Source organism: Flavobacterium sp. MMS24-S5, assembly GCF_050320125.1.
GTDB lineage: Bacteria > Bacteroidota > Bacteroidia > Flavobacteriales > Flavobacteriaceae > Flavobacterium > Flavobacterium tyrosinilyticum.
This window is the reverse complement of sequence record NZ_CP190016.1, coordinates 1903157-1960827: the sequence shown is the minus strand read 5'-3', so window position 1 is coordinate 1960827 and position 57671 is coordinate 1903157. Positions and strand designations below refer to the sequence as shown.

Below are 57671 nucleotides of genomic sequence, written 5' to 3'. Positions count from 1 at the left end.
CCGGTATTGTTGCAAATATTTATTACAAACTTTTTGATTATGAAGAATCTATTTTTGTAATAAATAATTTGAAAGAGAATGACTTATTTGTAGATATTGGTGCAAATGTGGGACATTTTTCTCTTTTGGCCGCAGGTATGTGCAAGGCTAATGTGATTGCTTTTGAACCAATTCCTCAAACATTCGAAAAATTGAATAGAAATGTGAGTTTAAATAATTTAAGCAATATAATTGAAACAGTAAATATTGGAATAGGAAAAGAGGATGCTATCCTGAATTTTACCACAAACCGAGGCGTGATGAATAGTGTTGCATCAGGAAATGAGGCACAAGTGATAGAAATTCAAGTAAAAAAACTTGATGATGTTTTAAAAAACAAATTTCCTGTTTTTCTAAAAATTGATGTAGAAGGATATGAATATTTTGTATTGCAAGGTGCTTCAGAAGTTCTTTCAAGCAAAAGTCTTAAGTTTATCATTATAGAACTGAATTTTTCAACGTCAAAGTATGGACATACTAATGAAAAAATCTTTGAATTATTGTCATTGCATGATTTTGTTCCAATAGAATATGATACTGTCACGAAACAGATTAAAATTTTACCTAGCTATAATAAAAATAAATTTAATACTATTTTTATTAAAAAAGATTCAATAGAGAATTATGCTTAAGATATATACAGACAATACTTTTATTACTCCGGCAAACAGAAGGATTATTTTTCCATTATTATTTGATTTGTGTTATATAATGAATGAAAATCTTTTGAAAAAGTATGTTTTAGTGGATACCATTCAGGAGTCGGATATAGTTATTGTTCCTGTAGATATTTCGTGGTTTTTTAAAAATAATAAAAAAAAATGGCTTTATAATTTTATTGATAAAGCCAATAGACTAGATAGGAAAGTTTGGATATATACTGCAGGTGATTTCGGGATTACGCTGAATAAAGATGTTTACACATTTAGACTTGGCGGTTTTAATAGTAAATTTGACGAAAAGACATTTATATTACCTTCTTTTATTATCAATCCGTATATAGGATTAAAGAAAGAATTCATGCCATTAAATAAACTTGACATTGCTAACATTGGTTTTGTGGGTCATGCGAATGGTTCTTATGTTAAATTGTGCAAAGAATTTTTTATTTACTGTCACTTTAACTTAAAAAGAATAATAAAAAAGAGTTTTTCAGATTATCAATCGTTTTATCCATCGAGTAGGAAACGATACCAATTTTTGACAGCACTTCAAAAAAATATACAAATCAAAACAAATTTTATTTTTAGAAACCAATACAGAGCTGGAGCAAATAATAAAGAATTAAGAGAAATAACTTCGAAGGATTTTTTTGAAAATATTAATGCCAATGCTTATACTTTTTGTTTAAGAGGGGCGGGTAATTTTTCAGTTCGTTTCTATGAAACTTTAGCAATGGGAAGAATTCCTCTGGTAATTGATACTGATTTTAGATTACCCCTAAGTCATCTGATTAATTGGAAGAATCACTGTATTATCGCTACTTCAAATAACTTCACACAGAAATTAATTGATTTTCATGAAAAAATAAGCGATTATGATTTTGAAAAAATGCAAATAAGTAATAGAGATTTGTGGGTAAAACACTTAAGTAGAGAAGCTTATTTTAATGAAATATACGCTGTTTTTTTAAAGAATTGATCTATGAAGTTTTCACTAATAGTCTGTACTTATATGCGTCCTGATGCACTGCTGAAATTGTTGCAGTCGGTTACTAATCAATCCCTTTATCCAGATCAAATTTTGATTGTTGATGGTTCTACAAGTACAGAAACACAAAAGGTTTTGGAGAATAATTCCTTTCAGGATTTAAATTATTTTCTAGTTGAAAAAGAGCATCGCGGTTTGACAAAACAGCGTAATTTTGGAATTTCAAAAGTATCTCAGGATTGTGAAATCGTTTGCTTTTTGGATGATGATACAGTTTTAGAAAAAGATTATTTTGAACAATTGCTACATACCTATGAGGTTTACCCGGAAGCATTAGGAGTGGGCGGGTACATTTCTAACGAAATAAAATGGGAGCCTGTTGGAGTCAATTATCAATCTAAAATAAATGAATTTTGTTTTGATGGTTGGAAAAGAAAAGAAGGAAGCCGCTTTGTCTTAAGAAAAAAAGTAGGATTAGATAGTGATTGTTTACCTGGATTTTCGCCTTTGTTTTCTCATGGAAGAAGCGTTGGCTTTTTGCCACCAAGTGATAAAATATACGAAGTTGAGCAATTGATGGGAGGCGTTTCTTCGTTTAGAAAATCGGTATTTGATAAGTTTCAATTCTCTACTTATTTTGAAGGATATGGTTTGTATGAAGATGCTGATTTTTCGTTAAGAGTTGCAAAAACAGGAAAGCTGTTTCTCAACACAAAGGCAAAATTAAATCATTATCATGAAGCTTCGGGAAGACCAAATCAGTATTCCTATGGTAAAATGGTGGTTAGAAACGGCTGGTATGTGTGGCATGTAAAAAATCCAGAACCTAAAGTAGTAGATTTTTTGAAATGGCATATAATCACAATGCTTTTGATAATAATAAGGTTTAGTAATACATTTACCACAGCAAAACGCAAAGAAGCTTTTACAGAGACAGTAGGAAGAACAGCAGGATGGTGGAGTTTGATTTTAAATAAACCCAAAAAGAGAAAATGAGAAATACAGAAAATTACACTTATGCATTATATAATGTTTTTTATGATTTCTAATTATATACAACGCATAAGATAGATTTTCTCTGAAATAGAATACAATATTTCAAGATTTCCAGAATTTAACCATTTGACTTTTGCATTTATAATGTCTCAAAATGAACCAAAAGTTGTCATAAATAAACTTTCATGAAATTTGCTATTATTACTCACGTTGCACATATTCAATTGTATGATCGATATTTTGCTTATGGACAGCTTATGTAAAAGAGATGAACGTTTGGGGAAAATATGTTGATGAGTTTATAATTGTTGCTCCCATTATTCAAACAGAAAAAACGACAATAGATATCCCTTATAATCACGAGAAAATTGTTTTTTTTGAGATTAATGCTATTAATTTATTGGGATGGAAAGCTATTTTAAATGCAATTTTAAAAGGTTCAAAAATTGGCTTGAGAATTTATAAAGCAATGCAGCAAGCTGACCACATTCATTTGCGTTGTCCCGGTAATATTGGTTTATTAGGCTGTTTAGTACAAATTTTGTTTCCAAATAAACCAAAAACCGCCAAATATGCTGGAAATTGGAGCCAAAAGCAAAACAACCTTGGAGCTATCGTTTACAAAAATGGATTTTGAGCAACACGTTCATGACAAGAAATATGCAGGTTTTAGTTTATGGTGAATGGGAGAATAGTTCTAAGAATATTAAGCCTTTTTTTACAGCAACCTATTCAGAATCGGATAAGACACCAATGAAAAAAAATGACCTGAAAGGGGAAATAAAATTTATTTTTGTCGGAACATTGGTTTCTGGAAAAAGACCTTTGTATAGCGTACAATTAGTTGAAGCGCTAATAAAAAAGGGATACAACGTCACATTACAATTATATGGCGAAGGTTGCAGATCGCAAGTTGTTAGAGGATTATATTGTTACCAATAATTTAGAAAATTATGTAGTATTAAAAGGAAATCAAAATCAAGAAGTTGTTACTGAAGCATATCAAAACAGTCACTTTGTTGTTTTGCCTTCAAAAAGTGAAGGCTGGCCAAAAGTAGTTGCCGAAGGGATGTTTTGGGGATGCATTCCAATTGCTACTTGTGTTTCCTGTGTGCCATTTATGCTGGATTACGGAAAAAGAGGAGTTTTATTAGAAATGGATTTGGAATTAGATATTAAACAATTAGAAGCCATTTTAAACAGCGAAATGTTTTTTGATGATAAGGGAATAAAAGCGTCAGAATGGTCGCAAAAATATACTTTGAATGTTTTTGAAGAAGAAATAAAAAAATTATTAAGAGAATGAAGCATACCGCCAAAACAAAAATTTTTAAAGGATTATCTGTCTTACCAAATAAATTAGGATTTAGTATTTATCATCTTTTGCAAAACATTGGAGGAAATCAATCTTTTGAGTCTAAAGTGAAATCTACCAAAAATACTTATGAAACGGTAGTACAGATTTTAAGCAAAAACAGCATAAATCTTTTAGATAAGAAAATTGCAGAATTGGGGTCAGGTTGGGTTCCAATTTTTCCATATCAATTAATAATTGACGGAAAAGCCAATAAAGTTGACACTTATGATATCAACGAACATTTTAATATAAAGGAAATAGAGCAGTTAAATTCTTTTTCTTCAAATAATCATGATCTTGTATTTGAGAAAAAAGGAAAATATAATTTACTCAAAGAAGTTTCTTATTTTCCAAATACAAACATTTGCGATGGAGATCTTGAGGATATTGATTTGGTTTTGTCCCGATTTGTTTTAGAACATGTAACACCAAAAGATTTATTCGAAATCCATGATTTTCTGTATTCAAATATGAAACCGGGAGCATTAGTCTTGCATCTAATTTCCCCAAGTGATCATCGAGCTTACACAGATTCATCTCTTTCACTGCAGGATTTTTTAAAATATAGTGAAGAGGAATGGAATCAGATTCAGACAAAATTTGATTACCATAACAGACTTAGATTGCCACAATATTTGGAGATTCTAAGTAATAATTTCGAAATATTATACTTTGAACATGATAAAATTAACGAAGATTCTGAGAGTTATAAAAAATTTAAGAAATTAAATATCCACGAAGATTTCAGCAGTTTTAGTGATCAGGAATTGATGGCAGGAAGTATAAATATACTTTTGAAAAAAAAGGATAAATGAGAATTGTCCAAATTATAGATTCCTTAGAAGCTGGCGGAGCTGAGCGTATGGCAGTAAATTATGCCAATGCATTAGCACGCAGAATAGAATTCTCAGGTTTAATTGCAACTCGTAAAGAAGGAATACTTTTAGATCAGGTGGATAAAAAAGTCCAATATTTATATTTGGATAAAAAGAGAAAAATTGATTTTAATGCAATTTTCAGATTAAGAAAATATATTAAAAAATATAAGGTTAATGTCATTCATGCCCATAGTTCATCTTTTTTTATGGCAGTTTTAGTAAAGGTGATTTTACCTGAAATAAAAATTATTTGGCATGATCACTATGGAGTCTCGCAGGATTTATCGATAAGGAAAAATTTAGGACTTAAATTTGGATCGCTTTTTTTTGCTGGCGCAATTGCAGTAAATTCAGCGTTAAAAAACTGGGCAGAATCGTATTTATGGTGTTCAAAGATCTCTTATTTTCCAAATTTTATAGATGATTATAAAAAGTCAGATGAAAAAATATTTTTAGAAGGGGCTGAAGGGAAAAGAATTATTTGTGTGGCAAATTTACGACCTCAGAAAAATCATGAATTACTGATAAATGCAGCAAAATCCATAAAAAATAAGTTCCCAGATTGGAGTTTTCATTTGTTTGGGAAGGATTTTAATGACGCATATTCTGATACTTTAAGGGAAAAAGTAAAAGATTTAAAACTTCAGAATGTTGTCTATTTTTATGGAACAACTTATAATGTTAGTTCGGCTCTGGAACAATGTGACATAGCAGTTCTTCCATCACTTTCAGAAGGGCTTCCGTTAGCTATTTTAGAATACGGTTTGCATAAATTACCGGTTGTGGTTACGGATGTTGGCGAAATTTCCAAAATAATTGCATCTGACAGACTTGGCTTAATGGTGAATTCTAATGACTTAAATCAATTTGAAAAGTCAATTCATAGATTAATCGAAAATGAAAATGAGAGAATAGAAATGGGATTGCGATTAAACGCTCATATACAAATAAATTTTAGCCAAAAAGCGATTGTTGATAAATATGCTTTATGGTTGAGTTCCTTGATTAATATTGTTACAAAAAACACGCTATAATATTTAGATGAAAAACTTGCAGTTATCTTATACTAAGATCTTAATAATCCACGCGTTAATTGCTTTTGCAGTTTTTGCAGTTCCATTTTTATCTAAAATTTATGCTCTTTTAATGCCCATAGTGGGTTTTTATATTGTTTACACAACAAAAAATAAAGGTAATGAAGTGCTTTTGGTCGCTGCTTATATGGTGGGTGCTGAGGTTTTTTTGAGAATGACAGGAGGGAATTTAAATAATGAATATGTCAAACTTTCGGTGATTGTTTTTATGTTTATTGGTATGATTTATAGTAGTCTTTCTTCAAATTCAGTGATTTATGTTTTCTTTTTGATCTTATTAATTCCGGGGATTTTAATAACAACTGTTGCTGCAGACTATGATCAAGATATTAAAAAATTATTAGTTTTTAATTTGTCAGGACCTTTATGTCTTGCAATTTCTGCTATTTATATGCTTAATCGAAGGATTTTATTTTCAGATTTGCAAAAAGTGCTTACCTTAATAGGACTGCCCATTCTTACAACCACGGTTTATTTGTTTTTATACAATCCAAGCGTAAAAGACGTTATAACCGGCACGCAATCTAGTTTTGAAACATCAGGAGGTTTTGGGACCTAATCAGGTTTCAACTATTTTAGGGCTAGGAATGTTTGTTTTCTTTACCCAATTAATTTTATTCTCAAAATCAAAGAAAGAGATTTTGATGAATGCTTTTTTGTTAACGTTTGTGAGCTATCGAGCAATTGTTACTTTCTCAAGAGGAGGAGTTATTACTGGAGTAGTTATGATTCTTCTTCTGCTGTTTTTACTGTATTATTTTTCTAATGAAAAAGGTAAAAGTAAGTTTAGCTTGGTTTTTATTTTGACAGCTTTATTGGCATTTGCAATTTGGACTTATAGTTCTTTACAAACAAGAGGTTTAATTAATAAAAGATACGCAAATGAAGACGTAAGGGGAAGAGTTAAAAAAGACCGTTTAGGAGGTAGAGAAGAGATTATGGGGACTGAGATAAAGCTTTTTCTTGAAAATCCTATTTTTGGCGCTGGTGCTGGAATGGGAAAACAAATGAGAAAAGAATCGTTTGGTATAGAGGCAGCTTCTCATAATGAAATCACACGTATGTTAAGTGAGCATGGTTTATTTGGTATTTTCGGACTCTTAATACTTTTTATTAGTCCATTTATTTTTTATATAAATAATAAGCATCATCTGTATTTTTTCTCCTTTTATTTTTTTTGGTTGCTAACAATTAATCATGCGGCAATGCGAACGGCAGCCCCAGCTTTTGTATATGCATTATGCTTACTTTCTGTTCAGGTTAAAATTCCAGAAGAAACAGAAAATTAATAGATTAGTTGTTTTTTTTGCGATACATTTGCTTTGCCCTAACCCAATTAAAACCTACAAATGATGTTCTCAAAAAAGAAAATGCATTTCGAAATTTCAGAAAGGAAAATATTGCTCCTTTCTTTCGATGCTATTTTTATTTTATCCGCGTTATATCTATTAAGCTCAGTATTTGACTATCATTATTTTGAATTTGATATTCACAGTGTGCTGAGCATTCTTTTGCTAATTGCCTATATTTATATTTTCGGAGTAATTTTTGAAATCTATAACTTACAAGTGGCAAGCAATCAGCTTCAGATTCTGCAGAATGTCGTTTTTACTGTAAGTGCTACCGTTCTGGCTTATTTGTTTACGCCAATTCTTTCTCCTGTATTGCCTAAACAGAGGCTCGTCATACTAATATTTTACTTTACAATATTAATTACCCTGTTGCTATGGCGTTTATTTTACTGCTATTTTCTAGCCTCTCATCGTTTCTCTCAAAGTGTAGTTTTGATTTGTGACCAAAGCGAAGTTGAAGAATTAGTTTTAGGATTAGAAAATGTCAATCCACATTATAAAATTATTGGTTTTGTAAACTCCGATTCTGTTGCAGATGAAAATCTAGATTTTCATTACGTAAAAGAAATAAAGAAGGATGCCCTAGAACATTTTGTATTGACAAATTATGTTTCGGAAATCATTATTGCTTCTCAAAATACAGATGGTATCACTCCAGATTTATATCAGCAATTACTTCATTTATTAGAAAAAGGAGCTATTATACGAGAATATACTCAGGTTTACGAAAGTAAAACACAACGCATCCCCGTTCATCATATAGAAAGAGATTTTTATAGATTTTTTCCCTTCAGCAGAAGTAATAGCAATAAACTTTATTTGTCTTTTGTTCGGCTTATAGAAATCATGTTCTCTATTTTGGGGCTATTAATCTCCCTAGTTTTTATACCAATAATTTTTCTTTGCAACATCTTTGCAAATAAAGGAAGCCTTTTTTATACTCAAGAAAGAGTAGGGAAAAATGGAGATATTTTTAAGATTTATAAGTTTAGAACTATGGCAGAGAATTCAGAAACCAATGGAGCTGTTTTTGCTGTTCATAATGATAAAAGGGTTACTCCGTTTGGTAAATTTATGCGAAAGTCAAGAATTGATGAACTGCCTCAATTTATTAACGTTTTAAAAGGAGACATGGGCGTAATTGGCCCTAGACCTGAGCGTCCTTTTTTCGTTGAAGAAATCGCGGCTGTAATGCCATTTTATGAAACGCGTCATGTAATTAAGCCTGGACTTACAGGATGGGCACAGGTTAATTATTCTTATGGAGAATCTATAGATGAGAGTTTGATTAAACTTCAATATGATCTATACTACATCAAGCACAGAAGTGTTTTTCTTGATTTGAGTATCACTTTCAAAACCATTACTACGGTTTTGTTCTACAGAGGTCAATAATATTTTTAGATTATAATCGGAATTGGTTTTTTGTTGCGAATAGCTGTTCGCACTAAAACCACTCCGCTTGTAACGATCAACGGTAAAGTGATGAAGAAATGCGCTTTGTTAATCAAAAACAAAAAGTAAATTACTAAAAGGACAAAATTGATTAACGAAAATCGATACGTCCATAATTTGTTTTTGAAAATTGAAAAGAATACTAAAAGCAATAAAAGCGGACTGAATAATAATACATTATAATTCATTGCTAGTTCTTGGTGAAAAGAATAAAATCCCATAATAACAAAGAATATTCCAATAAGAGATAAAATCAAAAAGTAGATTTTATCGACTGTTTTGTTTCTGGCGAAGATTACAAAAAGTAAGATAAAAAGATAGGTATAAATATTATTCCACAACGATTTTGGAGTTTCTTTTGTAAATTCTAATAACGTTTTGCTTTTGGCAGCGAGAGGCTTATTTTGGAAAGTAGTTTTGTCCAAACTGTTTTTCAATTCAAATGGAAGAAAAATTCTTGTTCCCATTTGATCTACTTTTGTTCCAAAAATAATACTTGTTCCCAACTGATCGTAGAAATGACCATCAAAGTAAGGGAACAGAATAGAGCGATAGGTTTTGTCTGTGTCTTCTGTTTTAGCAATTACATTTCCGCCTAAAGTTTTATTTACCACATCAACGACCATCGAAGTGCAATTTTTATCGATAAATTTGTAAGTATAATAACGCTCGTCAGAAGCTAAAACTGCATTTAATTGGTCGAAAAGTTTTTGTTTTAAATCTTGAGAAATCAGTAATTCCTGCTCATAAATACTTCTTTTTTCATAAGTGTATTCATTAAAAAAATCTGCATAAGAGTGTACTGTTGCAAAATATTGAAGATCTCCTTTTGCAAACTTTAAAACAAAATTTGGAGTTCTAAAATCAAAAGTTCCGTAATTGTAAACAACGTCAAAATTGTTTCCAGGATCCAAAACTCTAATTCCTGTATGTCCGAAATAAGAATACGTTTCGTTTCCAAGGCCACAAGTCAGAATGCTAATTTTAGCGTCTTTAGATAAAGCTAAACTTTGGCTAAAACCAATAAAACTGGATAAGAATAATAAAATAAAAAGTGCTTTTTTGGACATGACAGTTTTCATGATTTAAAATTTTAATGTTTTTTGGTTTCTAATTATTATCTAAAGATACCTAAATCTACTTTCAGCGAAAAAATATTAGAATACAATGCAGTGCTTTGATTTCCTAAATCGGTTAAGGCATAATCAATTTGTATGCCTTTATATCGAAATCCTAAACCGATATTAGGCTGGAAGTTTACTTTTTCAGTATTGTCCAATTGCGTTACATTCTGGAAATTTCCTGCACCGGCTCGAACGAAAACCAAATCGGTATACCCAAATTCAAACCCTAGAGCTGGGTCTATACTTATAGGTTTTGAAGAAATGATATCATTTGTCTGTTCAAATCGCATATTTAAATTCGCAGAAGTCACAAGACTGCATTCGTTATGAAAATCAAATCTTTTTGAAACTCCCAATTGTGCTTTTGGAAGTGTTATTTCTGTGCTTTCTGGCAATTCGTTATTTTCTCCTGGAATTGCATTAGCGATTTTAGCATATTCTTCTTCATCAATATTCCAAATGTTGTAAGTTGTGGTAATGTCTCGAAGCATTAAACCAAATTTCCAATCGTTTCTCTCAAACTGAAGTCCAATATCAAATCCAAATCCCCAAGAATTAGCAAATTTTCCAATTACTCTTCGAATTACTTTTGCGTTTACACCATATTGAAATCCGTCAACAGGCAGTTTTCGAGCATAAGAAAAAGTAAAACCATAATCTGCAGTAGAGAAAAGGCTGATTCTATTATAATCTATGTTTCCTTGATTATCGATTAATTGTGTGGTATCCATGATATCGTCGACTCCAAAACGAATCATCGAAATTCCCCAAGCACTTCTGTCGTCAATGGGGCTTGCGTAGCCTATATAATCGTATTGCGCAATATTAGCAAAGTAGCTGGCGTGCATTAAAGCAATTTGATGATCTTCAAGATGCGTTAAACCTGCAGGATTCCAGTAAACAGCATTTACATCATTGCTAGAAGCAGTTACAGCACTTGCCATTCCAAGAGCCGCGGCATCGACACCAATATTCATAAATTCATTCGAATATTTTCGAACAGTTTGTGCATACTGAAAAGTACAACTCCAAAGTAATAAAAACACTAAATATTTCTTCAACGTATATGTTTTTGCAGATCGAGGCCTGTTTTTAAATTTTTATCAAAAATATAATATTTTACTCATCTAATAAGCTCCTTTAGTTAAATATTCCGAAAGTCACACTTTGAAATAAAAAACTCTCGAAAAAACTCGTTTTGCATCGAGTTATTATGCTAAATTTGTTCTCTGCCATAATCAAAATTTTAAGCTATGAATATTAAAAAGCATATTCCAAATCTAATCACATTAATTAATCTTTTTTGCGGTTGTGTCGCAGTTGTTTTTGTCTCTAAAGGAGATTTTTTAATGGCTTTTTACATGGTTTGCTTAGGGATCTTTTTTGATTTCTTCGATGGTTTTTTTGCCAGATTATTTAAAGTTTCAAGTCCGCTTGGGTTACAGTTGGATTCTTTAGCAGATATGGTGACAAGTGGCGTTGTACCAGGTTACGTCATGTACAGTATGTTTGCTAGAGGCGGTGATCAACTAGGAAATCAAGCAATTGTTCCCTTTTTAGGATTTATTATAACTTTAGGCGCCTGTTACAGATTAGCCAACTTTAATATCGACACGCGTCAGACAGATTCGTTTATTGGCTTGCCAACTCCTGCAAATGCCATTTTTATTATTAGTTTGCAAATAGTTCTGGATATGTATGCAGATTCGTCTCTTGTAATTCTTGAATTATTAACAAATCAGTGGGTTTTATTACTTGTTACTTTGGGAAGCGCTTACATTATGAATGCTGAAATTCCATTATTTTCTTTAAAAATTAAAAAATTCAGCTTAAAAGACAATGCACTTCAAATCGTGTTTTTGAGTGTTTCAGTATTGTTAGGGGTATTACTTCATTACATTGCAATTCCATTGATTATTGTTTTCTACGTTTTACTGTCTATTATCAATAATCTATTTCTGAAAAAGTAATTCTGTTTAATGGCAAGAAAAACGACTTATCGTAAAACATATTCAAGAAAACCAGCTGGAAGATCTTTTCTGAGCAGACTTTTTCGAGGACTTTTATTGATTTTTTTCGGACTTTTATTCATTGGGATAATTTATCATTATCGCAAAGGGCTTGCTTATTATTTAGGTTTTAAAACAGAAAAGGTTTTAGATGAAGATGCGGTTGACAAGCACCTTTCTGATGTTCGAAATATTAGAGTTCTTGAAAATCATAAAGGAAAAGTAATTGGAATCGATGTGTCTGAATTTCAGGGAAAAGTCGATTGGGAAGAAGTCGAAATTTTAGATGAAAAATATCCGGTTCAATTTGTTTTTATTCGTGCAACTGCTGGGAATGATCGTGTAGATAGACAATTCAAAAGAAATTGGGAAGGCGCAAAAGAAAATAAAATCATGCGTGGGGCTTATCATTATTATCGTCCTAACGAAAATTCTATAGAGCAAGCAGATCTTTTTATCAAAACAGTAAAATTACAAAAGGGAGATCTTCCGCCAGTTTTAGATATCGAAAAATTACCTAAAAATCAGCCTTTAGATAGTTTGAAAAAAGGGCTGAAACGTTGGTTGAATAAAGTCGAAAAACACTATCAGGTTCGTCCAATAATTTATTCTGGTGAACGATATTATTCTGATTTTTTAAAAGAAGAGTTTAGCGAATATCTTTTCTGGATTGCCAATTATAATTTCTACAGAGAGAAAATCGAAGATGATTGGCTGTTTTGGCAGTTTACAGAAAAAGCTTCTCTGCCAGGAATCAAACACCGAGTTGATGTTAATATCTACAATGGCGATTTAGAACAATTGCATTTTATTACGGTTGAGTAATAGTGATCAGTTTTTAGATTTTTAGTTTTCAGTATTTTATCAAAAAAATCAGTTTTTTTAGTCTCAGCCCAAAACTGACTACTAAAAAACTGACCACTGAATACTTTTTTAAATTTATTTCAATAAAACTAAAATAACAATTATTATAAAAGGTAATAGAAGCATTACAGAATATGGATTGGCAAAATTTATAGTATAGCCCATCCATTGAATTTTTTTTGGGGGAAGCAATCTTTTGTCTTTCGGATTATAATAACAGGTGTTGAAAAAATGCCAATTCTTTGGATCTTTATGCCAATTATCGTAATCTTCCTGAGTTGGTTTTTCTGATTTCATTCGTAACTTTTTTAAGAAGCTTAGATTAAAAAAAAAATGGTAAAAAGAAATTTGCATTTTACTTTTTACCATTCAGATATAACTTTCTTAAAATTCCAGTTTCTTTTTACGAAGCTCGAAGTTTTGTCCAAGATAAACACGGCGAACCATTTCATCTTCTACCAATTCTTCTGGAACTCCTGCTTTAAGAATTCCTCCTTCAAACATTAAGTATGTTTTGTCGGTAATCGCTAATGTTTCCTGAACGTTGTGATCGGTAATTAAGATTCCAATGTTTTTATTTTTCAATTGCGCCACAATTCGCTGAATATCTTCAACTGCAACTGGGTCAACTCCTGCAAAAGGCTCATCCAATAAAATAAATTTAGGATCGGTTGCCAATGCACGGGCAATCTCTGTACGACGACGCTCACCTCCAGAAAGTAAATCGCCTCGGTTGGTGCGAATGTGCTCTAAACTGAATTCTTCGATTAAACTTTCCATTTTGGCAATTTGCTCTTCTTTAGAAAGTTTAGTCAATTGTAAAACGCTCAAGATATTGTCTTCAATACTTAGTTTTCTAAAAACAGAAGCTTCTTGTGCCAAATAACCAATTCCTTGTTGTGCACGTTTGTACATTGGGTAATCAGTAATATTTAAATCATCAAGAAAAATATTTCCTTGATTTGGTTTTACCAATCCAACAATCATATAAAAAGACGTTGTTTTTCCAGCTCCATTTGGCCCAAAAGTCCAACGATTTCTCCTTGATTTACTTCAACAGAGATCCCTTTTACAACGCTTCGTCCTTTATAGGTTTTGATTAAATTATCGGCTCTTAGCTTCATTTTTTTTAATTAGATAATATCTTAATTAGATAATGTGTCAATTTGATAATGAGATAATTATTATCTCTGTTGGCAAAATAAGATAAAATAAATTAATCAATTAAACGAATTAACATATCGTATGAAAATTATCTAATGGACTAATTATTCCATTCTCTAATTATTTGCCTTGCTCTTCAAGAGCTTCCCAGAATTCGTAAGCTCTTCTTAAATGAGGAATTACGATTGTTCCTCCAACTAGAGTTGCGATTCCCATTGCTTCCATCATTTCTTCTTTAGAAACGCCTTCTTTATAGCTGGTTTCTAAATGGTATTTTACGCAGTCGTCACATCTTAAAACGGTTGATGCTACTAGACCCAAAAGTTCTTTTGTTTTTACATCAAGAGCGCCTTCAGCATAAGCGTTAGTGTCAAGATTAAAAATTCGCTTTACAATTTTATTATTGTCGGCAAGCAGTTTTTCGTTCATTTTAGAACGATAATCGTTAAATTCTTGGATGATATCAGACATTTTCTTTTAATTTATTTCTGTAAACAACTTTCGAAATCAAAATACTTACTTCGTAAATAATCAACATCGGAATTGCTACAATGGTTTGACTTACTACATCTGGAGGTGTAACAATAGCTGCGATAACCAAAATAAGGACTACAGCATATTTCCAATACTTTCTTAAGAATTCAGGAGTTACTAATCCTAATTTTGTTAAGAAATAAATAGCAATTGGAAGTTCAAAAAAGATTGCGCTTCCAAGAATACTCGTTTTAACCATTCCCATATAAGATTCTAGAGTAAATTGGTTTTTTACCACATCACTTATGGAGAAAGTAGCAACGAAGTTTACAGACATCGGAATTACAACAAAATACCCAAATAATACTCCTAAAAAGAAAAGTAGTGAAGAGACAAAAATGAATAATTTTGCATTTTTTCTTTCTTTCTCATAAAGAGCCGGACTGATGAACTTCCAGATTTCCCATAAAATATAAGGGAAACTCAAGATGAAACCAGCCAGAAGACACATCCATACAAAGATGTTAACCTGACCTTCCATTTCGGTATTCTGAATAATAAAATTCAGTTCTGTGATGCAAATGCTGTCAGCAAAACCTAGCTGATGCGATAAGTCGCAAAACCAAACATAGGTAAAGAATGTTGGTCTTATCGGAACCTAAAATAATTTGATCAAATAAATAATCACTAATAAAATAAGTAACAAATGCCATGATGCATGTTGCAAGTGTACTTCTAACCAATAACCATCTTAGTTCTTCAAGATGATCCAAAAATGACATTTCGCCAAGATTTTTTTTTGCCATTATACGATTCCTTCTTTTAAAATGTCATGTAAATGTAAAACGCCTTTGTACGTTCCTTCGTCAGAAACAATTAGCTGTGTAATAGAGTAGTCTTCTAAAATATTTAAAGCATCGACAGCCATAGTTTCAGACGAAACTACTTTTGGATTTTTAGACATAATATCCCTTGCAGTTAAGTCCGCAATAGTATCTACGTCGTTTAGCATTCTTCGGATGTCTCCATCGGTAATAATTCCAACAATTTTATTGTCTTCAATTACTGCAGTAACTCCTAATCTTTTTTCAGAGATTTCAAAAATCACTTTTTTGACAGATGTATCAGGAGCTACAGCTGGTTTTAGTGAGTTTTCTATCATATCTTTTACGCGAAGCAATAGTTTTTTTCCTAAAGCACCTCCTGGATGATAAACTGCAAAATCTTCTGGTTTAAAATCACGCATCTCCATTAAACAAACGGCTAAAGCATCACCCATTACAAGCTGTGCTGTTGTGCTATTTGTCGGAGCTAAATTGATAGGGCAGGCCTCTGTGTCAATAGTTGTGTTTAAAACCAAATCTGAACCTTTTGCCAAAAATGAAGTTGTGTTTCCTGTAATAGCAATTAAGGTGTTTCCAAATCTTTTTAATAAAGGGACGAGGACTTTGATTTCTGGACTATTTCCGCTTTTAGAAATGCAAATAATGATGTCATCGTTTTGAATCATTCCTAAATCGCCGTGAATTGCTTCTGCGGCATGTAAAAACATAGAAGGAGTTCCGGTTGAATTAAAAGTAGCCACCATTTTTTGTGCAATGATCGCGCTTTTTCCAATCCCCGTCACGATCAAACGGCCTTTGGTTTCGTATATGCGTTGGACAGCTTCGTAAAAATTTTCGTCCAAAAAATCAATTAGTTTTGTAATTGCTTCACTTTCAGAGAGTATTGTTTTCTTGGCAATCGCCAATATATTTTCTTTTGTGATCAAAACAGAATATTTAAAATTTGTATGTATAAAAGAAAGTTGTATCTTTATGTGTTGCAAATTTATACAAAATACCATTAATATAGAGAATGAATTCAAATGAAATTGAAATACATAAAGAATTAAAGAAGTATTTCGGCTTTAGCCAATTTAAAGGCTTGCAAGAGCAAGTCATTACGAGTATCCTAGACAGAAAGAATACGTTCGTAATAATGCCGACTGGTGGTGGAAAGTCTCTTTGCTATCAACTGCCAGCTTTAATTCAAGAAGGAACAGCAATTGTTGTTTCTCCTTTAATTGCTTTGATGAAAAATCAGGTTGACGCAATTCGAAGTCTTTCGTCTGAGAATGGAATTGCACATGTATTAAATTCTTCCCTAACTAAAACAGAAATTGCTCAAGTCAAAAAAGATATTACGTCTGGATTGACCAAACTTTTGTATGTCGCCCCCGAATCATTAACAAAAGAAGAATATGTAGCCTTTTTACAAAGTGTACCTATTTCTTTTGTTGCTATTGATGAAGCACACTGTATCTCAGAATGGGGACATGACTTTAGGCCAGAGTACAGAAATCTGAGAAATATAATTAAGCAGCTAGGGAAAGTGCCTATTATTGGACTTACTGCAACTGCAACACCAAAGGTTCAGGAAGATATTCTGAAAAACCTTGATATGTCAGACGCCAATACTTTTAAAGCGTCTTTCAACAGACCGAACTTATATTATGAAGTTCGCACAAAAACAAAAAATATCGAATCGGATATTATTCGATTTATCAAACAGCATAAAGGCAAATCTGGAATTATTTACTGCTTAAGCCGTAAAAAAGTAGAATCGATTGCCGAAGTTTTACAAGTAAACGGAATCAGTGCGGTTCCTTATCATGCAGGTTTGGATGCAAAAACGCGGGCTAAACATCAGGATATGTTCTTGATGGAAGATGTCGATGTCGTTGTAGCAACAATCGCATTCGGAATGGGAATTGATAAACCAGATGTTCGTTTTGTAATTCACCACGACATTCCAAAATCATTAGAAAGCTACTATCAGGAAACGGGTCGTGCTGGACGTGATGGAGGAGAAGGACATTGTTTGGCTTACTACTCATATAAGGATGTAGAAAAGCTGGAAAAATTTATGTCTGGAAAACCAGTTGCTGAACAAGAGATTGGTTTTGCACTTTTACAGGAAGTTGTGGCTTATGCCGAAACCTCAATGTCGCGTAGAAAATTCCTTCTCCATTATTTCGGTGAAGAATTTGATAGCGAAACAGGTGAAGGTGCCGATATGGACGACAACGTTCGTAATCCAAAACATAAAGTAGAAGCCAAAGAAGAAGTGGTTAAGCTGCTGGAAGTTGTTCGCGATACGAAACATATTTACAAGTCAAAAGAAATTGTCTTTACTTTAATAGGGCGTATTAATGCTGTTATTAAAGCGCACAAAACAGATACACAACCTTATTTTGGTTCTGGTTCAGGCCACGACGAAAAATATTGGATGGCTTTATTGAGACAAGTTTTGGTAACAGGACTTTTGTCAAAAGATATTGAAACTTATGGCGTAATAAAAATTACGCAGGAAGGTCTTGACTTTATCAAAAAGCCAGTTTCATTTATGATGTCTGAAGATCATGAATACAGCGAAGCAGATGATGAAGCAATAGTAACATCATCAAAATCTTCTGGAACTGCCGATGAGGTTTTAACAGGGATGCTTCGTGAACTTCGTAAAAAAGTAGCCAAAAAACTTGGAGTTCCTCCATTTGTAGTTTTCCAAGATCCTTCGATTGAAGATATGGCTTTAAAATATCCGATAACAATTCAAGAATTATATAATATTCATGGTGTTGGTGAAGGAAAAGCTAAAAAATATGGAAGCGAATTTGTTGCTTTAATCAGCCGTTATGTTGAGGACAATGATATTATTCGCCCAGACGATTTGGTAGTAAAATCTACTGGAGTAAATTCTGCAAACAAATTATATATTATTCAGAATATCGATAGAAAACTTCCATTAAGTGATATCGCTTCCGCGAAAGGACTTTCGATGGATGCGCTGATTAAAGAAATGGAGCAAATCGTTTATTCTGGAACCAAACTAAATATTAAATATTGGATTGATGATATGCTTGATGATGATCAGCAGGAAGAAATCCACGATTATTTCATGGAATCTGAATCTGATAAAATCGAAGATGCCTTAAAAGAATTTGATGGCGATTACGATATTGACGAGTTACGTTTAATGCGTATTAAGTTTATTAGCGAGGTGGCTAATTAAATTCCAATTTTAGAAATTCCAAATTCCAAAAATAATAAAACATTAAAAAAAACAAATTCCAAATTCCAAGCAATCTAAAGCATTAGGATTTGGAATTTTTTATTTTAGATTTTTCTAAGTAATTGGGATTTGGAATTTTCTTTTTTGGAATTTTATTCACTATAAACTTCCCCACGATGTGGTTTCAAAGCATCTCTTACTTTGATCATATTTTCGTCGGTTACAACCATAAAAGCTATGGCGTACATATCGTCTATGATTTTAAATCCTGTAATATTTAAAGGTAGCTTTTCAATTGCTATATATTCTTTCAAATGAATCTCGTGATGTTCTGCTGTTTTTGCAGAAGCAGGACCACGGAAATCCCAAATCAGTTTTATTTTTCTAGACATTTTATTTAAAGGTGCAAAGGTTCAGAGTAGCAAAGGTACAAAGTCTCTTTTGAAAATTGATTTTTATCTTTTTCTCAATTGTCAGTTCGAGCGGAGTCGAGAACCAGGTATGTATTTCGAATTCGCTTACTGTGACAAAACGGGATTTGGAATTGGATAAAATTTACAATTGATAATATCTCATTTCAAAGTGCTATTTTTGCAGAATAATTTCGGTTTATCAAATCATAAAAAAAAAAATAATTATAAATGAAGTATGATTCAGTTTCAGAGGAGTTGTTTTTAAGTGAAGCAGCAAAAGCGCATTTACAGACAGCAGGAAAATGGGTTTATGTAATGTCTAGCTTTGGATTGTTAATAATAGCTTTTTTTATTCTTCGTTTACTTTATGATTATATGTCGTTATCTAATTGGGATGATGTTCCAACAGGAGGAGGAGTTGGGTATATAATGATTATGAGTTTATTGCCTATTTTTATCATAGCCTTTTTGATAATTCTTTTTCCACTTTATTATTTATATAAATTTTCTTTAAATGTCAAAATAGCATTTAGAGATGATGATTCAGAAGCATTAGAAATTTCGTTTAGATATTTAAAAATGCATTATATGGCTTTAGGAATTGGAATACTTGCATATGTTGGCTTGTATTTTTTAATGTCTAAATTCTTTTAATAATATTAATTACCTTTTTATAAAAATGCCTAAAGAACTTTTACTTCAAGTAACACCAGAAATTGCTGCAAACGAATCATTGCTAAAAGACCATTTGTCTAAGCAGATTAAAGTTTCTGCTCTAGAAATTCAGCACGTTTCAATTTTAAAACGCTCTATTGATGCTCGTCAGAAAGCGATTAAAATTAATTTGAAAGTTCTTATTTATTTAAAAGGCGAACCTTTTCAGGAAACTAAAATTCAGCTTCCTATATATAAGGATGTTTCGAATGCACAAGAAGTTATTGTGGTTGGCGCTGGTCCGGCTGGACTTTTTGCGGCACTGCAATTAATTGAATTAGGTTTAAAGCCAATTGTATTGGAACGCGGAAAAGACGTTCGAGGCCGTCGTCGCGACTTAAAAGCGATAAATCGCGAACACATCGTTAACGAAGATTCTAATTATTGTTTTGGCGAAGGCGGAGCAGGAACGTATTCTGATGGAAAATTATATACGCGTTCTAAAAAACGTGGTGATGTAACTAGAATTTTAGAACTTTTAGTAGCTTTTGGAGCTTCTGAAGACATTTTGGTAGAAGCGCATCCGCACATTGGAACTAATAAATTGCCTAAAATTATTGAAGATATTCGAAATAAAATTAGAGAATTTGGTGGTCAGGTTTTATTCGAAACTCGTGTAAGCGATATTTTAGTAAAGAACAATGAAGTTGAAGGAATCGTAACGCAAAACGGAGATAAAATTCATGCCAATAAATTAATCTTGGCAACAGGACATTCGGCGCGTGATATTTTTGAATTATTAGACAAAAAGAAAATTTTAATAGAAGCAAAACCTTTTGCTTTGGGAGTTCGTGCAGAACATGCGCAAGAATTAATTGACAGTATTCAATACAGCTGTGATTTCCGTGGCGAACATTTGCCGCCAGCGCCATATTCTATTGTAAAACAAGTTAACGGTCGCGGAATGTACTCATTCTGTATGTGTCCAGGAGGTGTAATTGCACCATGTGCTACAAGTCCTGGAGAGGTAGTTACAAATGGTTGGTCACCATCAAAACGGGATCAGTCAACAGCAAATTCTGGAATTGTAGTCGAATTGAAATTAGAAGATTTCAAACCTTTTGCCAAATTCGGCGCTTTGGCTGGAATGGAATTTCAAAAAAGTATCGAACAAAAAGCTTGGCATTTGGCTGGACAAACTCAAAAAGTACCAGCGCAAAGAATGATTGATTTTACACAAAGTAAAGTTTCTGTAGATATTCCGAAAACATCTTATGTGCCTGGAACTACTTCGGTTGAATTGGGACAGGTTTTTCCAGGATTTCTAACTCAGATTATGCGTCAGGGATTTCAGGATTTTGGAAAATCAATGCGAGGTTATTTAACCAATGAAGCTATTTTACATGCGCCAGAAAGCAGAACGTCATCGCCAGTTAGAATTCCGAGAGATCCAATGACTTTAGAACATTTGCAAATCAAAGGTTTGTATCCTTGCGGAGAAGGTGCAGGTTATGCGGGTGGAATTATTTCTGCAGCAATTGATGGCGAAAAATGTGCCCTAATGATTGCGGAATCCTTGAAATAATTGGCTTTGCACTTTTCATGTAGGAAAAGATTGTTATCTTAGTATTCTGATTTTAATAGAATATTCCCCCAAAGATGACAATACAAGAAATCGAAAAAAAATACGGATTTGAATTTCCGCTCTTATACAAACAGTTAGACGCAGACGGCATGCTTGATGTCGGTGAATATGGTCCAAATTGGTATACAGAGGTTTATCCTACTTTAAAAGAGAATCCGCCTTTGCTTCTACATTCGTATGATTTTGAATCATTGAATTTAAAATCGGTTGCCGAAGAAATAGAAGAACTTCAAGATCCAGAAGATTATCGCAATATAAATCCAGAATTTAAATTTATTCCGTTCGCTAAAAGTGGCGGTGGCGATCATTATTGTTTCTTTTTAAACGAAGAAAATAATGGCGATGTGCCGATCGTTTTTGTTTGGCATGACATGAACGAAGTGAATTATCTGGCAAAAAATCTTCAGGATTTTATCTTCAAAGTTTTATTGATCGATATGTCGAAACAAGATGTTTACAATGAACTTACTGATGAAGAATTTAGAAACGACATTGAATCTGTTTTTAAATCGCACAAAAAGTATTTGACAGAACAGCAAAATACAATTCTGTCTGCTATTTTAGAACGCGATATTATTGATTATGAAATACATGTTTCTCCAAAAATCGTAGAATCGGCTAGAGGATTATTAACAGATTTCGAACTAGAATCGATTGTCAATGAAGTGATTCCTTTTGATAAAATGAATCAGAGTTTTAAATATTCAAACGATTAGTTTTTATACAAGATATTTTTATGAGCTTTTTCTCCAATCTATTTAACAGAAATAATGATCCAAAATCAATCATTTCTTTTGATGTTGTCGATCCCATTTATTCGTATTTATATAACCAAGAATCTAGCCTTGAATTTAAAGTAAAAGGAATTCAAGAAGATGTTATGGTAAATTTGTTTTTCTTTCCGAGTTCTTTCGACCATGAAGAGGGAAAAGAAGAAATTAAAAAAGCTGGTTTCAAAAATTCGTATGAAGTTTTAAATGAGCTTTATAAAAAAGTAAATATTGGAGTTCTTTCAGACGAAGCCATACAAGAAGGTTTAGAATATGATTTTATACACATTCAGTTTTATTCGGAACCAACCGCAGAGGAGAAAAAGTTTTTTAAACGTTCGATAAAAAACTTTGTTATCTTTTTTTGCTGCACCAATAGTTTAGAAGTAAACGATTTTAAAATATTGTATTCAGGAAGACATTTCTTCGATTATACAAAGGGATTGTTGGAAAGCGAACTCTTGGATGTAAATAATCCGAAGAATGAAAGTGAAGCAATTGGAATTAGAGATTTTAAATTGGTTTTACAGGGAATCTGTCAATATTTAAATATTGAAATTCCAGAAACGGTCGAACTTCCTTCGTCTGAAAATTTAGTAGAAAGTGAACAAGCTACTATAGAAACTTTTGAAGAATTTATCAAATTAGTTTCAAGAGAAAATATCGAAGAAAAACAATTAAAAAAACAATCTAAAAAGCTCTTTAAAGACTATCAAAAAGGAACAAATGAATATCACGATATTGTTGATGGTCATTTTGATTTCTTTGAGAGTATTGATGCCTGGAACAGCGACTGGAAATTTGATCCTGAAGATGCTGAGTATTTCATTTCTGAAATGATTGGCGAAGATCTTAATTTCGAATATCCGGAAGAAACCTATAGTCATGATTTGTTTCCTTATATTCAATCAGCTCTAGAAAAACGCGGTTTCGAATTAATGAGTTACAATACAAATGGAGATAATTATTTGTTTTTTGTGGCCAATAAAGAAGATGTTAGCAGAATTTTAGAATTATCTGAAATTACTAAAATTGAAATTGATCAATTGTAGGTTTGTTAACGTATCGTTTGTCATCCTGACGGAGGAAGGATCACACTAGTAATTCGGCAAAGATTGGAGATATTCTTTGTGAAGCTTCGTTTGTGATCCTTCCTCCGTCAGGATGACAGAAAAGACGATCCGCTATGGGATCAAAATAATTTTTCCAGTGCTTTTTCTGCTTTCTAGAAAATCATGAGCCAGTTTTCCTTCTGATAATTTAAAAGAAGTTGGTTCAGAAAGTTTGATCTTTCCTTCTGTAATCCAATCGAATAACTGAGTTGCTCGCTTAATTCGTTCTTCTTTAGAATTTAAATAACTCCACAAGTCGCCTCCAGTTAAAGTTTTAGAACCGTCCATAAGCATTCTAGGATCTACAGGTGCTGGATCTCCGCCCGCCATTCCGAAGAAAACGACTTGTCCGCATTCTTTGGTGATTTCAAAGCTATCCATTAAAGTGCTTCCAATGCTGTCATAAACGGCATCGACACCTTTTGGAACAACTTTAAAAACTTGTGATTTCCAGTCTTCATTGTAAAGAAAAACGTGATCTGCGCCTTGTTCAAATCCGATCTTTGCTTTTTCTGCAGATGAGGTTAAACCAATAACCGTTGCACCTAAAAGTTTACTGATTTGAGTTAATAGCTGCCCAACTCCACCAGCAACCGCATGTATTAAAACAGTTTCTCCCTTTTGGGTTTTGTGACTGTCTGTAGCAAGATAGTGAGCGGTTAAACCTTGAAGCAAAACAGAAGCGGCAGTTTCAAAAGAAATATTCTCAGATAATGGAATAATGTGATTTACATTTACGGCAACCAATTCTGCATTGGCAAATGGAGCATCGGCAAAAGCCACACGATCACCAACTTTGTATTCTGGATGATTGTTGGCATCGACCACAATTCCTGCGCCCTCATAACCTGCAATAAAAGGCGGATTTCCTTTTAAATGATAATTTCCTTTTCTGCGGTAAACATCGGCAAAATTTAGTCCGATGGCTTTCATCTCGACTAAGATTTCATCTTTTTTTAATTGCGGATTAGGGATTTCTATATATTCTAAAACATCTGATTCTCCAAAAGAAGAAAAGGTAAGTGCTTTCATTTTTGAGTAATTTAAGAATGTAAAGTTCGGGAAAAATCAAAAGAAAAAGCCTCAAAATAATTGAGGCTTTGGTTTATTTTTTATTCGCCACAGATTAAAAAGATTTACACAGATTTTTTTTGTTTTTAATTTAAAAATCTTAATAATCCTTGTAGTCTGTGGCTAAAAACTAATTAGATCTTAGGAAACTTCATATCATTAAAAGTGCTTTTTTGTTTGGCTAAAGCTTCTATATCTTGCCATTTTCTAGGAGAATCTGCAGATAGGTTTTCGTACGAATCTTTAAGCATTAAAATATCATCTTCGATACGAACGCCGATATTCCACCATTTTTTATCGCATTTGCTGTTTGCTGGAATATAAATTCCAGGTTCAACAGTAAGAATCATGTTTTCTTTTATAAGAGTCTGCGGCCGTTGTAAGTTCCTTTGTCATGAACATCTAAACCAAGAAAGTGTGAACAGCTGTGAGGATAATATAATCTTACATCTTTTGGATCTGTAATAATTCCCAATTTAATCAAACCTTTGGCTATGACGTCTTTTGCGGTTTCGTTTAAAGCCACTAGCGGAGTTCCTTCTTTGCAGATTTTAAAAACAGCTTCTTGAGCGTCATATACGATTTGATAAATCGCTTTTTGTTCCTCAGTAAATTTTCCGTTTGCCGGAATTGTTCTAGTAACGTCTGCAGAATAACCGTGATACTCAGAGCCAACATCCATTAGTAATAATTGATTGTCAATTTTTGTGGCGTTGTTTTCCCAATAATGTAAGATGCATCCGTTTGCTCCAGCTCCCACAATTGGGCCATAACCTTCGGCCTCTGCACCATAATGTTTATGAATGTAAGCATGAATTCCATCAACTTCGTTTTCGCTCATATCTGGACCCACGGCTTTCATAACTTCGTTGTGTGCAATGCACGAAAGTTTTACCGTTTTGCGCATCAAGACAAGTTCTTCTGGCGTTTTTATTTCGCGAAGAGAACTGGTAATTTTAGAGAATAAATTTGTTGAATCTTCATTTGCTTTTGTAATTCCTGCTTTAGATTTAAATGATTTCAGCAATGCATATAGATTGTCCGGATGGTCGCTTTCTTTTGCATCTGTCGGGAATTCATCGTAGATAACTTTATCGAATTTTGAGAAATCAATAGCAAACGCGTTAAAATCTCTTCCGTTGTAAACAGTTGTAAAGCCAAGCTTTGATTTGGCGCCTTCAATTCCTAAACGTCTTCCTGTCCACATTTCGCGATTTGCATTTTTTTCTCTAACAAAAAGAACTTCATTATACTTTTCGGTGCCTTGTGCTTCTTTAAAAATTAATAAAATAGCATCTGGTTCTTTGTATCCTGATAAATAATACATGTCAGGATTTGCGTGGTAATTATAATCGATATCTCTAGAAAAAACTCTTTCGGGATAAGAAAAAACAACTGCGACAGAATTGGCAGGCATTAAAGCTCTAAAAGCTTCGCGTCGTCCTTGATGAAATTCTTTTGTGAGATAATCTGTTGGGAGGTTTTCTTGCGATTGAACAAACGAAGTGGTCAATGCAAATACAAACAAAAATAGGAATTGTTTCATTTTTTGGTTTTTTATTGATGATTTTGGTCTTTTTGATTGATGCAAATTACAAAAAAAATAGTGTCACTTGTTTTATTTTAAACATCTGGGCTATAAAACTTTAAATAATTTGTAGTAACTTAGAGACAGAAAATAACGGCTTCGGATAAAATTTAAACTTAAGAAAAGCTGTAACTGGGCATGAATATTGAGAATAGGATTTTATAGAATTATTTTAGTTCAAAAAACAAAACAAATTATAAATCTAAAAAAAAACATTTTTATGAAAAAATACACATTTGCCGTCCTTTCAGTTTTAACGCTATTATTTGCTTCATGTACAGCATCAAAATCTGCTTCTAATGAAGGTGATTTATTTGGCACGACGTGGGAGTTAGAATATATCTCTGGACCAAGAATTGCTTTTGAAGGATTATATCCGAATAAAAAACCACAGCTTACTTTCGATCAAAAAGAAACAAAAGTGTATGGAAATAACGGATGTAATGGTTACAGCGCATCTTATACCCTAAAAGGAAAGTCTTTGACTTTTGGAGAAGAGAGCCAACTACAATGATGTTTTGTGAAGGTGGTGGAGAACAGCAGTTTTTAAAACAAATCAGGCTAATTACAAGTTATTCTATTGATAAAGATGGCAAATTAAATTTAATTCAAGGCGATGTGCCAATGATGAGATTTAAAAAAGTAGCAAAGCAATAGTATTCAAAATCAAAATAAAAAAAGCTGTCTCAAAAGGACAGCTTTTTTGTTGGATGAAATGTTATAAAATTCATTTTTTTGATATAAATATGTCGCTCCTCCGGAGCTTTATGCTGTAGACATTTATATTTTTGCTATAAATATTTCGCTCTTCCAGAGCTTATTCTTTTCTTTAAATATTTTGTTCCTCTGGAGCTTAAAAAGCTAAATTGTTTTCCACTTCAACTGTTCGATGTTTTTGCTGATAATGTTTTTGTCGGATGTCGTTTTTGCTAAACCAAATGCGGTTTCGAAATGCTGTAACGATTTTTTTGTATCAACTTCGGAATAAAGATTTCCAAGTAAGGAATAATAAAAGTGATTATCGGTTAAATTTAGTTTTTCGGCTTCTTTGATGGCTTCTTCTTGGCCTTTTACTTTAGATAAGGCGTAAGTTCTGTTTAAAGCCACAATTGGTGAATATTCTAAAATGATCAGATTGTTGTAGAGCTCCAGAATATTTTCCCATTTCTCTATTGTTTCTTTTTTAATAGTATGCCAATACGCAATTCCAGCTTCTAAGTGGTATTTGGAAAGTGAATTTCCAGTTGAAGACTGACTTAGAAAATAAGCTCCTCTATCTATTAATTCCTGATTCCAAAGCGATTGATCCTGATCTTCATATAAAATAATTTCTCCATTTAAACCCGTTCGGGCATCAAATCTTGACGAGTGAAAACACATTAAAGCCATTAAAGCATTGGTTTGCGGGAGATTTGTGCTTTCGTTCTGAATCAATAAATAAGTCAGACGCATGGCCTCGGTGCAAAGGTCTTTTTGTAAAGTGGTATTTTGCGAAATAGAGTAGTAGCCTTCAGAATAAAGCAGGTAAATAGTTTTGAGAACGGTTTGTGTCCTGTCTTTTATTTCAGCGTTATTCGGATGCTGAATTTTTATATTTTCTTCCTTCAGTTTTTCTTTGGCGCGATTTATCCTTTTGTAAATAACTTCTTTATTAGATAAAAATGCATCAGAGATTTCATTAATTCCAAAACCGCATAATAGATTTAAAGCAATGGCAATTTGAGCTTCTTCAGAATTGCAGGGATTGCAAACCGTAAAAATCATTGCCAGCTGACTATCAGCAATATTTTGATCAGATAAATCAAGGTCGATTTCAGGATTGTTTAATGGAGTATTGTATTTTATTTCGGTAACTATTTTGGTTTCAAAAACGTTATTTCTTTTCAGGTAGTTTTTGGTTTTGTTTTTGGCAACCGTGTACAGCCACGCGCTTGGATTTTCTGGTATTCCTTTAATGGCCCAAGTTTCTGAAGCGGTCAAAAAAGTCTCGCTTACAATATCTTCTGCAATTTCGATATGCTGAATTCCGAATAAGCTGCAGAGAACTGAAACTATTTTTTGATATTCGGTTCTGAATAAATTGGGAATAAGTTCTTTGTGCTCCATATTTTAAGGAAAAATGCCTAAGTAAAGATACAAAGGCATTTTTATATAAGTTAGTTCAAAAATCTAAACCGCCATTCTAATTTCGACATTTCCGCCAAAATTTAAAACGGGACATCCTTGTGCAATTTCAGCAGCTTCGTCGTAATCTTTGGCTTTAATAATGATTAAACCGCCAATTGATTCTTTAATTTCAACAAAAGGTCCGTCGGTAATCCCTTTATTCGAGTTTACAAGTTTTCCTTGTCCGTCCCAGCGCTGTAAGGGTCTTGCTAGTTTATCCTGAGCAGCCAAACTTCCAAACCAGTTTTGCCATTGCTGTAAATGCTGTTGCAATTCTTCTGGAGACGGCTGGGTTTCTTTTGTTTTAAAATCTCTTCTGAAAATCAATAAAAACTCATTCATTTTTTTATGTTTTATAATTGAATAATCTGCTTTTAAGTTTTATAAAGTTAATTGTTTTTAGAGAATAAATCAATTACGACTTACCCGAATTGTCCCACTCTGTAAGTTCCTGGGGTATTCGCAAAAGTAATGTTTAGGCGATTCCAAGCATTGATTGCAGCAACGGCAAGCGTAAGATCGATTAATTCTTGTTCTGTAAATTCAGCTTTTGCAATTTCGTAGATTTCGTCTGGAACATCGCAGGCATTTACAGCTTCTGCAAGAGCCAAAGCAACTCTTTCTCTTTTTGTATAATAGGGAGCTTCTCTCCAAACGCTTAATCCAAATAAACGCTGTGTTGTTTCTCCAGCAGCTAAAGCTTCTTTAGAATGCATGTCTAAACAATAACCGCAGTTGTTGATTTGAGAGATTCTGAAATTGATTAATTCCATAAGAGATGCTTCGATTGTCGCTTTTTTCAAATAACCGCTGATTCCAAATAATGTGCTAACTGCTTTTTGACCTTGTTCGAATAAATTAAGTCTAGTTTCCATAATGTATGTTTTTTAATTGTTTATACCCTAATAACAATCGAACTTTCGGGATTGGACAAAAAAGATGAAAAAAAATAGAATTATTTTTCGATTAAGAGAAATGCCTGTTTTTATGCGGGTTTATGAAATAAAAAAAACCGTCCATTTTTTTGGACGGTTTTAGAATAATATCATTTTAAGCTTTATTTCTTTTTGAGTTTGTCTTTAAAAACCTTTTCAAACTTTTCTATTTTAGGCTGAATGACCATTTTGCAATACGGCTGATTTTTATTGTTTGCATAATAATTTTGATGATAATCTTCGGCTTTATAAAAAGCTTTGAAAGGTTCTACTTTTGTCACAATTGGATTGTTGTACACTTTTGCTTTGTTGAGGTCTGCAATAATACTTTGAGCAGCTTTTTCTGTTCTTCGTTTTTGTAGAAAATAACAGAACGATATTGCGTTCCAACATCTGCTCCTTGACGATTTAAAGTTGTCGGATCGTGAACGGTAAAAAAGACTTTGAAGATTTCATTAATATCAGTTATGTTTTTGTCGTATGTTATTTGAACTACTTCGGCGTGACCTGTCTCTCCTGTGGAAACTTCTTCGTAAGTCGGATTTGCGACTTTTCCTCCTGAAAATCCAGAAACAACAGATTTTACTCCGTTCAGATTTTCATAAACAGCCTCGACGCACCAGTAACAGCCTCCGCCAAGTGTGATGGTTTCCAGATTCGACTTTTTATTTTGCGAAATGCCATTCAGCGAAAGCGCAAAAAGACATATTAAAAGTATATTTTTCATTTGTAGTTTATTTAGTATCTGGAATAAAATCAAGAGCAATCGAATTCATGCAGTATCGTTTTCCGGTTGGTTCGGGCACGATCGTCAAAGATGTGTCCTAAATGTCCGCCGCAGCGTCCGCAAAGAGTTTCGGTTCTTTCCATTCCAAGTGAATTATCTTCTTTAAAAACAATGCTTTTTTTGTTTTCCTGTTCAAAGAAACTCGGCCATCCGCAAGTGCTCGAAAATTTAGCGGTCGATCTAAAAAGCAAGTTACCGCATGAAGCACAGTAATAGGTTCCTTTTTCGTCAGTATTCCAATATTTACCTGTAAAAGGTCTTTCGGTATCGGCTTCACGCATTACGGCATACACATCTGCTGGAAGAACCTTTTTCCATTCGGCGTTGCTTACGTTAAGTTTTGTGGTGTCGGTATTTGAATAATAAGGATTTCCGGGTTTACTGATTTTATTTTCCATAACGGCTGTTTTTGCAGTTTGTTTTTTTGTGTTTTGTCCGCATGCTTGAAAAATAAATAGCGGAATCAAAAAACAAAGGCTGAAAATTAGGTTTTTAGATTTCATAAGTTCTTAGTAGATTAATCTGTATATCAAAGATACGTTGAGAATTAGCTTCAAATTACAGTGTTTATTATTATTGAGATTTTTTTAAGTGTGTTTTAACTTTTTATTAGTTACGTAAAAGAAGACAATGTAGTTTTTATGTCTTAATTTTAACAGCTTTTAAATTTTTAGGATAAATTATAATATTGTAAATCAGTAAAATAGAAATTTGGTCAGAGGCTTGCTTTTAGACAAGCTGAATTAGCATTTTTAAGCCATTTCTTTTTTCGTATTTTTGTTTGCTTAAGAAGCCTTATGACAGAAGAAAACGTAATACTAGTTAATCAAAACGATGAACAGATTGGCTTAATGCCAAAATTAGAAGCACATGAAAAAGCGCTTTTGCACCGTGCCTTTTCGGTTTTTATTTTGAATAGTAAAAACGAAATTATGTTGCAACAGCGTGCTCATCATAAATATCATTCTCCGTTGCTTTGGACAAACACTTGCTGCAGTCATCAGAGAGAAGGAGAAACCAACATCGAAGCGGGAACCCGCAGATTGTTTGAAGAAATGGGTTTTAAAGCCGAATTGAAAGAGTTGTTTCACTTTATATACAAAGCGCCTTTTGATAACGGTTTGACAGAACATGAACTGAACCATGTTATGATTGGTTATTATAACGAGGAACCAAACATAAATCCAGACGAAGTAGAAGACTGGAAATGGATGAGTATTGAAGATGTTAAAGCAGATATTGAAAAACAGCCCGAAATTTATACCGTATGGTTTAAGATAATTTTTGATGAATTTGATCATTATCTAGAAGACCATAAATTATAGCCAACTAACCAGAAACATAAATGAGAGTAACCATATCAAGAAAAGCGCATTTTAATGCGGCACATCGATTGCATCGAAAGGATTGGTCATTTGAAAAAAACGATGCCGTTTTTGGAAAATGCAATAACCCGAACTTTCATGGTCATAATTATGGTTTAACAGTAAGTGTTACAGGAAAAATTGACCCGGAAACTGGTTTTGTTTTAGATGTGAAAGTATTGGCGGATATTATACGAGAAGAAGTAGAAATTCCGTTTGATCACAAAAATCTGAATTTGGATGTTCCTGAATTTGCAGATTTGAATCCGACCGCAGAGAATATTGCTGTTGTGATATGGAATAAAATTAGACAACGAATTCATGCCGACTTTGATCTTGAAGTGGTACTGAACGAAACGGAACGAAATTTTGTAACTTATAAAGGAGAATAAAAAATGTCATTAAAAATAGGAGATATAGTTCCGAATTTTACTGCGAAAGACAACAATGGAGAACTTTTTGAAAGCCAAAGCGTTTTAGGAAGAAAGCCAGTGGTCATTTACTTTTATCCAAAAGATAATACGCCTGGTTGTACAACTGAAGCTTGCAGTTTTCGGGATCAATACGAAGATTTTAAAGATTTAGGAGCTGAGGTAATTGGTATTAGCAGCGATAGTGTAAAATCACATCATAAATTTGCAGCTAAACACAAATTGCCTTTTATTTTGCTTTCTGATCAGGATAAAAGATTAAGAAAACTTTTTGGTGTCCGCAATAATTTGTTCGGACTTCTGCCAGGACGCGTTACTTATATAATTGATAAAAATGGTTTGCTAATTTCGATATTTGACAGTGCAAATGCTGCAAAACATATACCGAAAGCCTTAGAAATCGTTCAAGAATTAGTATCGTAGGTTACCAAAATAGTATCAAATTAGAATTAATTAAACAAACATATTAGCCTAAAAACATGAGTCAAAATCTATACCCTTTGCAATTTGAACCGATTTTAAAAGAAAGAATCTGGGGAGGAGAAAAATTAAAAACTATTTTAAATAAACCAATCGTTTCTAAAATTACTGGCGAAAGCTGGGAATTATCTACTGTACAAGGCGATGTTAGTGTAGTTGCAAATGGAGTCTTAAAAGGAAAATCGTTAATGGATTTGATTGATGAAACGCCAGATGCGATTTTAGGAACTAAAGTTTATGAAAGATTCGGAAAACAATTTCCGTTGCTTTTTAAATACCTAGATGCAAGAGAAGATCTTTCTATTCAGGTACATCCAAACGATAAATTGGCTAAAGAACGTCACAATTCATTTGGAAAGACTGAAATGTGGTACGTAATGCAGGCCGATGCTGATGCTAGAATTATTGTTGGTTTTAAAGAAGATTCTAGTAAAGAAGAATATTTGAAACATTTGCATGATAATACTTTGGTTTCGATCTTAGATGATGTGAAGGCAAAATCGGGAGATGTTTTCTTCTTAGAAACCGGAACAGTTCACGCAATTGGAGCTGGATTAGTAGTTGCCGAAATTCAGCAGACTTCTGATATTACATATCGTTTATACGATTTTGATCGTGTAGATGTACAAGGAAATAAAAGAGAATTGCATGTAGATCTTGCATTAGATGCCATTAACTATAATAAAGTTGATACGCAGAAAAAATACGAGTCTAAAGTAAATACTTCAAATACTGTTGTTGACTGTCCTTATTTTACAACTAATTTTATTCCGTTAGAAGACAAAGCGGAAGTGGTTAAGAACGGAGAAACATTTACGGTTTATATGTGTATTGAAGGAAGTTTCGAAATCGAATATGACGGATTTAAGCATACTTATATTAAAGGAGATACTGTATTGGTTCCAGCTGCGATAAATGCATTTAATTTGAGCGGAAAAGCTTCAATTTTAGAAATTTACATTTCTTAGCATTAAATTTAAAGATAATATGTACTTTTGCAGACGCAAATTAAAATAATAAGAAAAATGGCAAACGTTAAGAATTTAAAGAAAGACATCAACTTCGTATTAGGAGATATTATTGAGGCAGTTTACTTGTTTGAGATGTCAACAACAGGAAATCCTACTCCAGAAACGAATGCTTTGGTCGATGAAGCTATCGCTGCATTCGATACTTTGATTACAAAAGTGAACGCAAAGAACGTTGAAAATAAAAAAGCACACTTCAAGCAAATTAATGTTGAATTAGAACAAGCTGCTAATCAATTGATTGAAAAAATCAACGCATTATAAGCAAAAAAAAGTGTAAAAAAGTGCAAATTTATTTTGGGAAATTGAAAAACCGCTTTATATTTGCACCCGTAATGACGCCGATGTAGCTCAGCTGGCTAGAGCAGCTGATTTGTAATCAGCAGGTCGTGGGTTCGAGTCCCTCTATCGGCTCAAAAAACGGAAACCATTCGCCTCGGCGAATGGTTTTTTTAATTATAGAGAGAGGTGTGAAATTTTTTTTTGGAATATTAAAAAACATTTATATCTTTGCACTCGCAAAATAGGCCGATGTAGCTCAGCTGGCTAGAGCAGCTGATTTGTAATCAGCAGGTCGTGGGTTCGAGTCCCTCTATCGGCTCAAAAACCATCACAGAAATGTGGTGGTTTTTTTATGCCCAAAAGTGAAAATTCCAATAATAAAAATTCCAAATCCCAATTTTTCGACGAAGAAGAAAATATATTGGGGAATTGAACAAAGATGGGTGATTTTTGTTGCGGAAGTTTTTTAAATATAAACTACGATTTTAATCACGGAAACCATATTATATAATGATAATTACATAATGATTATATAATTGCGTTCTAACGCTTAGAAACGTTGGATGTGGTAGTTAATCTGCGATTGCTATTATTGTTGGATTTAAGCATAAAAAAAACGTCCTGATAATTCAGGACGTTTTTCATTATTGCTTTTATGTTTTATTCAGCTGGAGCTGGAGTTGTTGCAGCTGCTGGAGCATTTTGTTCTGCTTTTTTAACTTCAGCCACATACTTAGTTAGTTTCTTTCCGTAAAGTGATTGAGCCACTTTTGGAGTCATTGATTTTTGAATCGTATCAAGAAACTTAAGGTTGATATCGTAAATTTCTGCTAAAGCAATATAAGGCGCTACTTCGTGATCTTTATTGTTGATGGCAAAGTTTGTAGCGTATAAATATTTTCTTTTGATGTTTGACTGTTGTTTCGCGTCAATACTGTCAACTGCTTTTTGATCTTGTCTTTTTAAAGCTTTGAATTTTGATTCTACCATAGACAAGTTTTCGTCTCTAAAACGTGTGTTTATTTTTTGGTATTCCTCATATAATTCCTGGTTTTTAGATCCAGTAATTTTTGCACCAGCAATGAAGTTGTCCAGATTAGTATCGATATTGATAGTTCCTGGCTCGGCAAAGAATAAAATGTTATTGTCTAATGAGTTTGTTACGCCTCGATCCAAATATAAATAGAGCATTTCTGGAGATTCTAATTTAATATCTCTTTCAAAAGCTGAGTTTCCATCAATTTTGATGCTGTCAATAGCAACAAGGGAAGTGTCGACAATTCTTTGGATATATAAAGTTCCGGTTTTTAAACCTTTAATGTTTCCTGTGATGTGTAGGTTATCAGCAGCTGATTCTTTTTTGCTGCAAGATGCTAATACTGCAAGAGTAACAAAAGCAATTAGTGTTTTTTTCATTAGTTTTTGAGATTTTGGTGCAAAATAAAGAAAATAGTTTAAATGTAAATAGGGGGTGATGTTTTATTTTTATAAAAAAAATAAATCCCAATTTATTTCTAAATTGGGATTCTAAAGTAATGCATGAAAAGGGTTTACATCGACAAAATAAATGAAGTGCCATTTTCGTGCGTATACGTGTAATTTGAGTCGCAGTCATTGTTTCCGTAATCTATAATTCCGTTTAAAATACCACCTTGTACTTTTAATTGTCCTTTGGAGATAAATAAGCAAGAATATTTTTTAATTAGCGGTTCTTTTACTGTCAAAGTAAGTGCTACACCATTTGAAGATGTTACGGTATGCGTGCCATCGATAATTTCATAAACATTGTCAGATAAAATCAAAGGTGTGTCTGCGCCTGCAGTCTGTTTAGTAGTGTAAGTTCCTGAATTGGTGTAAACTCCTCCTTGTAAATCGGTTAATTTTCCATTCGTAACTTTTCTAGTCCATTGCGGTGTAGAAGCAACAGTTGTAGTGTTTGTATATTCAATAGTTCCTTCTAGTTTGATGTCTTTTATAGAATAGTCAATTCTTTTAATTGTCATTTTGCTTCCAGTTTCTGTAATTGGTCCTGAAAGTGTTACTTCTAGTTTCCCTTTACGCGTAAGATTATTTGCGTCTTTGCATCCTGCTGTTCCAAAATCGGCTAAAAAGACTTTAGGGTAATTTCCTCCATTTGGTGTTGTAATGGTGATTGTTGCACAAATTCCAGGAGGTGTTTCGGCAGTTTTTCCAGAAGTTGAGGTGCTTGTGCTGATTAAGAGACTGGTGTTAAGATCCATTTCGTTTGCTGTATCAACAGCAACTGATGCTCCAATGCTGGTTAAGTCTGTTGAAACGGCTGGGTCGTTATTGTCGCTTGAGCAAGAAACATATAAAAGTGCTGTGGCACAAATGGTTGTTAGTAAAATAGCAGTTTTTTTCATAGGGTCTTTTTGTTTTGGGTTAGATTAATAAGGCAGTCAAATGTAATAAAAAATTTGAATTGCAATAAAGATCATTTAGTGGTAATCTATAGAGCTTTATAACGAATTTTTGAAGAAAAAATTATGGTCGAAGGGATGAGAAACAAAAAACTTGCCTAAACTGGGCAGCTTTTACTAAGATAGCATCTAAATGCTTATTTGATCATTTCGAAACTTCTTTTTACGAAAGCCGTAAGCGCTTCTCCTTTTAATAGGTTTTGAGATAATTTAGCTAAATCTAAAGCTTGCTTAACTAAATGCTCTTGGTGCGTTTTGTCTTCTGTATTTAAAATACTTGAAGCTAAATCAGAATTGGTGTTTACAACCAAATTATACATTTCTGGCATATTACCCATTCCGAACATTCCGCCGCCACCTGTTTGGCTCATTTCTTTCATTCTACGCATAAATTCTGGTTGCGTGATGATGAATGGAGCTGCTTGAGAATCCATAGCTTCCAATTGAACGCTGTATGCTTTTGGAATATAAGCTTCTAAAGAAGTTTTTAAAGCTCCTTTTCGTCATCAGAAAGTTTAGAAATAGTGTTTTCTTCTTTTTTGATTAAATTGTCAATGTGATCAGAGTCAACACGTACAAAAGTTAATCCGCTGTTATCGTTTTCGATTTTTTGGATTAAATGCGAAATAATAGGAGAATCTAAAAGCAATACTTCATAGCCTTTGTCTTTTGCTGCCTCAATGTAAGAGTGTTGAGCATCTTTATTTCCAGCGTAAAGAACTACTAATTTGCCGTCTTTATCAGTTTGGTTTTCTTTTAGTTTTTCTTTTAATTCTTCTAAAGTAAAGTAAGTGTCATCTACAGTTGGATATAAAACAAATGCACCTGCTTTTTCGTAGAATTTCTCTTCAGAAAGCATTCCGTATTCTAAAACGATTTTAATATCGTTCCATTTTGCTTCAAAATCAGCACGGTTTTCGTTAAATAGAGCTTTCAATTTATCTGCTACTTTACGAGTAATGTAGTTTGAGATTTTCTTAACAGCTCCATCTGCCTGTAAACCAGAGCGAGAAACGTTCAATGGAATATCTGGAGAATCGATAACACCTTTTAACATTGTCAAGAATTCAGGAACAATTCCTTCTACGTTGTCAGTAACGTAAACTTGGTTTTGGTACAACTGAATTTTGTCTTTCTGGATTTGCATATCATTACCCAATTTTGGGAAATACAAAATACCAGTTAAGTTAAAAGGATAATCTACATTTAAATGAATGTGGAATAATGGCTCTTCAAACTGCATTGGATACAATTCTCTGTAGAAGTTTTTATAATCTTCATCAGATAATTCAGAAGGCTGTTTTGTCCAAGCTGGATTTGGATTGTTAATGATGTTGTCAGTTTCAACTGTTTCATTAACGTAATCTTCTGGAGCATCTTCTGGTTTTGGAAGCGTTTCAGTTCTTGTTCCGAATTTAATCGGAATAGGCATGAACTTGTTGTATTTGTTTAATAAACCGCTAATTTTAGAATCATCTAAAAATTCAAGAGAATCTTCAGCAATATGAAGAATGATTTCTGTTCCGCGTGAAGTTTTGTCAGCTGGCTCTAAAGTAAATTCAGGACTTCCGTCACATGTCCAATGTGCCGCTGGCTCATCTTTGTATGATTTTGTAATGATTTCAACTTTTTCGGCTACCATAAAAGCAGAGTAGAAACCAAGTCCAAAATGTCCGATAATTCCAGAATCTTTAGCAGAGTCTTTGTATTTGTCCAAAAATTCCTCAGCTCCAGAAAAAGCTACCTGATTGATGTATTTTTCAACTTCATCAGCAGTCATCCCTAAACCTTGATCGATAATGTGGATTTTTTTACCTTCTTTATCGACTTTTACTTCAATAATTGGGTTTCCGTATTCTACTTTAGCTTCACCAATGCTAATAAGATGTTTTAATTTTAAAGTAGCATCAGTACCATTAGAAACAAGCTCGCGTAAGAAAATTTCGTGGTCGCTGTATAAGAACTTTTTAATTAAAGGAAAAATGTTTTCTACTGAAACATTAATTTTACCTGTTGCCATATTTTTTAATTTTTGATTTAATTTGATGATTTTCATTCGTTCAAATAAAATACCAATTGTATTTTGGGTGACAAAATGTCGGAAATGTTAATTCTGAAAGAAAATAAATAGATTCTAAAACGAAAAATATCTTTATGAATCGTATATTTGTGGTACAATAATTGTTAAAAAGGCAAGTATTAATCTAAAAAAAATTGTACAAAATGAAGAAGAGTATTTTTATATGCTTGATTGCCGCTATGTTTTTTGCGTGTAAGTCAGCTTCGTCAACAGCTTCATCTTCTGAAGCAACTACGCTTTCGACAAAACTTGACAAATCGACTCAAGTAGCGTTAAAAGGGAATTGGGTACTTACCAATGTTTCTTACCCAGGTTCTGATTATATCAAAGTAAATTCATTTGATCTTGCAGATTCAAAATGTTTTATTGGAAGTACTTGGAGCTTTATTTCGAATAACAATAAAGGAACAATGGCTTTGACTTCGCCAAGTTGTACTGGATTTTCTTCGCCAATTGTATGGAGTATCAACAACCAAGGTTTGTTTGTGTTGAAAATTCTTAATGCAGGTGAAAAAGCGAAGAAAGTAAGAGATGGTTATTTGCTTAAAGTTGCAGGTGTAACTGAAAGTTCTTTTCAGTTAATTGATAATATCAATGTAGGTGGTCAGGTAAAAGATGTAGTTTACCAATTTCAAAGAGCTAATTAATATTTTAAAGATATAGAAAATGAGAAAGATAACGGTTTTAGGTTTAAGTAGTTTAATGGTTATAGCTAGTTTTTTTACAAGCTGTGATTCAGTAAAAAACGCAAATAATACGCAAAAAGGAGCCGGAATTGGTGTAGTTGCAGGTGGTGTTATTGGTGGTATTTTAGGAAATAATATCGGACGAGGCGGAAACGCTGCTTTAGGAGCTGCAATTGGAGCTGCTGTAGGTGGAGGAACTGGAGCTTTGATTGGAAATAAAATGGATAAACAAGCTCGTGAAATTGATCAAGCTTTACCAGGTGCTTCTGTTGAAAGAGTTGGTGAAGGTATTCACTTGACATTAAACGAAAATGCAGTTCGTTTTGATACTAATAAATCTACTTTGACAACTCAAGCAAAAGCTAATTTAGATAAATTAGTTCCTGTATTTAATGAGTATGGAGATACAGATATTCAAATTTTTGGTTACACAGATAATACTGGAAAACCAGAATATAACTTGACACTTTCTGGGCAAAGAGCTGCTTCTGTGCAAGCTTATTTAGTTTCAAAAGGATTAAAATCAAGCCGTTTCAAAACTTCAGGTTTAGGAATTGCAGATCCAATTGCAACAAATGATACTCCAGAAGGAAGAGCTCAAAACCGTCGTGTTGAATTCTCAATTACAGCAAACGACAAAATGGTAAATGACGCTAAAGCAGAAGCTGGAAAATAGTTTCTAATAAAATAAATTATCAAAAAAGCTGTTTCAAATAATTGAAGCAGCTTTTTTTGACTTTAGAAATTAAACATTGTAAATTTGACGACTCATATTACAACTCATGCTTGACATTCAAAATATATCTTTTTCGTACACCGAAAACCCCGTTATAAAAAACATTTCTTTTTCTATTGAAAAAGGCCAGAATATTGCGATTATTGGTGAGAGTGGCTGTGGAAAAAGTACGCTACTCAAGCTTATATACGGATTATACGATCTGGATGAAGGGAAGATTTTTTATGGCGATAAACCGATCTTGGGGCCAAAGTTCAATCTGATTCCTGGAATGCCTTATATGAAATATCTGGCACAGGATTTTGATTTGTCTCCATACGAAACAGTGGCAGAAAACGTAGGTAAGTTTCTCTCGAACGGTTTTGCAAACATGAAAAAGCTTCGTGTTCAGGAATTGCTGGAGATGGTAGAAATGGATCAGTTTGCGAATGTTAAGACCAAATTTCTAAGTGGAGGACAACAGCAAAGAGTGGCGCTGGTTAGAGTTTTGGCTTTAGAACCAGAAGTGATATTGTTAGACGAGCCATTTAGTCAGATAGATGCTTTTAGAAAAAATGCTCTGCGTCGTAATTTATTTCGTTATCTAAAACAAAAAGGAATTACGTGTATTATTGCAACACATGATAGTACAGATGCTTTGTCTTTTGCCGATCAGGCAATCGTGATGAGAAACGGAGAAGTGTTGGTAAAAGACGATCCTTCAAAAATATATGAAGATCCAAAGGTTAAATATGTGGCATCTTTGTTTGGAGAAGTAAATGAAATCCCGACTCATTTATTATTGTCTTACGAGGATGAAACACATAAAACATTGGTTTATCCGCATCAATTTAAAATGGTTTCAGAATCAAAATTGATGGTAAAAATTAGAAGAACTTATTTTAGAGGAAGCCATTATTTAATTGAAACAGTTTATAAAAGGCAATTGATTTTCTTTGAAAGCGAAATAGATTTGCCGCTTGAACAAGAAGTTTTTCTGGCTTTAAATTATTTGTAATTAGGGAATATGTCAATTAGAAAATTAGATAATTTCTAATTGTTAAAATAATAAACCCGACAGTTTTCAAAAACTTGTCGGGTTTACTTTTAGAATCAAATTATGAATTTAGTTTTTCAGATACTTTTCTAAGAACTGATCTTGTTCCCAAAGCAGGTGCAAAATATTTTCTTTTGCTACATAACCGTGAGATTCTTTTGGCAGAATAACCATTCTTGCTGGGGCTCCTAATCCTTTTAATGCTTGAAAATAACGTTCTGTCTGCAAGGTAAAAGTTCCTGGATTACTGTCTGCTTCTCCATGAACTAACAAAATTGGCGTTTTCATTTTTTCTGCATTCATAAATGGGGACATTGCGTTGTAAACTTCTGGCGCTTCCCAGTAATTTCTTTGTTCAGATTGGAATCCAAATGGAGTTAATGTTCTGTTGTATGCACCGCTTCTCGCAATTCCGCAGGCAAAAAGATCCGAATGGGTTAGTAAGTTGGCAGTCATAAAAGCTCCATAAGAATGTCCTCCAACAGCCACTTTTTTACGGTTAATATAGCCTAAAGCATCTACTGCATCAATTGCCGCAGCAGCATTATCTACTAATTGTGAAATAAAATTGTCGTTTGGTTCCGTAGTTCCTTCACCAATAATTGGAAAAGCAGCATCATCTAAAACTACATAACCTTTTGTTACCCAATAAACAAATGAACCATAATAGGGGAAAGTGAATTCGTTTGAATTTTGAGTCGATTGAGAAGCGCTATTTCTATCTTTATATTCTGCTGGATATGCCCAGATCAACAAAGGAAGCTTTTCTTTTTTAGTTTTATCATAACCAACAGGAAGATATAAAGTTCCCGAAAGTTCTAATCCGTCTTTACGTTTGTATTTAATAACTTCTTTGCTAACGTCTTTAATGCTTTCAAACGGATTTTTGAAATCAGTAACTTGTGTTAGGCTATTTTGTTTTTTTATATTTCTGAAATAGTAATTAGGGTATTCTGTTTTTGACTGAATCTGAACTAAGATTTTTCCAGACTTGAAATCTTCAATTTCTAAAATATCCTCTTTTTTATCTTTGTACGGAGAAGTGTAAATGCGTTTTGATTTTAAAGTCTCTATATTGAATTCATCTACAAAAGGAAATTGTCCGTTTTTAGTATAACCTTCACCAATTCTATACAAGTTGTTTTTTTCAACAGCTAAAACATATTTATTGTAAACATTCTTTTTTGTTTCAAAAACTCCAGGATCAGAATAAACATCTTGCGAATTTCTATCCGTAATCAATTTTGGTTGCTGATTTGGGTTTGATGGATTAATCAAAAATGTTTTGGTGTTTCTCGTGTCGTACCATTCTTCAGAAAGAACCGCTAAATTGTCATTCCCCCATATAATATCACTAAAACGCTGTGGAGTTTTTGCTAATGAAGAAGCTTCTTTGTCGAAAGGCGCATCCCAAAGAAAAACTTCATCTCTAAAATCAACTTTGTTTGCAGGATCTCCTTCGTCTAAAGCTACAACATAAGATAAAGTTGCAGGTTTGTCGTTTCTCCAAGCCATTTCTCTTTTTCCTTTTCGAACAGCCATAAAACCTTTTGGCATAATTTCATTTAAAGGAACCTCGTTTACCGTTTTAATTTCTCTTCCGCTTAAGTCATAAACAATCGTTTTAGATGGAAATCTGTTTAATGGAACTACATAAGAAAAGGGTTTTTGAATTGTTGTCAGCATAATGTACTGACCATCTGGAGAGATTTTTTCTCCGGCAAACATAGCAGCGTCTTTGTATAAAACAGCATCTCCATTTAGTTTTACTTTATACAATTCAGAAGTTATGCAGTTTTCAAAATTAGCTTCGTCGTTTTTGTTTTTCAGCATATCAGGATACGTTCTGTTTTGAGATTTTTCTCCTGAAGTATTTGAAATAATCGGCCCAGTAGGCAGATCTTTTTTAGAATCTAAAAGAGGCGGTCTGTTTTTAGGAAGCATTTTTACTAGGATAGTTTCGCTGTCTAAAAACCAGTTAAACGGATTTCCAAGATTGGCATTTACTCTAGCCTCCGTGAGTTTTGTTGCTTGTGCGCTTGCAACATCTAAAACCCAAAGTTCTACACCAGAATTGGTAGTGTGCGAGAATAGGATTTTTTTGTCGTTTGGCGACCAAAGAATGTTTGATATTTTCGGATTATCAGGGAGTCCTTTTACCTGAATTTCTTCCTTTCCGTTTATTTTTCTTAGTTTAAGATTGATTAAATACGTTACCGTGCTTGAAATATTAGTAATCGGATTAATTCTCAAACCAGCTAGACGAACTTCGTCTTGGTTTAAATCGTCGAGCGTTTTATAGGTGTTGCGGTACATCAAGAGCATGTTCTCTTTTTTTGTATCCATTGATACGGAAGGAGCTCTTTGATAGTCTGCCAAATCTAAAATAGATTTTGAAGGTTTTTGATAAGTTAGATTCTCCTGTGCAAAAGAGAAAAAGCTTATATTTAAAAATAAAAACAGTGTAACCTTTAATTTCATAGTTTGAATTTTATGGGTTTGTAATTGGTATTCAAAATGTTTGTCTAAGATAGTTTTGTCTTGTTACATCTTGAGCCTGATTTTTAATTTTTTTCAATGTTTGCGTTCCAAAATTGTCTTTTCAAGAAGTAAATGATGATAAGTTAGCACATAATTAGAGTATATTAAATTGCTAATAACGAAAAAAATAGTATTTTGTGTACGTATATTTTAAAGTATGCGTAAATTTGCAATCCAATTTTTTAATAAATAATAATAGATATATGTATCATTCAAAAATAGCTGGTTTAGGATATTATGTTCCTTCTAATGTGGTGACTAACGATGATTTGTCTAAGATAATGGATACCAATGACGAATGGATTCAGGAAAGAACCGGGATTCAGGAAAGAAGACACATTATCCGTGGAGAAGACACTACTACTTCAATGGGAGTAAAAGCAGCTAAAATTGCAATAGAGCGTTCTGGTGTTGCCAAAGAAGATATTGACTTTGTAGTTTTTGCTACATTAAGTCCAGATTATTATTTTCCAGGACCTGGAGTTCTGGTTCAAAGAGATTTAGGTTTAAGAACAGTTGGAGCATTAGATGTTAGAAATCAATGTTCTGGTTTTGTTTATGCAATTTCTGTTGCAGATCAATATATTAAGACCGGAATGTATAAAAATATTTTGGTTATTGGTTCTGAGGTTCACTCTACAGGATTAGACATGACAACTCGCGGACGTGGAGTTTCTGTAATTTTCGGAGATGGAGCAGGAGCTGCAGTTTTAAGCCGTGAAGAAGATTTAAGCAAAGGAATTTTATCTACGCATTTGCATTCTGAAGGAGAACATGCAGAAGAATTGGCTTTGCAAGCGCCAGGAATGGGAGCGCGTTGGGTAACAGATATTATTGCAGATAATGATCCGAATGATGAAAGTTATTACCCGTATATGAACGGACAATTCGTGTTTAAAAATGCTGTAGTTCGTTTTGCTGAAGTAATCAATGAAGGATTGGAGGCAAATGGTCTTCAGGTTTCAGATATTGATATGTTGATTCCGCATCAGGCGAATTTGAGAATTTCGCAATTCATTCAAAATAAATTCAAATTGACAGACGACCAAGTTCATAACAATATTCAGAAATACGGAAACACAACCGCAGCATCTATTCCGATTGCTTTGACTGAGGCTTGGGAACAAGGAAAGATCAAATCTGGAGATACTGTAGTCTTAGCAGCCTTCGGAAGTGGATTTACTTGGGCAAGTGCTATTATTAAATGGTAAAATAATCATCTTACATTATATTTTTTTAAAACCTGCTTCTTATTGGGAGTAGGTTTTTTTTATAGCCATTTGAGCTGAGCGAAGGCGAAGCTCCCGTTCCAATAGTAGCGCCCTTCGACTTCGCTCAGGGAGACAAAACTTTGATGGCTGTATGTGTTTGATTTCTATTTGTCAGGCTGAGCGAAGTCGAAGCCCACGTTCCAATAGGATCGCCCTTCGACTCCGCTCAGGGTGACAAAACTTTGATGGCTGTATGTGTTTGATTTCTATTTGTCAGGCTGAGCGAAGTCGAAGCCCACGTTCCAATAGGCTCGCCCTTCGACTCCGCTCAGGGTGACAAAGCTTTGACGATTGTATGTGTTTGATTTCTATTTGTCAGGCTGAGCGAAGTCGAAGCCACGTTTCTATTATCACGCTCTTTTTAATATTTTTTGAATTAAATTTCTTACTTTTATTGTTTTTGAAGTAAAAAATTATGAAAAGATATTACGTCTATATTTTAAAATGCTCTGATGGAAGTTATTACACAGGAATGACAAATGATATAAATAGAAGACTAAGTGAACATAATTATGGTTTAAATAAAGAAAGCTATACATTTAATAAAAGGCCTTTGGAGTTGGTGTTTTGTACAGAGTTTAATGATGTTATCCAAGCCATTGCATTTGAAAAGCAAGTAAAAGGCTGGAGCAGAAAAAAGAAAGAAGCTATAATAAAAGATAAATGGGAGGATTTGAAAAAACTTTCTCAATGTTTGAATAAAACAACTCATAAAAATTTTAATAAAAAGGATGTTTAGTATTAAATTAGCCGTCGGTTTCGTCAGGACATACTTTGTCAGGCTGAGCGGAGTCGAAGCCCACGTTCCAATAGGAGCGCCCTTCGACTCCGCTCAGGGAGACAAAGATTGAACATAATTTTTTTGCAGCTTGTCAGGCTGAGCGGAGTCGAAGCCATTTTAATACAATACAAATGAAAAAAAATCAACTAGAAATAGCTTGTTTTAATTATGAATCGGCATTAATTGCTCAAGCAAACGGCGCAGATAGAATTGAGCTATGTGAAAATATGAAACTGGGAGGAACTACGCCAAACTCTATTTTGGTAGTAAAGGTTCGCGAAAGTATAAATATAAAAATGCATGTTATTATAAGGCCTCGAGGTGGTGATTTTGTCTATTCTGACGAAGAGCTTACCGAAATGAAACAAGATATCAAGCAATATAAAAAACTAGGTGTGGACGGTTTCGTTTTCGGAATTTTAAAAGAAAACGGAAAAGTAAATAAAAAGCAGAATAAGGAATTAGTGCATTTGGCGCATCCATTATCGTGTACTTTTCACCGTGCTTTTGATGTAGTTAAAAATCCTGAAAAAGCACTTGAAGATGTGATTGATTGTGGCTTCAAAACCATTTTGACTTCAGGTCAAGGTGTAAATGTAGAAGAAGGAATTTTGGCTTTAGAAAGACTTCAAGAACTAGCGGGAGACAGAATTGAAATTATGCCAGGAGGAGGTTTAAGATCTTCAAATATCAAACTGTTGCAAGAAAAATTAGATCTCACTTTTTATCATTCTTCAGCAATTACAGACGGTTCTGAAACTGCAAATCCAGAAGAAATAAAGGAGTTGCGTAACTTTTTATAGAATAGAATAAAACAAAAAAAGTCTGGAGGTGGCAATCTCCAGACTTTTTTTCTACAAGAAATTATTCAAAAAATTATTCAAAAAATTTTCTCAGACAAGATTAGAACATTCCACCCCCGCCTTTGTTAGTATTGTCGTCTCTTTGTTTACGTTGTAAATTTTTGATTTTTCCGCCTCCAAAGTTATAAGTCAAACCAAAGTAAACCGTTTGGCTTTCCCATTTAAACTGACCTGCTTGAGGATAAGGGTACATGGTATCAAAAGCATATTTCATTGTATTGAAAACGTCATTGAAACGAACACTTAAATTCATTTTGTTATCCAATAAGGTATAACGTGTACCAATATCCATTTTATACATTTCGTGGCTGTTGTTTTGAAGCCCGTCTGTAGCACCTCTATAGAATCCGAAAGCTAAGAAACTTAAACGTTTGTTTACTTTAAAATTAGAGTTCATACGTCCGTTGAAAGCAGCAACAGTAATTTTTCTATCGATTGGATTACTTGTATTTGTTGCAGGATTGTATTGGAATACAATACCTTGCTGATTAATACTTGAGAAATCAATCGATGGTTGGATATCCCACCATTTTGTGATTTTGTAATTGAAAGAAACTTCAAATCCGTAAGCTGTATTGTGATCGTAGTTGGTAAAACTCATGATTTGTTTTTCCATGCTCGGATCTGCTGGATCAGGATATAAAATTCTGCTGATTTGGTCATTAATGCTTCTCACAAAAACTCCAGTTGTAAAACTTCCTTTTTCAAGAGTTTTAGTATAATTTACTTCAACTGAGTTGGTAAACTGAGGTCTTAATTCAGGATTTCCTAATGAAGTAACTAACGGAGTAGCAAATTCACGAATAGGTTTTGTCTGTTCTAAACTCGGACGGTCTACACGACGGCTGTAGCTAAACTGCAACGTGTTTTTCTCATTCAAATTATACGTTAAATATGCTGATGGATATAATGTAATATAATCATCATCAAATTTAGTCTGACCGTAATTTAAGTTAGCCTGTACTTTATAGCTTTCAAAACGTGCACCCAATTGATAGCTAAACTTTTTGTATTTCTGTCCAAATGTTACATAAGCAGAATAAATATCTGTGTCATAAGTATAATGAGACGTTTGATCTGCTACTGGTAACAAAGGGTTTCCAGTCACATAATCGTTATCTGTTCTCGTGATTCTTGCCTCAGCTCCAGCTTCAAGGGTTGTTTTTTCGTTTAACGGATTAACATAATCTACGTTTACAGTACTTAAATTTCTAGTTCCTTGCAGAAAATCATTGTATATAATACCCGAAGCAGTATTGTCAATTTTGGTCGTCTTAGTATCAAAAGCAGCATTTTGAGTTTTTTTATTATCACTATAATTTGCTTCAAAATCTAAAGTGTGACCTTCTTTTTTAAAGATGTGTTTGTAGGCCAAATTGTATGTTCCAACTCTGTCAGGTCCCCAATAGCTTGATTTTTGAAAGATATTAGAAATGTCAGAACCCGTTACATTATTGTAATCAATATCAGTGTCTACAAAACCTTTTCCGTTAGATTTGTTTTGATTGGTGTAGAAAGACAAAGTGTTATGATCATCAATTAAATAATCCATTCCGATTTTGTATAAGTAAGAATCATTATCATTCAAAACAGCTATATTTTGAACTATATCTTGATCAAATCTTTGGATGAATCCTGTGTTTTGGTAAGTACCAAAGTTTTGCCCCACGTTTCCAAAGAAATTTACTTTCCCGGTTTTGTAATTTAAATCTAAAGATTGATTGTATTTTGCCGTTTTACCAAAAGTAATACCGCCACTGTAGCTTCCGTTAAAACCAGTGTTTGCATTTTTGTGCAAGATGATATTAATGATTCCAGACATTCCTTCAGGATTGTATTTTGCACTTGGGTTCGTAATCAATTCAATTTTCTTGATAGAAGTTGAAGGAATTTGTTTTAACAATTGAGCAGGATCAATATTCGTTGGACGCCCATCAATTAATACACGAACATTATCATTTCCGCGAAGCGAAAGCTTTCCGTCCTGATCTACGTTTACAGAAGGAATATTGTTCATGATGTCAGATGCCGAAGCTCCTGCAGTTGTCAAATCTTTACCAACGTTAACTACTTTTCTGTCAATTTTTTGTTCGATTGTAGAACGTTCTGCGATAATGTTAACCCCTTTTAATTGCGTTGCTTCTTCTTCAAGAGCTACATTTACAGTAGCATTTTTTTTGTTTTCGCTCAAAAGAACAGAACCGATATATTTTCTAAATCCAATATATTGAATTTCGATCGTGTAACTTTTTAAAGCAATGTTTTTAAATGAATAGTCTCCGTTATCGTCTGTATTTACTCCAGAAACCACTTTTCCATTTTCTTTAAGCGAAACAGTTGCATAAGAAATCGGCGCATTGTTCGACTTTTCTGTAATTTTTCCAGTAATACTTCCAGTATTCTAGGCCTGTGCAGTTGCGATTATACCTAATAACGCAAACAGAAAGAATTTTAATTTCATGATTTTTTTACTGATTATTTTTGATTTGATTGATGATGATGATTTCGTTTTGTTAGTTTTTTCTTTTTTTCTTTTTCTTGACCTTAAAAAATTAGAGTCTCTATTAAGACTCTTTTACAGTTGATATGTTACAAGAAATTAAATAAAAAAGTGTGTTTTTTTTCTCGTTGGCTGTTTTGTAAGAGATTACGGTTTTGATTTTTTGATAATTTTAACAATTAAAAAATGCGCTTTTTTGTCAAATTGAAACTCTTTTTCTGAATTTAATATGTTTTTGATTTTCTCTAATTGATGAATAAGCAGTATCTTTGCTCACTTTAAAATAAGTTTACATGTCATTATCACAAATTCTTACACCTTCTATACAAAAAGCAATACAAGCATTATTTGATGTTACTGTTGATAAAATCGAGTTTCAGACTACTAGAAAAGAGTTTGAGGGAGATATTACAATGGTAATTTTCCCTTTGCTAAAAGTGATTAAAAGTAATCCAGTTGAATTAGGAAATAAAATTGGAAATTATCTAGTTGAGAATGTTTCTGAGGTTGCTCGCTTTAATGTAGTTTCTGGTTTCTTGAATATTGTTATCTCAGACAGTTATTATGTGAATTTCTTTAACGGAATAAAAGATCAAAAACAGTTTGGTTTTGTAGCTCCAAATCCGGCAGAGAAAGCAATTATGGTAGAATATTCTTCTCCAAACACCAACAAACCATTGCACTTAGGACACGTTCGTAACAATTTGTTAGGATATTCTGTTGCAGAGATTTTAAAAGCTTCTGGTAAAAAAGTGTATAAAACTCAAATTATCAACGATAGAGGAATTCATATTTGTAAATCAATGCTGGCTTGGGAGAAATTCGGAAACGGAGAAACGCCTGAAGCATCTGGTTTAAAAGGGGACAAACTAGTAGGTAAATATTACGTTGAGTTTGATAAAGCTTACAAAAATGAAATTAACGGTTTAATAGAAGCTGGAAAAACAGAAGAAGAAGCCAAAAAGCAAGCGCCGATCATTATCGAAGCGCAAGATATGCTTAAGAAATGGGAAGCTGGTGACGAAAAAGTAATTGAGCTTTGGAAAAAAATGAACGAATGGGTTTATGAAGGTTTCGCAACAACTTACACAAATCTTGGAGTTAATTTTGATAAATATTACTACGAAAGTAATACCTATCTTTTAGGAAAAGATGTTGTTCAGGTAGGTTTGGATAAAGGCGTTTTCGAAAAAGATCCAGATGGTTCTGTTTGGATTGATTTGACAGACGAAGGTCTTGACAGAAAAATTGTTTTACGTTCTGATGGAACAGCGGTTTATATGACACAAGATATCGGAACCGCAATTCAACGAGTTAAAGACATGCCAGATGTTGGGGGAATGGTTTACACAGTTGGAAACGAGCAAGATCATCATTTCAAAGTTTTATTCTTAATCTTGAAAAAATTAGGTTTTGATTGGTCTTCAACTTTATATCATTTGTCATACGGAATGGTTGATTTGCCATCTGGAAAAATGAAAAGCCGTGAAGGAACCGTTGTAGACGCTGATGATTTGATGCAAGATATGACCGATACAGCCAAACAAATCTCAGAAGATTTAGGGAAATTGGATAGCTATTCTGCCGAAGAAAAAGCAAAGTTGTACAAAACAATCGGTTTGGGAGCTTTGAAATATTACATTTTAAAGATAGATCCTAAAAAACGTATTTTATTTAATCCAGAAGAATCTGTCGATTTTGCTGGAAATACTAGACCTTTTATTCAATACACATACGCTAGAATTCAGTCCATAATCCGTAAGGCTGATTTTGATTTTTCTAATAAAATCGAAATCGAAGAATTGCATGAAAAAGAGAAAGAATTGGTAAAACAAATCCAACTTTTCCCAGAAGTAATTCAGAATGCGGCTCAGAATCATAGTCCAGCATTAATTGCTAATTATACGTACGATTTAGTAAAAGAATATAACTCTTTTTACCAATCAGTTCATATTTTAGGAGAGGTTGATTTAACTAAAAAAATATTCAGAGTGCAGCTTTCTCAAAAAGTTGCTGAAGTAATCAAATCTGCATTCCAACTATTAGGAATTGAAGTTCCAGAGAGAATGTAAGAATTAAAGCTTAAGAAATTTTAAAGCCAATAGTTTTTGAACTATTGGCTTTTTTTATTGCTTTTTTGGCTTATCCGGTAATATTTGCAGTTTGACTCTTTATTAGTTTTGTGGCATATTTCACAGTATTTAATTGCATAGTCATTAAGATATCTCCTAATATTCGTTTTTTAACTATTTTGAATTAGTAAGCTTTAGTATAAATGATAAAGGATTAAAACCATCTAGCAATAGATGGTTTTTTTTGTTTTAATTATTTGTAAGTTTATTATTATGTTTATTGATGTTAAATAAGTGTAAAATCTTGTTAAAATTAATTTAATTTTATAAGTTGCGCCCCTTAATTCAAACAAACTATAATGAAAAGAAAATTTAAAGGATTTGCAATTCTTGTGTTTTTGTTGACTGCTCAATTGTTTTTTGCGCAGGAAAAAACAATTTCAGGAATTGTATCAGATGGCAGCGGACCAATTCCAGGTGCGAATGTTGTGGTAAAAGGAACTAGCAATGGAGTTCAAACCGATTTTGACGGGAAATACAAGATTAAAGCAAAAACAGGAGATGTTCTGGTTTTTTCTTACATGGGGATGAAAGATCAGTCGGTTACCGTTGGAAATTCATCTTCTGTAAATATTAAAATGCAGGAAGGTGGAGAACAATTAGAAGAAGTTGTGGTTCAGGTGGCTTATGGAAAAGCAAAAAAAAGTTCTTACACAGGATCAGCAACTCAAATTAAATCAGAACAGCTTGAGAGTAGACCTTTAACGAATGCTTTATCTGTTTTAGAAGGTAGTACTTCGGGAGTACAAATTCAAAGTTCGGCTGGTCAACCTGGGCCGCACCAGAAGTGAGAATACGTGGATTCAGTTCTATAAATGGATCAAATACTCCACTTTATATTGTTGATGGAGTTCCTTACGCAGGAGATATAAGCAGCTTAAATTCAAGTGATATTGAAAGTCTAACTGTTTTAAAAGATGCTTCTTCAACTTCTCTTTATGGTTCAAAAGCTGCAAATGGAGTTATTATAATCACCACAAAAACAGGAAAGTCATCAAAAGATAAGTTTTCATTAAATATGAGTACGGGAATGACTTCTCGTTCAATTAAGGATTACGAAAGAGTGAATGCTTTTGATTATTATCCTCTAGAATGGGAGGCGATTAGAAATAGTCGTCCTATGGCAAACCAATCTCAAATTGATGCAGCTAATGCTTATGCTTCTACAAGAGTACCAGTTGTTCTAGTTACAAATCCATTCAATGTTCCTGCAAATAGTATTGTTGGAACAGATGGAAAATTAAATCCAAATGCTCAATTGCTTTATCCACAAGATTTGAATTGGGAAAAACAATTGGAAAGAGCTGGAGTTCGCCAAAATGTAGATTTTTCTTATCAAGGAAAATCGGAAAAATCAAATTATTTTGCTTCTCTCGGTTATTTGAATGAAGAAGGATATATACAAAAGTCAGGTTTCGAAAGAACTACAGGAAGATTAAATCTTAATACAAGTCTAAAAGATTGGTTCAAAACAGGAGTAAACATTTCAGGAGCTTTAACTAACTCTAAATTAGGAACTGATGGTGTAGAAAATACAAGTTCTTTCAAAAACCCATTTAGAACAATAAGAACGATGGGGCCTATTTACCCAGTTTTTGATCATACCGCCAATGGAGATTATGTCTTTGATGATAATGGAGATAGAGTTTATTCAACAACTAGGGGGTCGGGTGCTTCTAATGGACGAAATGTTGTTTATGAAACTTTAAATGATACTGATGTAGTAAAAGGATTAGCGCTTTCTGCAAGAACATTTTTTGAAATAACTTTCCTCAAAGATTTTAAGTTCACCACAAATGCCTCAATCGATAAAACATATTCGAATAGAACCTATTCTTATAATACTTTAATTGGAGATGGGGCGCCAACAGGATTTATTGGAAAGGATGATAAAATTTTAACAGGAGTTACGTATAATCAGTTGCTTAATTATTCTAAAAAAGTTGGCAATCATAATTTTACGGCACTTTTAGGTCATGAAAGTTTCGATTATGAAAGAAATTGGAGTACGGGCACTAAAACCGGTCAGGTAGCTCCAGAGATTATAGAGTTTGTTAATTATGCGACTACAACAGGTTTGAATTCTTATACGAGAAATTACGCTACCGAATCATATTTTTCTAGAATTGGGTATGACTATGATGATAAATATATTTTTTCAGCATCGTTACGAAGAGATGGATCTTCAAAATTTGCTAAAGATAATCGATGGGGAAATTTTTGGTCTTTTGGAGGAGCTTGGGTAATCTCTAAAGAGAATTTTTTAAAAGAAAAAACATGGATTAATGACTTAAAATTAAGAGCATCTATTGGAGAAGTTGGAAATGACTCACATACTATTAGTGACACAAATGATGCAGGTTCGCAAATTAATGGCTTGAATTATTACGTTAGTCAGAATACTTATAGTTTAGGATCTGATAACGGAACAGAAGGCGGTGTGTTAATTTACGCTGCAGGAGCTCCTAATCTAAAATGGGAAGTCAATACTCAGAAAGATATTGCAGTAGAGTTTGGATTATTTAAAAATAGATTAAAAGGTAGTATTGAATATTACAATAGAAATACTGACGGGTTAATTTTTGCAGTTCCAAATCCATTATCATCTGGTTTGGATAACAGAATGGAAAATATAGGTTCAATGGTAAATAAAGGAATTGAGATTTCATTAGATGGTGCAATTATCAAAACAAATGATTTTTCTTGGAACCTAAATATTAATGCATCAACTATCAATAATAAAATTACAAAGTTGCCTCAAGGGGAAATTATTGATGGGACTAAAAAACTTTCAGTGGGGCATTCAATTTACGATTATTGGCTAAGAGATTGGTATGGTGTGGATCCAGCAGATGGATATGCTTTATATGTAGCTGATCCACAATTTGTGAACTCTGGAGATAGTACGATAAGAGTTGTAAATGGAGTAAATGTAACTACCGATCAGAATAAAGCTTTATACCATTATGCTGGTTCAGCAATTCCAGATTTATTTGGAAGTTTTGGGAATACATTTAAATACAAAGGTCTTCAATTAGATGTTGTTTGTACTTACCAAATAGGAGGGCAAATGTATGATACAAATTATGCTGTTTTAATGCACACTGGGAATAGTTACGGATCAGCATTTAGTACTGATATATTGAATAGGTGGCAAAAACCTGGGGATATTACAGACGTTCCGCGATTAGATGTAAATAGAAATACTCAATCATCTGCCGCTTCAGACAGATGGTTAAAAGGTTCTGATTATTTATCATTAAGACAGATTAATTTATCTTATAAAATGCCAAAAGAGTTTATTTCAAAGTTAGAGATAGATAATGCTTCTGTTTATGTTAATGGAGAAAACTTATTGTTGTTTACAAAACGTCAGGGAATGGATCCTACACAAACTTTTAACGGTACAACGCAGAATAGATATATACCATCTAGAGTAATAACATTAGGTCTGAATTTAAATTTTTAACATTATGAAATCAAATTATATAAAATTGATATTTGCATTTGTATGCATAATTATTTTTGGATCTTGCTCGGATGATTTTCTAGATAAAAAGCCAACAGAATTTGTGGATTATGAAGGAGCAACAAAAACAACTGACAACCTAATGACTCTTTTGAATGGTATTCACAGATCTTTATATATAAGATATGAAGGAAATCAAAATGAAAATGGATTAGGCAGTTTGATGCAGCAGATAGATATTGCTGGTGATGACATAGTTTTCCCTGTTACTAATGGCTGGTATTTGCAAGTTTATAACTGGGCAGCATTCTCTAATGAGAATTCTCAGGATTTAAGATTCCAGTTTAGAACTTATTATAGAATAATTAGAAATGCAAATACTATTATAAATGCAGCAGATGTGTCTATCGGTTCTGATGCAGATAAGAAAATTGTAAAAGGACAAGCTTTGCTTTATAGAGCTTTTTGTCATTATCAATTGGTTCAGCTTTTTGGAGAAAGATATATAAGCGGAATTAATAATTCTCAGCTTGGTGTTCCTATTATTTTGACTGTTGGCAATGATAAATTTCCTCGTTCAACAGTAGAAGAAGTATATGTGCAAATTAATAAGGATATAGATGAAGCAAATGTTTTGCTAGCTGATTACACAAAACCCAACAATTCACATCTTGATTTAAAAGTAGCGCAAGGTCTGAAAGCAAGAGTTGCTTTAACTCAAGGGAATTGGGCAGTGGCAGCAAATTATGCGAACAAAGCGAGAACGGGAAAAACGCTAATGTCTGCATCAGATTATGTTGCGGGATTTAATGATTACTCTAATAAAGAATGGATGTGGGGAAGTCATATAAATGAAGTTCAAACTGATTATTTTGGAAACTTTGGAGCATATATGTCAAGAAATTACAACTCAACTGTTATACGTTCTTGCCCAAAAGCAATTAATAGTAAATTGTATAACATAATTCCACAAACGGATGTTCGTTCTAAAATATTTGATAAAACAGGAAACCATACAGCTCTTTCATTGCCGTCGAATTATGCTAAATTTCCTTATACTAGCCAGAAATTTTTAGCAATAAGTACAGGAGATAGTAGATGTGATGTCCCATATATGCGAGTTGCCGAAATGTATCTGATAGAGGCTGAAGCTAAAGCGAGACTTGGAGATGCTACTGCAGCAAATGTGCTTTTTGATTTTGAAATAATGAGAGATCCTGCTTATGTTTTGTCTAGTAACACTGGTCAAGCTTTAGTTGAGGAAATACTTTTACAAAGAAGAATTGAATTATGGGGTGAAGGATTTAGATTCTATGATTTGAAGAGAACAAGCTCATCATTAGATAGAACTGGTGCAAATCATGATTCAAGTATTGTAAATGGAGTTTTAACTGTAGACGCTACAGATAAAAGATGGCAGTGGCTAATTCCTAAAGCAGAAATTAATGCCAATCCATTAATTGTTCAAAATCCTTTATAGTAATTTAAAAAAAATCCGGAAGCTTTAAAAACTTCTGGATTTTTTTTAAATGAATTTTCGTGTAAAAAAGTATTAACGAGATTTGTGTATGTTGTTTTTATAAGTATGTTTACAGGAGGAAATAATTGGTTATTTTACAGCTAAAAGGGCCAATAAACAAAGGAGAAAAATCGGCTTACGATACTATAAAATAAATACGAGGAAGCCGAAAATCGTGAGAGTAGGCAAAATTTAAACCCAAAAACAAATGATTAAAAAACCTTTACTTTTAATGATGCTTCTTTTTGCATTTACAGCAACTAAAGCTCAAGATTTAATTAACCCATCTTATGGATTTTCGCACAGTAAAACAGCTTACATTACGCTAGCAGACGGAACAGAAATTAGCGGAACTATTCGTGATATTGATAGAGACAAAGGGTTAATTGAATTTATTAAATTACAAGACGCAGCTGGAAAAAAGCACAAATTAAAACCGGAGGATATTAAGTATATGTACTTACCACCTAGTGGACTTGATAATTTGACTAAAAAAATTGATTTTGGTACAGATTTTCAAAAATGGAACGATGATAAACTGAACCAAGAGTACTTAAAGGAAGGTTACGCATATTTTGAAACTGCTGATGTGCAAATCAAAAAGAAAAAATCAAAATTATTAATGCAACTTTTAAACCCTGCGTTTAGTAAAGAATTTAAAATATACTGTGATCCACATGCAAAAGAAACTACTTCTTTAGGAGTTGGAGGTATTAAATTTGTAGGTGGAGATGCTAAATCTTACTATGTTGCTAAAAAAGATGCACCTGCATTTTTATTAAAGAAAAAAGAATACAAAAAAGAGTTTGCAACATTGTGGAGCGGATGTGACAAATTAATCACAGCATCTGCAGCAGATCCAAAATGGACAGATTTATCAAGACACGCTGTTACTTATTCTGAGTGTGCTCAGTAATTACTAGAACAAACAAAAAAATCCGGAAGCTTTAAAAACTTCCGGATTTTTTATTAACAACTAATTCTAATTACTTAACAAATTTGTCAATGATTTTATCTGTTTCTGCTTTTGCAGTATCTGGTTTTAAATCAAATAAAAGAGAGTAAAGTGCTTTTCTGTCAACTTTTGCCTCTAGGTTTAAATCTTTGTGTCTGTCAAAAAGAGTCTGCCATTTGTCACGAACATTTTTCCAAAGTACATTATTTTCTTTCCACCATTTTTGAGCAGCCAGACATTTAACATCTGGAACTTTAGTATAAACGTCAAATCCTTTTTCTTGTGCTAACAAAACATCTTTTCCAGCATCGTCACGAACCAATTTGTCATTGTCTTGTTCATGATTCCACCCTGTAGAAGTAATTTCATGAATGTTTCTTCTTTTTAATACATTGTAATCGTTACGTTTTGTTTGCTCTCTTCTTGGAAGCGGTGCATCAGCAACGTTTGCCCAATAATCTTGCCCGTCAACGTGAACCCATGTTGAAGAACCTTCATATCTTGGACTATCATCAACTTGATATACTTTTTGAGTCCATTGGCCTTTAACCGCTTTTTTGTCTAACTTTTTGTATTTCCAAGTATTGCCTTTATCAAAAGAGTATAAGTCTGTGTTTTCGTATAGCCAATCTTGTCTCCAGTGCTTGATGATCATATCGTCACTTACAATCAATAAGTGCTGCATTACAATTTTGTTTGGAGTATCTTCTAATAACTCTACCCATTCTAATGCAGATTCGTGTTTTGTTTCAGACGGCTTATAAGTAAGAGTGTCTTTTGGATATGAAAATGTTTCTGTAAAATTAAATTTCACTTCGTAACAACCACACATTGATTTAATTGACTTAATGTCTTGTTGTTTTTTGTCCTGACTAAAACCAAGACTGCATGTTAAGGCCAAAGCGGCTGACATAAAAAGGCTTTTTGAAATCATAACTTATTGTTTTGTTTTTAAATTTTTCGCAAATATATAAATTTTATTTAGAACAATTAAAAATAGTTATATATTTGCATCGATTATTAAGACTGAATAAAAATAATGAAAATTAAAATTACCCTTTTTGCTGGATTTCTATTTTGTACATATTCTTTTGCTCAGCAGAAAGATAGTATTGCTTCTAAGGAAAAGCTTTCTGAGGTTGTTGTTACGGGACAGTTTGAGCCACAATCTATAAAAAAGTCTGTTTTTAATGTTAGAGTGATTTCTAAAGAAAACATAAAACAGCTGGCAGCAAATAATTTGGCTGATGTTTTAAATCAGTATTTAAATATTACAGTGACATCTAATGGAGATGACGGACGTTCTAAAGTCTCAATGTTTGGATTAGATTCTCAATATTTTAAAATTTTGGTTGATAATATACCTTTAGTAAGCGATACAGGAATGGGAACAAATGTAGATTTAACCCAAGTAAACTTAGACGAC

53 protein-coding genes, 2 tRNA genes and 6 pseudogenes (2 of these 61 running past the window's edge) are annotated in these 57671 nt (G+C 33.2%); 39 read left to right on the top strand and 22 right to left on the bottom strand.

The window, feature by feature from the left end; translation table 11 throughout:
- The 11 genes from ACPWTF_RS08955 to ACPWTF_RS08905 all read left to right on the top strand — a co-directional run.
- Positions 1-671, top strand: the 3' portion of a protein-coding gene (locus tag ACPWTF_RS08955; RefSeq protein ID WP_427875197.1) for an FkbM family methyltransferase. The gene continues 190 nt to the left of window position 1, outside the view; only the last 671 of its 861 coding nucleotides appear in the window; its start codon lies off the left edge, out of view; its stop codon occupies positions 669-671.
- Positions 664-1680 (top strand): hypothetical protein, encoded by a 1017-nt coding sequence (locus tag ACPWTF_RS08950; RefSeq protein WP_427875196.1) that lies wholly within the window; start codon positions 664-666, stop codon positions 1678-1680. The genes ACPWTF_RS08955 and ACPWTF_RS08950 overlap by 8 nt, the downstream gene beginning before the upstream one ends.
- 3 nt (positions 1681-1683) lie before the next feature.
- Positions 1684-2685: a glycosyltransferase family 2 protein gene (locus ACPWTF_RS08945; protein WP_427875195.1), complete on the top strand. Its 1002-nt coding sequence runs from the start codon at positions 1684-1686 to the stop codon at positions 2683-2685.
- A gap of 268 nt (positions 2686-2953) precedes the next feature.
- Positions 2954-3322, top strand: coding sequence for a hypothetical protein (locus ACPWTF_RS08940; RefSeq protein WP_427875194.1), 369 nt, complete (start codon positions 2954-2956; stop codon positions 3320-3322).
- Positions 3319-3627 (top strand): hypothetical protein, encoded by a 309-nt coding sequence (locus ACPWTF_RS08935; RefSeq protein WP_427875193.1) that lies wholly within the window; start codon positions 3319-3321, stop codon positions 3625-3627. The genes ACPWTF_RS08940 and ACPWTF_RS08935 overlap by 4 nt, the downstream gene beginning before the upstream one ends.
- Complete coding sequence (locus ACPWTF_RS08930; protein WP_427875192.1) at positions 3575-3991, top strand: glycosyltransferase; 417 nt, start codon at positions 3575-3577, stop codon at positions 3989-3991. The genes ACPWTF_RS08935 and ACPWTF_RS08930 overlap by 53 nt, the downstream gene beginning before the upstream one ends.
- Positions 3988-4857 (top strand): hypothetical protein, encoded by an 870-nt coding sequence (locus tag ACPWTF_RS08925; RefSeq protein WP_427875191.1) that lies wholly within the window; start codon positions 3988-3990, stop codon positions 4855-4857. Before ACPWTF_RS08930 ends, ACPWTF_RS08925 begins: the two co-directional genes overlap by 4 nt.
- Complete coding sequence (locus ACPWTF_RS08920) at positions 4854-5954, top strand: glycosyltransferase (RefSeq protein WP_427875190.1); 1101 nt, start codon at positions 4854-4856, stop codon at positions 5952-5954. The genes ACPWTF_RS08925 and ACPWTF_RS08920 overlap by 4 nt, the downstream gene beginning before the upstream one ends.
- A 7-nt stretch (positions 5955-5961) precedes the next feature.
- Positions 5962-6573: a hypothetical protein gene (locus ACPWTF_RS08915; protein WP_427875189.1), complete on the top strand. Its 612-nt coding sequence runs from the start codon at positions 5962-5964 to the stop codon at positions 6571-6573.
- Complete coding sequence (locus ACPWTF_RS08910) at positions 6563-7303, top strand: O-antigen ligase family protein (RefSeq protein WP_427875188.1); 741 nt, start codon at positions 6563-6565, stop codon at positions 7301-7303. The genes ACPWTF_RS08915 and ACPWTF_RS08910 overlap by 11 nt, the downstream gene beginning before the upstream one ends.
- 63 nt (positions 7304-7366) lie before the next feature.
- On the top strand, positions 7367-8761 hold the full coding sequence (locus ACPWTF_RS08905; protein WP_427875745.1) for a sugar transferase: 1395 nt from the start codon (positions 7367-7369) through the stop codon (positions 8759-8761).
- Between the two features lie 5 nt (positions 8762-8766).
- Here the strand turns inward: ACPWTF_RS08905 and ACPWTF_RS08900 are convergent, their stop codons facing one another.
- Together ACPWTF_RS08900 and ACPWTF_RS08895 are read right to left on the bottom strand one after the other, a co-directional pair.
- On the bottom strand, positions 8767-9903 hold the full coding sequence (locus ACPWTF_RS08900) for a DUF4105 domain-containing protein (protein ID WP_427875187.1): 1137 nt from the start codon (positions 9901-9903) through the stop codon (positions 8767-8769).
- A gap of 35 nt (positions 9904-9938) precedes the next feature.
- Entirely contained in the window at positions 9939-10922 is a 984-nt protein-coding gene (locus ACPWTF_RS08895) for a PorV/PorQ family protein (protein WP_379798924.1), read from the bottom strand.
- Between the two features lie 276 nt (positions 10923-11198).
- Here ACPWTF_RS08895 and ACPWTF_RS08890 point away from each other — a divergent pair, with 276 nt between their 5' ends.
- Positions 11199-11915 (top strand): CDP-alcohol phosphatidyltransferase family protein, encoded by a 717-nt coding sequence (locus tag ACPWTF_RS08890; protein WP_427875186.1) that lies wholly within the window; start codon positions 11199-11201, stop codon positions 11913-11915.
- Positions 11916-11924: 9 nt separating this feature from the next.
- Positions 11925-12779, top strand: a complete 855-nt coding sequence (locus tag ACPWTF_RS08885; protein WP_095929366.1) for a glycoside hydrolase family 25 protein — start codon at positions 11925-11927, stop codon at positions 12777-12779.
- 114 nt (positions 12780-12893) lie between these two features.
- Here the strand turns inward: ACPWTF_RS08885 and ACPWTF_RS08880 are convergent, their stop codons facing one another.
- The 5 genes and pseudogenes from ACPWTF_RS08880 to ACPWTF_RS08860 form a co-directional block, all read right to left on the bottom strand.
- Positions 12894-13115, bottom strand: a complete 222-nt coding sequence (locus ACPWTF_RS08880) for a DUF5808 domain-containing protein (protein WP_427875185.1) — start codon at positions 13113-13115, stop codon at positions 12894-12896.
- Between the two features lie 87 nt (positions 13116-13202).
- Positions 13203-13942: pseudogene (gene lptB / locus ACPWTF_RS08875) on the bottom strand (LPS export ABC transporter ATP-binding protein).
- A 160-nt stretch (positions 13943-14102) separates the two neighbouring features.
- Positions 14103-14453, bottom strand: coding sequence for a carboxymuconolactone decarboxylase family protein (locus ACPWTF_RS08870; RefSeq protein WP_223708414.1), 351 nt, complete (start codon positions 14451-14453; stop codon positions 14103-14105).
- A pseudogene (gene tatC / locus ACPWTF_RS08865) lies at positions 14446-15262 on the bottom strand (twin-arginine translocase subunit TatC). The gene ACPWTF_RS08870 and the pseudogene tatC overlap by 8 nt, the downstream one beginning before the upstream one ends.
- Positions 15262-16227 (bottom strand): KpsF/GutQ family sugar-phosphate isomerase, encoded by a 966-nt coding sequence (locus ACPWTF_RS08860; RefSeq protein ID WP_427875184.1) that lies wholly within the window; start codon positions 16225-16227, stop codon positions 15262-15264. The pseudogene tatC and the gene ACPWTF_RS08860 overlap by 1 nt, the downstream one beginning before the upstream one ends.
- A gap of 86 nt (positions 16228-16313) precedes the next feature.
- On the opposite strand from ACPWTF_RS08860, the gene recQ reads away from it, so the two are divergent.
- A complete protein-coding gene (gene recQ / locus ACPWTF_RS08855) occupies positions 16314-18509 on the top strand; it encodes a DNA helicase RecQ (protein WP_379798660.1) in 2196 nt (731 codons plus the stop codon).
- A 152-nt stretch (positions 18510-18661) separates the two neighbouring features.
- Here the strand turns inward: recQ and ACPWTF_RS08850 are convergent, their stop codons facing one another.
- The gene (locus ACPWTF_RS08850; protein ID WP_035650260.1) at positions 18662-18901 is read right to left on the bottom strand and encodes a hypothetical protein; all 240 of its coding nucleotides are present in this window, start codon (positions 18899-18901) and stop codon (positions 18662-18664) included.
- 249 nt (positions 18902-19150) lie between these two features.
- On the opposite strand from ACPWTF_RS08850, the gene ACPWTF_RS08845 reads away from it, so the two are divergent.
- The 4 genes from ACPWTF_RS08845 (at position 19151) to ACPWTF_RS08830 (ending at position 23043) form a co-directional block, all read left to right on the top strand.
- On the top strand, positions 19151-19576 hold the full coding sequence (locus ACPWTF_RS08845) for a hypothetical protein (RefSeq protein WP_427875183.1): 426 nt from the start codon (positions 19151-19153) through the stop codon (positions 19574-19576).
- A gap of 25 nt (positions 19577-19601) precedes the next feature.
- Positions 19602-21161 carry an NAD(P)/FAD-dependent oxidoreductase gene (locus tag ACPWTF_RS08840; protein WP_427875182.1) on the top strand — a complete coding sequence of 520 codons (1560 nt, stop codon included), beginning with the start codon at positions 19602-19604 and terminating at the stop codon, positions 21159-21161.
- A 74-nt stretch (positions 21162-21235) separates the two neighbouring features.
- Positions 21236-21937, top strand: a complete 702-nt coding sequence (locus ACPWTF_RS08835; protein WP_427875181.1) for an SMI1/KNR4 family protein — start codon at positions 21236-21238, stop codon at positions 21935-21937.
- A 20-nt stretch (positions 21938-21957) separates the two neighbouring features.
- Entirely contained in the window at positions 21958-23043 is a 1086-nt protein-coding gene (locus ACPWTF_RS08830) for a DUF6630 family protein (protein ID WP_427875180.1), read from the top strand.
- Between the two features lie 132 nt (positions 23044-23175).
- Here the strand turns inward: ACPWTF_RS08830 and ACPWTF_RS08825 are convergent, their stop codons facing one another.
- From ACPWTF_RS08825 to ACPWTF_RS08815, 3 genes are all read right to left on the bottom strand, one after another.
- Positions 23176-24135: a quinone oxidoreductase family protein gene (locus ACPWTF_RS08825; protein ID WP_427875179.1), complete on the bottom strand. Its 960-nt coding sequence runs from the start codon at positions 24133-24135 to the stop codon at positions 23176-23178.
- 173 nt (positions 24136-24308) lie between these two features.
- Positions 24309-24524, bottom strand: a complete 216-nt coding sequence (locus tag ACPWTF_RS08820) for a hypothetical protein (protein WP_427875178.1) — start codon at positions 24522-24524, stop codon at positions 24309-24311.
- A gap of 8 nt (positions 24525-24532) precedes the next feature.
- The gene (locus tag ACPWTF_RS08815) at positions 24533-25720 is read right to left on the bottom strand and encodes an aminopeptidase P N-terminal domain-containing protein (RefSeq protein WP_427875177.1); all 1188 of its coding nucleotides are present in this window, start codon (positions 25718-25720) and stop codon (positions 24533-24535) included.
- A 262-nt stretch (positions 25721-25982) separates the two neighbouring features.
- Between ACPWTF_RS08815 and ACPWTF_RS08810 the strand changes: the two genes are divergently transcribed.
- Positions 25983-26276, top strand: coding sequence for an META domain-containing protein (locus ACPWTF_RS08810; RefSeq protein WP_427875176.1), 294 nt, complete (start codon positions 25983-25985; stop codon positions 26274-26276).
- Positions 26273-26419 carry a hypothetical protein gene (locus tag ACPWTF_RS08805; RefSeq protein ID WP_427875175.1) on the top strand — a complete coding sequence of 49 codons (147 nt, stop codon included), beginning with the start codon at positions 26273-26275 and terminating at the stop codon, positions 26417-26419. The genes ACPWTF_RS08810 and ACPWTF_RS08805 overlap by 4 nt, the downstream gene beginning before the upstream one ends.
- Positions 26420-26623: 204 nt before the next feature.
- On the opposite strand, the gene ACPWTF_RS08800 is transcribed toward ACPWTF_RS08805, so the two are convergent.
- From ACPWTF_RS08800 to msrB, 5 genes and pseudogenes are all read right to left on the bottom strand, one after another.
- Positions 26624-27868, bottom strand: coding sequence for an RNA polymerase sigma factor (locus ACPWTF_RS08800; protein WP_427875174.1), 1245 nt, complete (start codon positions 27866-27868; stop codon positions 26624-26626).
- A 63-nt stretch (positions 27869-27931) separates the two neighbouring features.
- Positions 27932-28270 carry a YciI family protein gene (locus ACPWTF_RS08795; protein WP_073408983.1) on the bottom strand — a complete coding sequence of 113 codons (339 nt, stop codon included), beginning with the start codon at positions 28268-28270 and terminating at the stop codon, positions 27932-27934.
- Between the two features lie 80 nt (positions 28271-28350).
- The gene (locus ACPWTF_RS08790) at positions 28351-28803 is read right to left on the bottom strand and encodes a carboxymuconolactone decarboxylase family protein (protein WP_073408982.1); all 453 of its coding nucleotides are present in this window, start codon (positions 28801-28803) and stop codon (positions 28351-28353) included.
- A 182-nt stretch (positions 28804-28985) separates the two neighbouring features.
- Positions 28986-29590 (bottom strand): annotated as a pseudogene (gene msrA, locus ACPWTF_RS08785) (peptide-methionine (S)-S-oxide reductase MsrA).
- Between the two features lie 7 nt (positions 29591-29597).
- Positions 29598-30153 (bottom strand): annotated as a pseudogene (msrB, locus tag ACPWTF_RS08780) (peptide-methionine (R)-S-oxide reductase MsrB).
- A gap of 294 nt (positions 30154-30447) precedes the next feature.
- Here msrB and idi point away from each other — a divergent pair.
- The 7 genes from idi (at position 30448) to ACPWTF_RS08745 (ending at position 33554) form a co-directional block, all read left to right on the top strand.
- Positions 30448-30975, top strand: coding sequence for an isopentenyl-diphosphate Delta-isomerase (idi, locus tag ACPWTF_RS08775; protein WP_427875173.1), 528 nt, complete (start codon positions 30448-30450; stop codon positions 30973-30975).
- A gap of 20 nt (positions 30976-30995) precedes the next feature.
- Complete coding sequence (locus ACPWTF_RS08770) at positions 30996-31406, top strand: 6-carboxytetrahydropterin synthase (protein WP_066033610.1); 411 nt, start codon at positions 30996-30998, stop codon at positions 31404-31406.
- Positions 31407-31409: 3 nt separating this feature from the next.
- Complete coding sequence (locus ACPWTF_RS08765; RefSeq protein WP_250837373.1) at positions 31410-31868, top strand: peroxiredoxin; 459 nt, start codon at positions 31410-31412, stop codon at positions 31866-31868.
- 56 nt (positions 31869-31924) lie between these two features.
- A complete protein-coding gene (locus tag ACPWTF_RS08760; protein WP_427875172.1) occupies positions 31925-32893 on the top strand; it encodes a type I phosphomannose isomerase catalytic subunit in 969 nt (322 codons plus the stop codon).
- A 57-nt stretch (positions 32894-32950) separates the two neighbouring features.
- Positions 32951-33217 carry a hypothetical protein gene (locus tag ACPWTF_RS08755; protein WP_111364281.1) on the top strand — a complete coding sequence of 89 codons (267 nt, stop codon included), beginning with the start codon at positions 32951-32953 and terminating at the stop codon, positions 33215-33217.
- 76 nt (positions 33218-33293) lie between these two features.
- Positions 33294-33367: transfer RNA gene (locus tag ACPWTF_RS08750), tRNA-Thr, on the top strand.
- Positions 33368-33480: 113 nt separating this feature from the next.
- Positions 33481-33554, top strand: a tRNA-Thr gene (locus ACPWTF_RS08745).
- 341 nt (positions 33555-33895) lie between these two features.
- Here the strand turns inward: ACPWTF_RS08745 and ACPWTF_RS08740 are convergent.
- From ACPWTF_RS08740 to htpG, 3 genes and pseudogenes are all read right to left on the bottom strand, one after another.
- Complete coding sequence (locus tag ACPWTF_RS08740) at positions 33896-34651, bottom strand: DUF4369 domain-containing protein (RefSeq protein WP_250837371.1); 756 nt, start codon at positions 34649-34651, stop codon at positions 33896-33898.
- Positions 34652-34785: 134 nt separating this feature from the next.
- Positions 34786-35619 carry a hypothetical protein gene (locus ACPWTF_RS08735; protein WP_427875171.1) on the bottom strand — a complete coding sequence of 278 codons (834 nt, stop codon included), beginning with the start codon at positions 35617-35619 and terminating at the stop codon, positions 34786-34788.
- 194 nt (positions 35620-35813) lie between these two features.
- Positions 35814-37696: pseudogene (gene htpG, locus ACPWTF_RS08730) on the bottom strand (molecular chaperone HtpG).
- 203 nt (positions 37697-37899) lie between these two features.
- Here htpG and ACPWTF_RS08725 point away from each other — a divergent pair.
- From ACPWTF_RS08725 to ACPWTF_RS08715, 3 genes are all read left to right on the top strand, one after another.
- Entirely contained in the window at positions 37900-38403 is a 504-nt protein-coding gene (locus tag ACPWTF_RS08725; protein ID WP_250837368.1) for a lipocalin family protein, read from the top strand.
- Positions 38404-38422: 19 nt separating this feature from the next.
- Positions 38423-39118, top strand: coding sequence for an OmpA family protein (locus ACPWTF_RS08720; RefSeq protein ID WP_250837367.1), 696 nt, complete (start codon positions 38423-38425; stop codon positions 39116-39118).
- Positions 39119-39224: 106 nt separating this feature from the next.
- On the top strand, positions 39225-40175 hold the full coding sequence (locus tag ACPWTF_RS08715) for an ABC transporter ATP-binding protein (protein ID WP_427875170.1): 951 nt from the start codon (positions 39225-39227) through the stop codon (positions 40173-40175).
- A gap of 108 nt (positions 40176-40283) precedes the next feature.
- Here ACPWTF_RS08715 and ACPWTF_RS08710 read toward each other — a convergent pair whose 3' ends face one another.
- Positions 40284-42695 carry a prolyl oligopeptidase family serine peptidase gene (locus tag ACPWTF_RS08710; protein WP_427875169.1) on the bottom strand — a complete coding sequence of 804 codons (2412 nt, stop codon included), beginning with the start codon at positions 42693-42695 and terminating at the stop codon, positions 40284-40286.
- A 263-nt stretch (positions 42696-42958) separates the two neighbouring features.
- Here ACPWTF_RS08710 and ACPWTF_RS08705 point away from each other — a divergent pair, with 263 nt between their 5' ends.
- The 3 genes from ACPWTF_RS08705 to ACPWTF_RS08695 all read left to right on the top strand — a co-directional run bounded on the left by ACPWTF_RS08705 (position 42959) and on the right by ACPWTF_RS08695 (position 45610).
- Complete coding sequence (locus ACPWTF_RS08705; RefSeq protein WP_248728175.1) at positions 42959-43966, top strand: 3-oxoacyl-ACP synthase III family protein; 1008 nt, start codon at positions 42959-42961, stop codon at positions 43964-43966.
- A 475-nt stretch (positions 43967-44441) separates the two neighbouring features.
- On the top strand, positions 44442-44765 hold the full coding sequence (locus ACPWTF_RS08700) for a GIY-YIG nuclease family protein (protein WP_250837365.1): 324 nt from the start codon (positions 44442-44444) through the stop codon (positions 44763-44765).
- Between the two features lie 173 nt (positions 44766-44938).
- Positions 44939-45610, top strand: a complete 672-nt coding sequence (locus ACPWTF_RS08695) for a copper homeostasis protein CutC (protein ID WP_427875167.1) — start codon at positions 44939-44941, stop codon at positions 45608-45610.
- 100 nt (positions 45611-45710) lie between these two features.
- Here ACPWTF_RS08695 and ACPWTF_RS08690 read toward each other — a convergent pair.
- Positions 45711-48131, bottom strand: a pseudogene (locus tag ACPWTF_RS08690) (TonB-dependent receptor domain-containing protein).
- 332 nt (positions 48132-48463) lie between these two features.
- Between ACPWTF_RS08690 and argS the strand changes: the two are divergent.
- From argS to ACPWTF_RS08665, 5 genes are all read left to right on the top strand, one after another.
- A complete protein-coding gene (argS, locus tag ACPWTF_RS08685) occupies positions 48464-50242 on the top strand; it encodes an arginine--tRNA ligase (protein ID WP_427875166.1) in 1779 nt (592 codons plus the stop codon).
- Between the two features lie 359 nt (positions 50243-50601).
- Positions 50602-51093: a carboxypeptidase-like regulatory domain-containing protein gene (locus tag ACPWTF_RS08680; protein ID WP_427875165.1), complete on the top strand. Its 492-nt coding sequence runs from the start codon at positions 50602-50604 to the stop codon at positions 51091-51093.
- Positions 51090-53771, top strand: coding sequence for a SusC/RagA family TonB-linked outer membrane protein (locus ACPWTF_RS08675; protein WP_427875164.1), 2682 nt, complete (start codon positions 51090-51092; stop codon positions 53769-53771). Before ACPWTF_RS08680 ends, ACPWTF_RS08675 begins: the two co-directional genes overlap by 4 nt.
- Positions 53772-53775: 4 nt before the next feature.
- Positions 53776-55251, top strand: coding sequence for a RagB/SusD family nutrient uptake outer membrane protein (locus ACPWTF_RS08670; protein ID WP_427875163.1), 1476 nt, complete (start codon positions 53776-53778; stop codon positions 55249-55251).
- Positions 55252-55498: 247 nt separating this feature from the next.
- Positions 55499-56206: a hypothetical protein gene (locus tag ACPWTF_RS08665; protein ID WP_427875162.1), complete on the top strand. Its 708-nt coding sequence runs from the start codon at positions 55499-55501 to the stop codon at positions 56204-56206.
- Positions 56207-56276: 70 nt separating this feature from the next.
- Here ACPWTF_RS08665 and ACPWTF_RS08660 read toward each other — a convergent pair whose 3' ends face one another.
- On the bottom strand, positions 56277-57179 hold the full coding sequence (locus ACPWTF_RS08660) for a DUF6607 family protein (RefSeq protein ID WP_427875161.1): 903 nt from the start codon (positions 57177-57179) through the stop codon (positions 56277-56279).
- A 105-nt stretch (positions 57180-57284) separates the two neighbouring features.
- Here ACPWTF_RS08660 and ACPWTF_RS08655 point away from each other — a divergent pair, with 105 nt between their 5' ends.
- On the top strand, positions 57285-57671 hold the beginning of the coding sequence (locus ACPWTF_RS08655) for a TonB-dependent receptor plug domain-containing protein (RefSeq protein ID WP_427875160.1). It continues 1779 nt past the right edge of the window; only the first 387 of its 2166 coding nucleotides appear in the window; it begins with the start codon at positions 57285-57287; its stop codon lies off the right edge, out of view.

Excerpts from the sequence above, each read along its gene's own strand:
- ACPWTF_RS08950 (WP_427875196.1), top strand. The coding sequence starts at position 664 with ATGCTTAAGATATATACAGACAATACTTTTATTACTCCGGCAAACAGA.
- ACPWTF_RS08945 (WP_427875195.1), top strand. The coding sequence starts at position 1,684 with ATGAAGTTTTCACTAATAGTCTGTACTTATATGCGTCCTGATGCACTG.
- ACPWTF_RS08940 (WP_427875194.1), top strand. The coding sequence starts at position 2,954 with ATGAACGTTTGGGGAAAATATGTTGATGAGTTTATAATTGTTGCTCCC.
- ACPWTF_RS08930 (WP_427875192.1), top strand. The coding sequence starts at position 3,575 with ATGGCGAAGGTTGCAGATCGCAAGTTGTTAGAGGATTATATTGTTACC.
- ACPWTF_RS08925 (WP_427875191.1), top strand. The coding sequence starts at position 3,988 with ATGAAGCATACCGCCAAAACAAAAATTTTTAAAGGATTATCTGTCTTA.
- ACPWTF_RS08920 (WP_427875190.1), top strand. The coding sequence starts at position 4,854 with ATGAGAATTGTCCAAATTATAGATTCCTTAGAAGCTGGCGGAGCTGAG.
- ACPWTF_RS08915 (WP_427875189.1), top strand. The coding sequence starts at position 5,962 with ATGAAAAACTTGCAGTTATCTTATACTAAGATCTTAATAATCCACGCG.
- ACPWTF_RS08905 (WP_427875745.1), top strand. The coding sequence starts at position 7,367 with ATGTTCTCAAAAAAGAAAATGCATTTCGAAATTTCAGAAAGGAAAATA.
- ACPWTF_RS08900 (WP_427875187.1), bottom strand. The coding sequence starts at position 9,903 with ATGAAAACTGTCATGTCCAAAAAAGCACTTTTTATTTTATTATTCTTA.
- ACPWTF_RS08895 (WP_379798924.1), bottom strand. The coding sequence starts at position 10,922 with ATGAATATTGGTGTCGATGCCGCGGCTCTTGGAATGGCAAGTGCTGTA.
- ACPWTF_RS08890 (WP_427875186.1), top strand. The coding sequence starts at position 11,199 with ATGAATATTAAAAAGCATATTCCAAATCTAATCACATTAATTAATCTT.
- ACPWTF_RS08885 (WP_095929366.1), top strand. The coding sequence starts at position 11,925 with ATGGCAAGAAAAACGACTTATCGTAAAACATATTCAAGAAAACCAGCT.
- ACPWTF_RS08880 (WP_427875185.1), bottom strand. The coding sequence starts at position 13,115 with ATGAAATCAGAAAAACCAACTCAGGAAGATTACGATAATTGGCATAAA.
- ACPWTF_RS08870 (WP_223708414.1), bottom strand. The coding sequence starts at position 14,453 with ATGTCTGATATCATCCAAGAATTTAACGATTATCGTTCTAAAATGAAC.
- recQ (WP_379798660.1), top strand. The coding sequence starts at position 16,314 with ATGAATTCAAATGAAATTGAAATACATAAAGAATTAAAGAAGTATTTC.
- ACPWTF_RS08850 (WP_035650260.1), bottom strand. The coding sequence starts at position 18,901 with ATGTCTAGAAAAATAAAACTGATTTGGGATTTCCGTGGTCCTGCTTCT.
- ACPWTF_RS08845 (WP_427875183.1), top strand. The coding sequence starts at position 19,151 with ATGAAGTATGATTCAGTTTCAGAGGAGTTGTTTTTAAGTGAAGCAGCA.
- ACPWTF_RS08840 (WP_427875182.1), top strand. The coding sequence starts at position 19,602 with ATGCCTAAAGAACTTTTACTTCAAGTAACACCAGAAATTGCTGCAAAC.
- ACPWTF_RS08835 (WP_427875181.1), top strand. The coding sequence starts at position 21,236 with ATGACAATACAAGAAATCGAAAAAAAATACGGATTTGAATTTCCGCTC.
- ACPWTF_RS08830 (WP_427875180.1), top strand. The coding sequence starts at position 21,958 with ATGAGCTTTTTCTCCAATCTATTTAACAGAAATAATGATCCAAAATCA.
- ACPWTF_RS08825 (WP_427875179.1), bottom strand. The coding sequence starts at position 24,135 with ATGAAAGCACTTACCTTTTCTTCTTTTGGAGAATCAGATGTTTTAGAA.
- ACPWTF_RS08820 (WP_427875178.1), bottom strand. The coding sequence starts at position 24,524 with ATGATTCTTACTGTTGAACCTGGAATTTATATTCCAGCAAACAGCAAA.
- ACPWTF_RS08815 (WP_427875177.1), bottom strand. The coding sequence starts at position 25,720 with ATGAAACAATTCCTATTTTTGTTTGTATTTGCATTGACCACTTCGTTT.
- ACPWTF_RS08810 (WP_427875176.1), top strand. The coding sequence starts at position 25,983 with ATGAAAAAATACACATTTGCCGTCCTTTCAGTTTTAACGCTATTATTT.
- ACPWTF_RS08805 (WP_427875175.1), top strand. The coding sequence starts at position 26,273 with ATGATGTTTTGTGAAGGTGGTGGAGAACAGCAGTTTTTAAAACAAATC.
- ACPWTF_RS08800 (WP_427875174.1), bottom strand. The coding sequence starts at position 27,868 with ATGGAGCACAAAGAACTTATTCCCAATTTATTCAGAACCGAATATCAA.
- ACPWTF_RS08795 (WP_073408983.1), bottom strand. The coding sequence starts at position 28,270 with ATGAATGAGTTTTTATTGATTTTCAGAAGAGATTTTAAAACAAAAGAA.
- ACPWTF_RS08790 (WP_073408982.1), bottom strand. The coding sequence starts at position 28,803 with ATGGAAACTAGACTTAATTTATTCGAACAAGGTCAAAAAGCAGTTAGC.
- idi (WP_427875173.1), top strand. The coding sequence starts at position 30,448 with ATGACAGAAGAAAACGTAATACTAGTTAATCAAAACGATGAACAGATT.
- ACPWTF_RS08770 (WP_066033610.1), top strand. The coding sequence starts at position 30,996 with ATGAGAGTAACCATATCAAGAAAAGCGCATTTTAATGCGGCACATCGA.
- ACPWTF_RS08765 (WP_250837373.1), top strand. The coding sequence starts at position 31,410 with ATGTCATTAAAAATAGGAGATATAGTTCCGAATTTTACTGCGAAAGAC.
- ACPWTF_RS08760 (WP_427875172.1), top strand. The coding sequence starts at position 31,925 with ATGAGTCAAAATCTATACCCTTTGCAATTTGAACCGATTTTAAAAGAA.
- ACPWTF_RS08755 (WP_111364281.1), top strand. The coding sequence starts at position 32,951 with ATGGCAAACGTTAAGAATTTAAAGAAAGACATCAACTTCGTATTAGGA.
- ACPWTF_RS08740 (WP_250837371.1), bottom strand. The coding sequence starts at position 34,651 with ATGAAAAAAACACTAATTGCTTTTGTTACTCTTGCAGTATTAGCATCT.
- ACPWTF_RS08735 (WP_427875171.1), bottom strand. The coding sequence starts at position 35,619 with ATGAAAAAAACTGCTATTTTACTAACAACCATTTGTGCCACAGCACTT.
- ACPWTF_RS08725 (WP_250837368.1), top strand. The coding sequence starts at position 37,900 with ATGAAGAAGAGTATTTTTATATGCTTGATTGCCGCTATGTTTTTTGCG.
- ACPWTF_RS08720 (WP_250837367.1), top strand. The coding sequence starts at position 38,423 with ATGAGAAAGATAACGGTTTTAGGTTTAAGTAGTTTAATGGTTATAGCT.
- ACPWTF_RS08715 (WP_427875170.1), top strand. The coding sequence starts at position 39,225 with ATGCTTGACATTCAAAATATATCTTTTTCGTACACCGAAAACCCCGTT.
- ACPWTF_RS08710 (WP_427875169.1), bottom strand. The coding sequence starts at position 42,695 with ATGAAATTAAAGGTTACACTGTTTTTATTTTTAAATATAAGCTTTTTC.
- ACPWTF_RS08705 (WP_248728175.1), top strand. The coding sequence starts at position 42,959 with ATGTATCATTCAAAAATAGCTGGTTTAGGATATTATGTTCCTTCTAAT.
- ACPWTF_RS08700 (WP_250837365.1), top strand. The coding sequence starts at position 44,442 with ATGAAAAGATATTACGTCTATATTTTAAAATGCTCTGATGGAAGTTAT.
- ACPWTF_RS08695 (WP_427875167.1), top strand. The coding sequence starts at position 44,939 with ATGAAAAAAAATCAACTAGAAATAGCTTGTTTTAATTATGAATCGGCA.
- argS (WP_427875166.1), top strand. The coding sequence starts at position 48,464 with ATGTCATTATCACAAATTCTTACACCTTCTATACAAAAAGCAATACAA.
- ACPWTF_RS08680 (WP_427875165.1), top strand. The coding sequence starts at position 50,602 with ATGAAAAGAAAATTTAAAGGATTTGCAATTCTTGTGTTTTTGTTGACT.
- ACPWTF_RS08670 (WP_427875163.1), top strand. The coding sequence starts at position 53,776 with ATGAAATCAAATTATATAAAATTGATATTTGCATTTGTATGCATAATT.
- ACPWTF_RS08665 (WP_427875162.1), top strand. The coding sequence starts at position 55,499 with ATGATTAAAAAACCTTTACTTTTAATGATGCTTCTTTTTGCATTTACA.
- ACPWTF_RS08660 (WP_427875161.1), bottom strand. The coding sequence starts at position 57,179 with ATGATTTCAAAAAGCCTTTTTATGTCAGCCGCTTTGGCCTTAACATGC.